The 57236-nt window shown below is 38.2% G+C and carries 42 protein-coding genes and 2 pseudogenes; 31 read left to right on the top strand and 13 right to left on the bottom strand.

What is annotated here, in order from left to right; all coding sequences use genetic code 11:
• The first annotated feature begins 265 nt into the window (after positions 1-265).
• The 3 genes from ACFIKU_RS06690 to ACFIKU_RS06680 all read left to right on the top strand — a co-directional run bounded on the left by ACFIKU_RS06690 (position 266) and on the right by ACFIKU_RS06680 (position 3520).
• Positions 266-658 carry a Fur family transcriptional regulator gene (locus tag ACFIKU_RS06690; protein ID WP_375612302.1) on the top strand — a complete coding sequence of 131 codons (393 nt, stop codon included), beginning with the start codon at positions 266-268 and terminating at the stop codon, positions 656-658.
• Between the two features lie 173 nt (positions 659-831).
• A complete protein-coding gene (locus ACFIKU_RS06685) occupies positions 832-1926 on the top strand; it encodes an HlyD family secretion protein (RefSeq protein ID WP_375657042.1) in 1095 nt (364 codons plus the stop codon).
• 22 nt (positions 1927-1948) lie between these two features.
• Complete coding sequence (locus tag ACFIKU_RS06680; protein WP_375657041.1) at positions 1949-3520, top strand: DHA2 family efflux MFS transporter permease subunit; 1572 nt, start codon at positions 1949-1951, stop codon at positions 3518-3520.
• Between the two features lie 1079 nt (positions 3521-4599).
• Here the strand turns inward: ACFIKU_RS06680 and ACFIKU_RS06675 are convergent.
• A complete protein-coding gene (locus tag ACFIKU_RS06675; protein WP_375657040.1) occupies positions 4600-5184 on the bottom strand; it encodes a GNAT family N-acetyltransferase in 585 nt (194 codons plus the stop codon).
• A 75-nt stretch (positions 5185-5259) separates the two neighbouring features.
• Complete coding sequence (locus ACFIKU_RS06670) at positions 5260-6393, bottom strand: type III PLP-dependent enzyme (protein ID WP_375657039.1); 1134 nt, start codon at positions 6391-6393, stop codon at positions 5260-5262.
• A gap of 35 nt (positions 6394-6428) precedes the next feature.
• On the opposite strand from ACFIKU_RS06670, the gene ACFIKU_RS06665 reads away from it, so the two are divergent.
• A complete protein-coding gene (locus ACFIKU_RS06665; protein ID WP_273723677.1) occupies positions 6429-6587 on the top strand; it encodes a hypothetical protein in 159 nt (52 codons plus the stop codon).
• Positions 6588-8113: 1526 nt separating this feature from the next.
• Here ACFIKU_RS06665 and ACFIKU_RS06660 read toward each other — a convergent pair.
• Positions 8114-9031 (bottom strand): rhodanese-related sulfurtransferase, encoded by a 918-nt coding sequence (locus ACFIKU_RS06660; protein WP_375642304.1) that lies wholly within the window; start codon positions 9029-9031, stop codon positions 8114-8116.
• A 115-nt stretch (positions 9032-9146) separates the two neighbouring features.
• Here ACFIKU_RS06660 and eda point away from each other — a divergent pair, with 115 nt between their 5' ends.
• Entirely contained in the window at positions 9147-9812 is a 666-nt protein-coding gene (eda, locus tag ACFIKU_RS06655; RefSeq protein ID WP_375657038.1) for a bifunctional 4-hydroxy-2-oxoglutarate aldolase/2-dehydro-3-deoxy-phosphogluconate aldolase, read from the top strand.
• Here the strand turns inward: eda and ACFIKU_RS06650 are convergent.
• Together ACFIKU_RS06650 and ACFIKU_RS06645 are read right to left on the bottom strand one after the other, a co-directional pair.
• A pseudogene (locus ACFIKU_RS06650) lies at positions 9791-10212 on the bottom strand (ferredoxin--NADP reductase); the annotation flags it as partial. The gene eda and the pseudogene ACFIKU_RS06650 sit on opposite strands and share 22 nt — an antisense overlap.
• A gap of 43 nt (positions 10213-10255) precedes the next feature.
• Entirely contained in the window at positions 10256-11083 is an 828-nt protein-coding gene (locus ACFIKU_RS06645; protein WP_375657037.1) for a ferredoxin--NADP reductase, read from the bottom strand.
• Between the two features lie 1106 nt (positions 11084-12189).
• On the opposite strand from ACFIKU_RS06645, the gene alr reads away from it, so the two are divergent.
• Positions 12190-13305 carry an alanine racemase gene (gene alr, locus ACFIKU_RS06640; RefSeq protein WP_375642301.1) on the top strand — a complete coding sequence of 372 codons (1116 nt, stop codon included), beginning with the start codon at positions 12190-12192 and terminating at the stop codon, positions 13303-13305.
• An 812-nt stretch (positions 13306-14117) separates the two neighbouring features.
• On the opposite strand, the gene ACFIKU_RS06635 is transcribed toward alr, so the two are convergent.
• Both ACFIKU_RS06635 and ACFIKU_RS06630 read right to left on the bottom strand, forming a co-directional pair.
• A complete protein-coding gene (locus ACFIKU_RS06635; RefSeq protein WP_375642300.1) occupies positions 14118-14354 on the bottom strand; it encodes an EexN family lipoprotein in 237 nt (78 codons plus the stop codon).
• Between the two features lie 1046 nt (positions 14355-15400).
• Positions 15401-16126: a hypothetical protein gene (locus tag ACFIKU_RS06630; RefSeq protein ID WP_375642299.1), complete on the bottom strand. Its 726-nt coding sequence runs from the start codon at positions 16124-16126 to the stop codon at positions 15401-15403.
• A 398-nt stretch (positions 16127-16524) separates the two neighbouring features.
• Between ACFIKU_RS06630 and ACFIKU_RS06625 the strand changes: the two genes are divergently transcribed.
• The 20 genes from ACFIKU_RS06625 to ACFIKU_RS06530 all read left to right on the top strand — a co-directional run bounded on the left by ACFIKU_RS06625 (position 16525) and on the right by ACFIKU_RS06530 (position 42165).
• Entirely contained in the window at positions 16525-16845 is a 321-nt protein-coding gene (locus tag ACFIKU_RS06625; RefSeq protein ID WP_375642298.1) for a TrbC/VirB2 family protein, read from the top strand.
• Complete coding sequence (locus ACFIKU_RS06620) at positions 16846-17154, top strand: type IV secretion system protein VirB3 (protein ID WP_212112790.1); 309 nt, start codon at positions 16846-16848, stop codon at positions 17152-17154.
• A 22-nt stretch (positions 17155-17176) separates the two neighbouring features.
• Positions 17177-19531, top strand: a complete 2355-nt coding sequence (locus tag ACFIKU_RS06615) for a VirB4 family type IV secretion/conjugal transfer ATPase (protein WP_375657036.1) — start codon at positions 17177-17179, stop codon at positions 19529-19531.
• Complete coding sequence (locus ACFIKU_RS06610) at positions 19528-20013, top strand: type IV secretion system protein VirB5 (RefSeq protein WP_375642297.1); 486 nt, start codon at positions 19528-19530, stop codon at positions 20011-20013. The genes ACFIKU_RS06615 and ACFIKU_RS06610 overlap by 4 nt, the downstream gene beginning before the upstream one ends.
• Positions 20000-20986, top strand: a complete 987-nt coding sequence (locus ACFIKU_RS06605) for a type IV secretion system protein (protein ID WP_375642310.1) — start codon at positions 20000-20002, stop codon at positions 20984-20986. The genes ACFIKU_RS06610 and ACFIKU_RS06605 overlap by 14 nt, the downstream gene beginning before the upstream one ends.
• A gap of 210 nt (positions 20987-21196) precedes the next feature.
• Entirely contained in the window at positions 21197-21511 is a 315-nt protein-coding gene (locus ACFIKU_RS06600; protein ID WP_375657035.1) for a type IV secretion system protein VirB7, read from the top strand.
• Positions 21501-22169: a virB8 family protein gene (locus ACFIKU_RS06595; protein ID WP_375657034.1), complete on the top strand. Its 669-nt coding sequence runs from the start codon at positions 21501-21503 to the stop codon at positions 22167-22169. The genes ACFIKU_RS06600 and ACFIKU_RS06595 overlap by 11 nt, the downstream gene beginning before the upstream one ends.
• A complete protein-coding gene (gene virB9, locus ACFIKU_RS06590; protein ID WP_375657033.1) occupies positions 22166-23032 on the top strand; it encodes a P-type conjugative transfer protein VirB9 in 867 nt (288 codons plus the stop codon). The genes ACFIKU_RS06595 and virB9 overlap by 4 nt, the downstream gene beginning before the upstream one ends.
• On the top strand, positions 23025-24185 hold the full coding sequence (gene virB10 / locus ACFIKU_RS06585) for a type IV secretion system protein VirB10 (RefSeq protein WP_375657032.1): 1161 nt from the start codon (positions 23025-23027) through the stop codon (positions 24183-24185). The genes virB9 and virB10 overlap by 8 nt, the downstream gene beginning before the upstream one ends.
• Complete coding sequence (gene virB11, locus ACFIKU_RS06580) at positions 24182-25252, top strand: P-type DNA transfer ATPase VirB11 (protein WP_375657031.1); 1071 nt, start codon at positions 24182-24184, stop codon at positions 25250-25252. Before virB10 ends, virB11 begins: the two co-directional genes overlap by 4 nt.
• A gap of 66 nt (positions 25253-25318) precedes the next feature.
• A complete protein-coding gene (locus ACFIKU_RS06575) occupies positions 25319-25534 on the top strand; it encodes an antitoxin VbhA family protein (protein WP_273723692.1) in 216 nt (71 codons plus the stop codon).
• 10 nt (positions 25535-25544) lie between these two features.
• The gene (locus ACFIKU_RS06570; protein WP_375657030.1) at positions 25545-27179 is read left to right on the top strand and encodes a BID domain-containing T4SS effector; all 1635 of its coding nucleotides are present in this window, start codon (positions 25545-25547) and stop codon (positions 27177-27179) included.
• Positions 27180-27335: 156 nt separating this feature from the next.
• Complete coding sequence (gene traG / locus ACFIKU_RS06565; RefSeq protein WP_375657029.1) at positions 27336-29252, top strand: Ti-type conjugative transfer system protein TraG; 1917 nt, start codon at positions 27336-27338, stop codon at positions 29250-29252.
• A gap of 1052 nt (positions 29253-30304) precedes the next feature.
• A complete protein-coding gene (locus ACFIKU_RS06560) occupies positions 30305-30505 on the top strand; it encodes a hypothetical protein (RefSeq protein ID WP_375657028.1) in 201 nt (66 codons plus the stop codon).
• A 10-nt stretch (positions 30506-30515) separates the two neighbouring features.
• Complete coding sequence (locus ACFIKU_RS06555) at positions 30516-32114, top strand: BID domain-containing T4SS effector (protein WP_375657027.1); 1599 nt, start codon at positions 30516-30518, stop codon at positions 32112-32114.
• A gap of 313 nt (positions 32115-32427) precedes the next feature.
• The gene (locus ACFIKU_RS06550; RefSeq protein ID WP_375657026.1) at positions 32428-33735 is read left to right on the top strand and encodes a BID domain-containing T4SS effector; all 1308 of its coding nucleotides are present in this window, start codon (positions 32428-32430) and stop codon (positions 33733-33735) included.
• A gap of 340 nt (positions 33736-34075) precedes the next feature.
• Positions 34076-34906, top strand: coding sequence for a BID domain-containing T4SS effector (locus ACFIKU_RS06545; protein WP_375657025.1), 831 nt, complete (start codon positions 34076-34078; stop codon positions 34904-34906).
• A gap of 342 nt (positions 34907-35248) precedes the next feature.
• Entirely contained in the window at positions 35249-36538 is a 1290-nt protein-coding gene (locus tag ACFIKU_RS06540) for a BID domain-containing T4SS effector (protein WP_375657024.1), read from the top strand.
• A 306-nt stretch (positions 36539-36844) separates the two neighbouring features.
• Complete coding sequence (locus tag ACFIKU_RS06535; protein WP_375657023.1) at positions 36845-38794, top strand: BID domain-containing T4SS effector; 1950 nt, start codon at positions 36845-36847, stop codon at positions 38792-38794.
• A gap of 335 nt (positions 38795-39129) precedes the next feature.
• Positions 39130-42165, top strand: coding sequence for a BID domain-containing T4SS effector (locus ACFIKU_RS06530; protein WP_375657022.1), 3036 nt, complete (start codon positions 39130-39132; stop codon positions 42163-42165).
• Between the two features lie 321 nt (positions 42166-42486).
• Here the strand turns inward: ACFIKU_RS06530 and ACFIKU_RS06525 are convergent.
• Positions 42487-42716: pseudogene (locus ACFIKU_RS06525) on the bottom strand (integrase); the annotation flags it as partial.
• 325 nt (positions 42717-43041) lie between these two features.
• Here ACFIKU_RS06525 and murJ point away from each other — a divergent pair.
• The 4 genes from murJ (at position 43042) to ACFIKU_RS06505 (ending at position 46936) form a co-directional block, all read left to right on the top strand.
• A complete protein-coding gene (gene murJ / locus ACFIKU_RS06520; protein WP_375657043.1) occupies positions 43042-44613 on the top strand; it encodes a murein biosynthesis integral membrane protein MurJ in 1572 nt (523 codons plus the stop codon).
• Positions 44614-44672: 59 nt separating this feature from the next.
• Positions 44673-45743 (top strand): tryptophan--tRNA ligase, encoded by a 1071-nt coding sequence (gene trpS / locus ACFIKU_RS06515; protein ID WP_375657021.1) that lies wholly within the window; start codon positions 44673-44675, stop codon positions 45741-45743.
• A gap of 63 nt (positions 45744-45806) precedes the next feature.
• Entirely contained in the window at positions 45807-46298 is a 492-nt protein-coding gene (locus ACFIKU_RS06510) for a universal stress protein (protein ID WP_375657020.1), read from the top strand.
• Positions 46299-46357: 59 nt separating this feature from the next.
• The gene (locus ACFIKU_RS06505; RefSeq protein ID WP_375657019.1) at positions 46358-46936 is read left to right on the top strand and encodes a NifU family protein; all 579 of its coding nucleotides are present in this window, start codon (positions 46358-46360) and stop codon (positions 46934-46936) included.
• Positions 46937-48305: 1369 nt separating this feature from the next.
• On the opposite strand, the gene ACFIKU_RS06500 is transcribed toward ACFIKU_RS06505, so the two are convergent.
• The gene (locus tag ACFIKU_RS06500; RefSeq protein ID WP_015856728.1) at positions 48306-48641 is read right to left on the bottom strand and encodes a zinc ribbon domain-containing protein YjdM; all 336 of its coding nucleotides are present in this window, start codon (positions 48639-48641) and stop codon (positions 48306-48308) included.
• A gap of 1061 nt (positions 48642-49702) precedes the next feature.
• The gene (locus ACFIKU_RS06495) at positions 49703-51331 is read right to left on the bottom strand and encodes an alpha-D-glucose phosphate-specific phosphoglucomutase (protein ID WP_375657018.1); all 1629 of its coding nucleotides are present in this window, start codon (positions 51329-51331) and stop codon (positions 49703-49705) included.
• A 217-nt stretch (positions 51332-51548) separates the two neighbouring features.
• Between ACFIKU_RS06495 and ACFIKU_RS06490 the strand changes: the two genes are divergently transcribed.
• Positions 51549-52073: a peroxiredoxin gene (locus ACFIKU_RS06490; RefSeq protein WP_375657017.1), complete on the top strand. Its 525-nt coding sequence runs from the start codon at positions 51549-51551 to the stop codon at positions 52071-52073.
• 888 nt (positions 52074-52961) lie between these two features.
• On the opposite strand, the gene ACFIKU_RS06485 is transcribed toward ACFIKU_RS06490, so the two are convergent.
• The 3 genes from ACFIKU_RS06485 to pyrF form a co-directional block, all read right to left on the bottom strand.
• Complete coding sequence (locus ACFIKU_RS06485; RefSeq protein WP_273790937.1) at positions 52962-53507, bottom strand: replication protein; 546 nt, start codon at positions 53505-53507, stop codon at positions 52962-52964.
• A 564-nt stretch (positions 53508-54071) separates the two neighbouring features.
• Positions 54072-55559, bottom strand: a complete 1488-nt coding sequence (gene hisS, locus ACFIKU_RS06480) for a histidine--tRNA ligase (RefSeq protein WP_375657016.1) — start codon at positions 55557-55559, stop codon at positions 54072-54074.
• 349 nt (positions 55560-55908) lie between these two features.
• Positions 55909-56754 carry an orotidine-5'-phosphate decarboxylase gene (pyrF, locus tag ACFIKU_RS06475; RefSeq protein ID WP_375657015.1) on the bottom strand — a complete coding sequence of 282 codons (846 nt, stop codon included), beginning with the start codon at positions 56752-56754 and terminating at the stop codon, positions 55909-55911.
• Between the last annotated feature and the right edge of the window lie 482 nt (positions 56755-57236).

Raw genomic sequence — 57236 nt, 5'->3', positions numbered from 1 at the left:
AAAAAACACTAATCAAATATTGTAACAAAAATTCCTATTTCAAGACGTTACTGTCAAAATAAAAAGCCTATAAAAATTCCTTGCTAGATAACCGCGGCTTTCAGATTATAATACCCCTGCCCTTACAACGATTGCAACTTTTCTTACATATCGCAATGATGTCATGTAAAAGGCTAAGAAAGATAGAGTACATATTCTATAATCACCATTGCATAAACATCTTACACGTTTTATGCTTTTCCATGAGAGCAAAAGGAAGATGTCAATGTCATCTAAACTGACGCGTAACCAAACATTGGTTTTAAACACTTTAAAAAATGCAAAAGGGCCTTTAAGTGCTTATGCGATTCTCAATCACTTACGCGAAGAAGGTTTTCGTGCACCTCTCCAAGTTTATCGTGCATTAGAAAAACTCGTACAGTTAAAGTGTATTCATCGTCTTGAAAGTGTAAATGCCTTTATGGTCTGTTTACACCCTGAAAACTGTCAACATGAACTTACAACGTTTATTATTTGCGAAAACTGTGGCACAGTCAACGAAATACAAAATCAAACGATTGTATCGAGTTTAAAACAGATGGTTCAAGCTGTTGACTTCCAAGCACATAAAAGCACCCTGGAAGTACGAGGTCTTTGTAAAAAATGCGCAATAAAATAATACCTCTAACTTGAAAATAAGATCTCTAACTTGCAAGTTGATATATTTAGCATTATGTACCAGAGATCGCCTTATTGTTTGAAAAACTCTTATCGTCCGTGCACGTATATCACCCGATCTTAATGATGGGTTTATTATACTCATTGAAACATAAATATTGAAAGTATAAAATCATGTCCGTAGCTGAGGCAATTTTTTCAGCCAAAAATTTCAATAAAACGCAACAAAAAAAAGTAATCAAGGCTCTTCTTATTGTCTTTGCACTTTTTGTGCTTTGGTTTAGCTATAAGTATATAACGCAATGGCGTTATATACTCTCCACTGAAGATGCCTACGTGCAAGGAGATATAGCCGCTATTGCGACTAAATTAAATGGATATATTGAAAAAATTGCCATTAAAGCCAATCAAGTTGTAAAAAAGGACGATGTTTTATTTTACCTAGATAATGGTGATTATCAAATAGCCTTAGATCAAACAGAAGCGCATCTTAACACACAGAAAAAAACACTTCTACGCATTGATGCACAAATCACAGCCGCTCATAGTGCTTTAGATGATGCAAAAGCGCAAAAAGCAGCCGCTTCAGCCATAGCAACCAATGCACAACTCACTTTAAAACGTGTAACAGAACTGAAAGCCAATCGTTATGCTCCTCAATCTGAGGTTGATGATGCCAAATCAGATTATGAACAAGCCATTGCGAATGTTAATAGAGCGAATGCACAAATAGCTGCAGCACGTGCAAATATCCGAGTGCTAGAAGCGCAACGAAGTGAAATAGAAAGCCAAACAAAGAGTTTAGAGCTCACGCGTGAAAAAGCACAACGTGATCTTGATTCGACCATTATACGAGCGCCATTTGATGGAATTATAGGAAATTTAACAGCAAAAATGGGGGATTTTGTTGTAAATGGCCAACATCTTGCAGCGTTAGTTCCCATACATGCACTTTATATTGAAGCAAACTATAAAGAAACACAGCTACAAGACATTCATGCCGGACAAAAAGCTTATATTTCTGTTGATGCCTTTAAAAATGAGGTTTTTACAGGAACAGTGCTTTCTATTTCGCCCGCAACAGGTGCTGTTTTTTCTCTTTTGCCTCCACAAAATGCTACTGGTAACTTTACAAAAATTGTCCAACGCATTCCCGTACGTATTTCTATTCCAGAGGAAGTCTTAAAAACCGGACATATCCGAGCGGGAATGAGTGTTTCAGTGAAAGTTGATACACGTACAAAGCCACAAGATAAAAATCTCTTATAACAAAAAAGTAGAAGATCTGACTATGACATCTTCCATACCAGAGTCCACTCACTCTCAAGAACGCATAGGAATGCACAAAATTGTGGTTTTTATTGCTATGTCCTTTGGCATGTTTATGGCAATCCTAGATATCCAAATCGTTTCTTCTTCTTTAGCTGAAATTCAAGCGGGGCTTACAGCAAGCTCTGAAGAAATTTCATGGGTTCAAACTTCCTATCTCATCGCTGAAGTTATCATGTTGCCGCTTTCTGGATTTTTAGGACGATTACTTTCAACACGTGTTTTCTTTACCTTATCAGCGATCGGTTTTACGATTACTTCTATTCTTTGTGCAACAGCAACATCTATTGGAGAGATGATTATCTACCGTGCATTGCAAGGTTTTATTGGTGGTGGCATTATCCCTAGTGTTTTTGTTGCCTCCTATGTCCTTTTTCCTCCTTCCAAACGTCCTATTGTTACCCCTATCGTCGGACTAGTCGCAACATTAGCCCCCACCATTGGTCCAACCGTGGGAGGTTATATTTGTCATCTTTCATCATGGCATTGGCTCTTTCTCATCAATGTACCCTGCGGAATCATCATCTCAATTCTCGCTTGGAAATTAATTGATTTTGATAAAGCTAATCCCTCTTTAATGAAGAAATTTGATTGGTTAGGATTCATTTCTATGGCTACTTTCTTGGGAACTTTAGAGTATGTTCTAGAAGAAGGAGCGCGTCATGATTGGCTGAGTAATAGGCTGGTTCGGGATTTGTTCATTATCATGATTCTCGCTGCAATCTTATTCTTCTGGCGTGCTTTTACAGCAAAAGAACCCATTGTAGATCTCTCTACTTTTTCTAATTTTAATTTTTCAGCTGCATCCGTTTTTTCCTTTTCATTGGGAATAGGTCTTTATGGACTCACGTACCTTTATCCTGTCTATTTAAGCCAAATCCGCCATTATGATGCCCTTATGATTGGAGAAACATTGTTTCTTTCAGGATTCGTCATGTTATTAACGGCTCCCCTTGCGGGATTTCTTTCAGCACGAATGGATGCACGTTTAATGATGGCAATAGGACTTTTTGGTTTTGCAATAGGTACTTGGATGGCGAGCTCTATCACAGATAAGTGGGATTTTTGGCAGCTTTTTTGGCCGCAAGTTTTCCGTGGTGCTTCTGTAATGTTATGTATGGTTCCTATTAATAATATTGCCTTGGGAACACTCCCACCAGAACGAATGCAAAATGCTTCTGGACTATTTAATCTCACCCGGAATCTAGGGGGGGCTGTAGGGCTTGCCATTATCAGCACTCTCATGACAAAACGCACAGACTTCCATTACGAACGAATAGCCGAAACGATTAACCACGCAAACAGACAAGCAACTGAAATGCTTTCAAAGCTTACTTTACTTTTCAAAACAGACACCTTTGATTCCTATACTCTGGCTCTTTCTCAATTGTCTGGTATGGTACGCATACAAGCAATGATTATGGCTTTTAGTGATATTTTCTTTATCATAACCATTATCTTTGGTGTTTTGGCATTTATGACTATGTTTCTCAAAAAAATACCACCTCTCATGGATTCACCACCAAGCCACTAAGCTTAATTAAATTTGAGAAATAGTTTTTATCCTTATCACTTTCCTCGCTTCCTATGCACTTTATCTCTTCTCAAGAGACAGTATAAATCAACATGTGATTCTAAATGATTCTTCTGATAAAAATTCTTTTCAATGCGAGCTTTTTACGCACTTAAAAATAACTTCTCGCATACAAAAATTGTTCTAGATGATAATAAACGAAGAGCTTATCTAAAGTGCTCAACACCATAAAGATAAAGCAGCTATTTCTATAAGATTTTTAATTTATCACCATAGGGCAAAAAACATTAAAAGAATATTTGCGCCTGTCATTAAATCTCTCATCTATCTACCCCCTTTTTACGCTGCCTCCCTCATAAAAACTATTCTGTAAGATTCTTTGCCCTTCGCTCTTTGATTCTTACAAGAATATTCATAAAAGATTTATGATTCTTGTGATTTTTATTCACGCACCTATTTCCCTTATAATGTGTAGGATAACGTTTTTTTTGATTCTGAATGATTACATGAGAAAATCATTTTGTATTTGATACTCTCATGCCAATTGCAAAACGATTCAGCCTTATAGCAAAAAAGTAATGATATATTTTTTAAAAAAGCTACTTTTAAACATGTCATTTTATTTTTTTACACTCTTTTAAAAAAGCTGATACTTACAATTTTGATTCTACTGCTGCTCTATTGCATCAATCAAAACCATTGCCTTGCACATAAAAGCAAGGAGATAAAGACTGTTTAAGAAAAAAGTAAAATATCCAACCGTTTCGATGCTAGATCTACCAACGATATTGAAAACTGTATGATGATACCGGCTTTAAAAGAATACAAGACCACTCAAAATCCGGTTCCTTTAATATTATAAAATAGGACGCTATTTCAAAAAAATGAGCTTTAAATATATTCCTACTCACTTAACTGAATTTATCAAAAATAAGAAATCAGCCACATAAAGAAAAAGTCATATAGTAAAATCGCAATACAACTCCCCAAAAACTTTGTACCGCTAAATACTTTGGCACTCGTCAAAACAGTATGCTCTCCTCAATGCCAGCTGTTTAAAAACGAAATAAACACTATCTTCAAGCCACTTTATGATGCTGAAAACGATTTGAAACTTCTCGTTCTCCACTAGGAGCTAAAGTGCCATAACACCCAGAAAGATAATGTGGTATCAGTTCCAACGCTTGAAAGCGATGCTTTTCATAAGGACCAGGCATAGCCAAATTTTCTGTTAAACTATTTGAAAAGCCAAAACGTTGATAAAATTCAAAATCCCCTACTAGAAAAATGGCGCCATATCCCAATTTTTTTGCTGTTTCAACTGCATGGCGGACTAAAATTGATCCTATTCCCATACCAGCACATTCAGATGCAACAGCCAAGGGGCCTAAAAGTAAAGCATGTTGTGTTTTATTTTTTCCTTTAGAAAAAGAAACATGCCAAAGACGGACACTTCCCACAAGCTCTCCAAGCGCATTTTTAACCACAAAAGAAAGCCCTTGAGCAGCCAAACGACCACGACGTAAAGCCTCTGATGATTTACGTTTACGTCCATACCCCATCGTTGAATCAAGCAAAATTTCTCGATAAGGCTTATCGGCTTCTTGCTCCAAAGAAAGTGTAAAACACTCCCCATCTTTTGTTTGAAAATTCATCATGTTCATCTCTATAACCGCCCTCTTATAGCGCCATGACGAGCATAGCAAAAAATCTAAAAAACCTATAGTTAAAAGGAAATGTCAGATTACATATGATCGTAAAGGCTCAAAACCATTAAAAGCAACCGATGCATACGTTGTTGTGTAAGCACCCGTTCCATGAATCAATATTTCATCTCCTATCGTTAGGGATAGAGGAAGCGGATAAGGTGTTTTTTCATAAAGAACATCTGCGGAATCGCATGTTGGCCCAGCCAAAATACAAGGCTCCATAACCTTATCATCATGAGGTGTCTCAATAGGATAACGAATGGCTTCATCCATAGTCTCAGCAAGACCATTAAATTTCCCAATATCAAGATAAACCCATCGTACATTATCATTATCAGCTTTTTTGGATATTAGAACAACTTCTGTACGAATGACACCAGCATTGCCAACCATCGCACGCCCAGGCTCAATAATCGTCTCAGGGATACGATTACCAAAATGCTTTTTCAATGAATCAAAAACTGCTGTACCATAAGCTTGTTCTGTAGGGACATCTTTCAAATAACGCGTTGGAAAACCGCCCCCCATATTCACCAACCTTAGTGAAATGCCTTCTTGTTCCAGACGCTTAAAAACTGTAGCAGCATCCGATAAAGCACGATCCCACGCACTCAGATCAACTTGCTGAGACCCAACATGAAAAGAAACACCATAGGCTTGCAAACCCAATTGGTGTGCGCGTCTTAGAACATCAACCGCCATAGCTGGAACACAACCGAATTTGCGTGACAATGGCCACTCTGCACCTTTGCCATCGGTCAGAACACGGCAAAAAACACGTGCTCCTGGAGCAACACGCGCAATTTTTTCCACTTCTTCAACACAATCAACGGCATAAAGTGAAACTCCCAATGCATATGCTCGTGCAATATCACGCTCTTTTTTAATCGTATTCCCAAAAGAAATACGCTCTGACGTTGCTCCTGCTTTTAAAGCCATTTCAATTTCTGCAACAGAAGCCGCATCAAAAGAAGATCCTAAAGAACTCAGCAAACTCAAGATTTCAGGTGCTGGATTGGCCTTTATTGCGTAAAAAATACGAGACTGCGGCAGAGCTTTTTCAAAATTTAAATAGTTGTCACGAACAACATCAAGGTCAACAATTAAGCATGGACCTTCAGAACGATGTGTTGCAAGAAAATCGCGAATACGTTGCGTTGCCATCTGCAATTCTCCTTGAGGGAAAGTTCCCCCACTCTATGCTTGGACAGCCAAAGCTGCCAAAAGCTAAAGGACAAAAACACACAACAACTATCCCCATTCTGATTACAAAAAACCAGAAATTAGCATTGCATGCAGCGAAAGAACAGCGCGAAGCCGCGTTATTCTATTTTATCTGCCTTTTTGATTGGAGTTGAGAAAACCACTTCCGCACTGAAGGCAATGAGGTGTGCCTCTATAGTTATCCCAGCATTTAAAACTGGAAGACACCAGAAAGGCCCGCACCGTCGTTGCTTCAAGATGTCCTCATTCTTGCAATTGGCTGTAAGAATGACTGGAGCGGTTAGTTCCAGGTACCGTACCGGTTAATCTCACCATTTGAGAACCAGCGGACACCCACAGGCACGTGCGACTTTGGGCAAGGAGTCCTATAAAACGAATTCTTGCTCATTTCAATCATTTTTTTAATTTTAAACATTTTTTAATTCTTAAAGATAAAATGATGCGAAAAAACAACACTCTCCTCCACCAGACAAAGCCATCCATCCGCTTTCATGAGATGACACCCCTTACATCATCCGTGCAACATGAATCACTGTCGTGCTTTTTAAGCCCCTCGTTTCTTTGCCCTATTCTATCTCCTAATATCCACAGCAGAAAATAACGCAAAATAAATTACTCAACACATTAATTTATAATGATAATTTATTATTGTGCCCTTAAACAAAAATCTCATCATAAAATCCTCTTATCTCACCTCCTCTTACCATGAATCAATGAAAATCATTCTTTTGCACATCACAAATAAAAAACAATTGAAAAAAGGGATACCTCTTATACATCCTCTCAAATGCAAAGATGACTAACATTGAAAACTGGCGATAATAACGACTGAAGCACCATCATCTTTAAAGGTAACGATGTCCTTCCCCAACAAATACCGTTATCCTTCTCATTTTCAGCCTAAGAAAAAACATCCCCGCTTCTACATCCATTTCACAGCATCGCTTAAGTAAAATATCATGAAGAATTCCCCGTATAATATAACCCGTATAATGCCGCTTGCATGATATAGATCAACGACATCTCACCCTCGTTATACTTATGAAAGTAAAAACCAGTATCCCCATTCTATCTGCCAACTCCCCATATTGCAAAAACTCCTATATTGAAATGTTTCATAACACCTTATCTAAAATGATTTTTGTCCACACGTTGCTCCCATTTGCAACGTACAAGTGAATGAGTTTTACGCGATTTGTTCTCATCTAATCTGAAAGCAATAAAGTTCACAATATTTAACTCTATTTATTCAAATTAAAATAAATTATCATTATAAATTAATGTATTATATTAAATTCTGAAATCATAACCTCTTACTATCATTTTGTTTTTCTCACCTAGCATCTGCGTTTTAACGTCCACTTATTTAATCACATCTTATGCATACGCATTTCTCTTAAGCTATAAATCTCTCTTCCCTGCGCTGTTGGTAAACGGCTCTTCTATTTTAAAATGAAAAGTATTTGAAAACTCAATCCTATAAAATGTCAGGAGAGTGAACAATCTATAATGATCATTTATAAATCAAATAATTTAACATAGACAAAAAGACCGAATAATATCCGGTCTTATAAAATATTTTTTACCAATATTAAAAAACGCTTTTCTCTTAAATTTAAGAGAAAAAGGTCACAATTTAAAGCCCTACACTGCGATATCCTTATGTCCCTTGATGAGCATCAATTGCACGCAACTTCAACAATTGAAACTGCCTATGGCGCTCACGAAAACGCTCTCTATCGGCTTCACTACGCGTGTTATAACAAGCATCACAGGAAACACCTTCCTCATAATGAGGCGATAATTTGCTTTCAGCATTGATAGGGGAACGACACGCGCGACATAATTCGCGTCCACATTCTTCAAGACCATGTTGAACAGAAACACGTTCATCAAAAACAAAACACTCACCCCACCATAGACTTTCCTCTTTTGGAATTTTTTCTAAATATTTTAGAATACCTCCTTTTAGATGGTATACTTGCTCATAACCAAGCTCACGAACATAAGCTGTTGATTTTTCACACCGAATACCGCCTGTACAAAACATAGCAATTTTCTTTTTCTTCTTTAAATCAGCTTCGTTCTTGAGCACCCATTCAGGAAATTCGCGAAATGTTTTAATCTGCGGATCAATGGCTCCTTGAAAACTTCCAATCGCATATTCATAATCATTACGTGTATCGATCAAAATTGTCTCTTCATCTTGAATAAGAGCATTCCAATCTTCAGGATCCACATAAGTACCAACAACTTTTAGCGGATCAACCCCTTCAACCCCCATTGTCACAATCTCTTTTTTCAACCGCACTTTCATGCGATGAAAAGGCATTTTTGATGCCCATGAATATTTAATCTCTGGCATTTGAAACGCTGGCTCAGCCGTAATAAAGTCCACCAATGCCTCAATCGCAGCACAAGAACCAGCAACCGTTCCATTAATTCCCTCTTGTGCTAAAAGCAGAGTGCCTTTGATATCCTTTGCTTGACATAAATCCTGCAAAGGTTTTTGTAATTGATGATAATGCTTCAAATCTGCAAAGCAATAAAGTGCAGCAACTTTAAAATTCTTTTCCATGTGTTTTGCCATAACGTGCGTTTCATTCAATTTCAAGATTTATTCATGTACTCTTTAACATATTGTGCTTAATCAAACGATATAAATAATATCATCTTCAAGAAGAAAAAATATCATGTGCCAAAAAAGAGAAAAGCTTTTATTATATTTCCAAGGACAAACTGTTATACCTGTTTTGCTCATTAACAATCTACAAAGTGCTGTACCCTTAGCTCGCGCTCTTGTCAAAGGCGGGTTAAAAACAATTGAGATCACCTTGCGAACACCAAATGCCCTCAAAGCAATTCAGAAAATTACACAAGAAGTCCCTGAAGCAATTGTTGGAGCCGGAACAATTCTCAACACAACACATTACGAAAAAGCCGAACAAGCTGGAGCCAAGTTTATTGTAAGCCCCGGATTATCCAATGAATTAATCAATTGTGCAAAAAATAGTGAAATTCCCCTTCTTCCCGCTGCAATGACCCCAAGTGAACTCATGCAAGCATTAAACAAAGGCTATTCATATCTTAAATTTTTCCCAGCTGAAGCCGCTGGAGGTATTTCCTTCATCGAAGCTTTAGCATCTCCCTTCTCTGATATCCGGTTTTGCCCAACAGGCGGTATTACACAAAAAAGTGCAACACAATGGCTCCAACTGCCTAACGTCTTCTGCGTTGGTGGTTCTTGGATAGCGCCCCAACAACTCATTGCAATAAGTGATTGGGATTCGATTACTGCATTAGCATATACTGCATCACAACTTCCCTCTCCCTCGAAAAAAGCTCTTTCTACAATATAATGTAAAGTGCAAGAACATCAGCCCCTTCAACAAAATAAAAGCTTTCACACATCCTTGCTCAATCTTTTAACATTGTCATAAAACTACAAATCATCACCCGATCTTCAGCGAGATGAAATTTGGGAAGTGCTATTGTTTCAAAGCCGCTTGTTTCAAAAAAGCACCCGCTCTCCATAACAGTTGTAATACGCCCCATAGGCTCAGAAGCTTCACGAGTAGTCATAAAATAAAATTTCAACTGTTGTACATATGCCCCAATGAGAGGATCTTGTTGCAAAGAGGAAACAAGATCTTTTGCATAAACTAACTCACTCTTTTCGCGCGTTATTTAAATAAGCACAACTTCTGAAAATTTTTCCTAAGTTTCAGGATCACGAATAAGGCTTGCAAAAGGAACCACCGTACCGCTTTGAAAGAAGCTAAAGCATCAACTTTCCCACTCATTACTCCACAAAAGCGCGCTCAACAACATAAGTAGCAGGAGCATTATTGGCCCCTTCAACAAGACCAAAACTTTCACACATCCTTGCGCAATCTTTTAACATTGCCATGGAACCACAAATCATCACCCGATCTTCATCAGGATGAATCTTAGGAAGGCCCGTTGTTTCAAAAAAGTCTCCACTTTCCATAACAGTCGTAATACGCCCCATATGCTCAGAAGCTTCACGAGTAGTCATAGGATAAAATCTCAACTGTTGTGCATACTCTCCAATGAGTGGATCTTGTTGCAAAGAGGAAACAAGATCTTTTGCATAAATTAACTCATTCTTTTCGCGCGTTGTTTGAATAAGGACAACTTCTGAAAATTTTTCATAAGTTTCAGGATCACGAATAAGGCTTGCAAAAGGAGCAATCCCCGTCCCAGTTGAAAGAAGATAAAGACGTTTTCCAGGAATAAGAGCATCAAGAACCAGTGTTCCTGTAGATTTTTTACGCATGAGAACTGTATCACCAATTTTAATTTTTTGGAGATGCTCGGTTAAAGGCCCCCCTGGAACTTTTATCGAAAAAAACTCAAGCTGTTCATCCCAAAAAGGACTTGCAATCGAATAAGCGCGATAAACCGGCTTTTCTGCATTTGGCAAACCGATCATAACAAACTCACCCGAACGAAAACGAAAACTGTCCGGACGATTCAAACGGAATTTAAATAACCGATCTGTATAGTGACAAACCTCTTGGACAGTAAGAGCAAACACATTCTCAGGAATCGGAAAATTTGCAACGCTGCTGATGTTTGACGGAACATTGGTAGCAGACGTATTCATACTCTTCCCCATATCTTTATTGAACGTTAAATTTTGAATCCTTGACGTGATATAGTACTTGCATAACCATCTGCCAACAATTTTCTTAAAACAAAAACCTCAAGATTAACACTTTATTAAACGAATGAGGAAAATGCGGATACAAATAACATTCAAAGAAAAACAAAAACTTTGAGTATTAAACAGTCATGGAGCTCTTTTCCCCTTTAACACATAATGCATATTTTTCTATTGTAACGCTATAACACTTTCTCACTTAACAAAACTTATGATCCAAAACCTTCAAATAAGAGAGATAAAATTTTTGTTGATTGAATGATAACCGCACGAATCTTCAACAAGATTTCCGGTATTACATCTATTGTTTTCCTTACGGACCTTTTTACACTGCTCTTTCCATAAATATCCATAAATAAATGAATCTAACGCGCTCTATAAGCGATAAAATTGATTTCACTTAAAACCAATCAAACGACAGAACGTAAATATTGGATAGCTAATCTAGCTTGAAAACAAATAATATCCAAATCAACGGGTTTTCTAAATCAACAGTTTTTAATGTATCAGAAAGTGTTTATACACTGTTTTCCATTTAACGAAATAACTTTAAGTGTATGAGACGACATCCCAAATTGCACAGATGAGTGATCTTCCCCCTCATGATAAAAAAAACTTGTAATGCATTGATTTAGAGTGGGTAATTAAATCATTTCACCTTCTCTGAAATAAGCAGCCAATGCAATATTTAATCAAAACAATCGCCCCAGCAACAACAGCCTAATCTTGCACTCTTCAAAATGATACAATACAATAAACTATGTTTTATTTTTTATATGCCTCAACTAGGGAAAATAAGTAAAAAACAAAAGTCTATGTTTTACAAATTATTAGAAGATACCGTGTTGCTAATAACACAAATAAAACTAAAATATCTCTTATATCCAGAGTACCATTTTACATCAAAAAACGACTTTAATGGTGCATAATTCAGTATAGGCTCCTTATGATTTTGACCATAGCAAATAGTGCCTTTCCCTATATCGTAAAAAATCTCAATGAAATAACCAAAAAACTCCGTATTTCACGAACACAGATAAGCTTTTAAAATGAAAAAATCCGTTAATGATGAAATAGATACATCACTCTATGCAGCTGTAGCAACCGTCGATGTCAGTGCCATTGTTGCCAATTATATCACTTTAGCCAAACGTGTAGCTCCAACACAATGTTCAGCAGTTGTAAAGGCAAACGCCTATGGATTAGGAGCTCACAAAATTGCTCCTGCCCTTTATCAAGCTGGTTGTCGCACTTTTTTTGTTGCCCAAATCATAGAAGCACTCCAATTAAAAAGCATTTTACCATCACATGTCACGATTGCTCTTCTGAATGGACTTCCACACTTAGCAGAAGAGTTTGTCGCACAATCTGGTATTGTTCCTGTTCTAAACTCTTGGAATGCCATTGAAAATTGGCAAAAAATTTGTCAAAAAAAAGATAAAAAATTTCCAGCAATTGTTCAAATCGATACCCATATGAACCGATTAGGACTGGATCAAAAAGAATTACAAAAACTCATCAAACACCCTACAATTTTCGAAAAAGCAGAAATAAAATATATTCTCAGTCACCTCGCGAATGGAGAAGACAAAACGCATTCATCCAATTATACACAATTGGCTACTTTAAAAACCATCCTTGCGCAATTGCCTGCTTGCAAAGTTTCCTTTGCTAATTCTGGAGGTATCTTTCTAGGATCAGATTTTTATTTTGATCTTGTTCGTCCAGGCATTGCACTTTACGGAGTTGATCCGCGAGGGAAATACCCATCACCTCTGAAGCCTGTTTTAAAACTTGAAGCCCAAGTCATTCAAAACCGCGTTGTTGATGCAGGAAAACCTGTTGGTTATGGAGAAAGCTTTATAACCAGCAGACCAAGCACTCTTGCAACCATTTCTGTAGGCTACGCAGACGGCTGGCTCCGTGCTCTTTCGAATAAAGGAACAGTTTATTTCAACGGGCACAAACTTCCCATGGTTGGGCGGGTTTCTATGGATTCCATTATTGTAAATACGACCGATCTTGATCAAAAACCTCAAACAGGTGACTGGGTAGAACTCATTGGACCCCATCAAACACTTGAAAAAGTATCTATAGATGCCGGTACCCTTCCCAATGAAATTCTAACATCTCTTGGCTCCCGCTATAAATACATTTACACATAAAAACTCTTTAAAAAATAAATTGATAAAAATCATCATTTTAGAAAATTGAGGGGCTTTTACGAAAGATTTTACAACAATCAATCACATAGAAGACACCGCACATTCACAGAAATCTCAAAATAGACAAATTGATGAACTGTTTTATGGAAGTAGCTTTCACTCAAAATACAAAAACTTAGCCTTTTCTCCATAAATTGACAAAAAAGAATCTATTGCAAAGTTTTTAAAATTAATTGCCCAATGAAACCAAAATATTAATTTTCTATATATTAAACAAAACATCCAGTCTCGTAAGTTTCTCTTATTTTCAGCTTTGTTCATAGTGAAACAATCAAAATCATTCGCTTGCATACCACAAGCTGGACTATGTGTAGATAAAAATGATTTAAGAAAAGAATACTCCCTCTTATGAACCATCTCAAGTGCCGTGCGCTATACCATTAGGCGCTGGCAAAGTGAATGATGGTGCCCCTTTTTACTTTAAAAGTGTAAAGATAGTGGAACACAATAGATTTTATATTATGAGGCTTTACCATTATACCACTCACAAACACCGCCATGAAATAGGCTTGGGTTCCTTAAGGGCTGTTTCTATAAGACAATGCTATCCAGTTTTCTCGTGATCATAATCCTCAATCTAACAACGTTGGAACAAACAATAGGATTGCAAATATAATTTTGGAAGCTCACCTGAAAGATGAAAAATGACAAAAATTTCCGTTATAAAAATTAAAGAAGCAACTATTCGTTGAGCCGTAATTTCTTTATTTTAGAATTTTTATATCATACTTTACTGTTAAGATTCATGATCGTTAAAACGCGTGACCACGGTCTGTAGAATCAAGCTTTGGCGAGAAAAACATTTCAGTATCTGCTTGTAAGACATTTTGACAATTTTTAGATTCCTTAACAGTTTGTCCTGAAAGAAAACACTTCTTTCCCCATTCTTCCCTTAATTTTGTATCTTTCTTAAAATCTTCTACGCTATAGGTTTTTTCACACCCCACTACGAATAATAGAGCTGTGCATAATAAAATAATTTTTTTCATTTTACCCCTCTTTAAATACCTTATCTGTTAACATCATCCCCTAAATGGGTTTTTAATTTTCATACTATATGAGAATACATCCTTACTATCACATGCTTGCTTTCAAAATGAACACTCTAAAGTAAAATAACGCCAGAAGAGCTAACAACAGCTATCGTATCAGTTTGTCATAAAATACAATGAGAAGGAAAAAGCCTAAACTGAGTAAAAAGGACGAAATCAGAAGGCGCACTCATGTTTTGTCCAACTGATTTCAAATAGTGACATTGCAATAGGAGCCGCGCCCCTCGCCCTATAGAAAGCCTATGAGTATAATGCTCAGTATCACGATCAATGGACGAAAAAGCCATTACAAAAAAGTATGAGCTTTTTTTTTACCTATTTGTATGTTGATTATTATTTCCCCATCGAATGCTTAAATAAAAACATTTTATGAAAGCAATAAACAATGCAAATCATTTTTACGAAGATTTCTTCGTATAGAGTCTATTTAAAATCCATCCATCATTTAGGAGTCTGAATTTAAAAGCAGATAATTATGAAAGCTTTTCAAGAAATGAAACAGAGTGATCACTTTTAAAAAAGTAAAAAAATGTGATCCAATCTTGAAGACAAAATTCTGATGAAAAAAACTTTTGCTATGAATTCTTTTAAGGCACTGTAAAATATGCTATCCGTTATATCAAACGTTATCCCATTTTGAGGTCTGTTCATTTTTTACTTTTTCAACTTCGCTCTAAAAATCCATTTCTTAAGCGTTTTTTTATCATCTCACTTTCTCCTTCAAACACAAATACTCAAAAACGCTTTGCCACCAACAATGAAGTTTTTCTGCTTTTATAAAACACATAAGTAAAAACAGAGAAGCGATTTTGAGAGCAAACCTCCCTCGAAAAGGGAAGTATCATCCATTTACTTCACAAACGAAAATAATCTCACGGTTTATTCAAATTTGCCCCATAGTCTTTTGCCCTATGCTCTGGTGCAATTTTATTGATAAAGTTTTCTCTATAAAAGATTTAAGTAAATATGTTCGTTAAAACCAATCACGGATTTGCAAAGGGATTGTAAGACCCATTATCTCGCCGCCATTTTAAAGGTTCAGTGAAATCACTTGACCAAAGACCGATCTTGTTGTTGCGTGCTTTTTCTTCTGCATGATGGTACTGGGTTGGAATAGGATTTTTCCCCTCTTTTGAGAGTACCAACATACCTTCTGTAAGACCTGCCTCAGCTAAATCAACCCCTTGAACAAAACATTGCGCATAATAAACACCATTGTGCATCAGAGCCTGTTTACAGGATAAATCCTGCCCAAGTGTTTTGGTGACAAGCCAAGCCGTTGTAACCGCACCACAAGGCCATTCTTGATCATTTAATTTTGCTTTTTGGCGTGGTGCACATGTGTCTACACCATAAAGATGAATATCACGGGTGATATATGAGCGCCAAGATTGTGCAGCAGGCGTCAGTAATTTAAATGTAACCCCACTTGTAACAGAGGCCTTACCATGAAAAACAACAGCATTATTTGCAACATCATTTAATGAAACACTCTTCTGCAAATCGAGAGCTGGTTCATTTTTTTCTAATTGCTGTTTGGTGGTAGATTTGCCCAACTTCTTTTCTTCTCCATAAAGATGGACAATATCTTGGATATCTTGCATCTCAAATGTTTTAAGAATGCTGAAATCCATTTTATCTTTATATTGACTTAATCCCCACACTATGGAACCCATAATGTAAACAATAACAATCAATTTAAATAGCATTTCTTAACACGCTCGCTCAAAAAGTTCATTGTTTTTCTATCCTTTCACATTATTTATCAGCAATCCCATTGTTTTTAAAGAAAAAATTCAAATATCTGTGTTGCATATTAACTACATTTTGTAAAGAATAACATTCCTTCTTGCATTGTTTTAATATTATTGTCTTTACCAACATATACAACTTAAAATTGCCATTTTCATGTAACACAATCGCAGTTTGAAAAGACTTCTGTCTCTTTAAGAAAAAGAATTTGAGAGTGAACAGATCCACTATCAAGGCTTTTAAAACAAATAAATGAGGAAAATTTAACTGTCATCAAATGACAGCATTCTTCAGTTTCTTAGAGGCAATGGAATGTCGACATATGAACAAATATTATTTGTTAAAGAGAGGTAAAATGACAGATAATAGATTCCAAAACATCATTTTTATCGTAACCATGCTGCTTTTTACGGCAGTTTTTGTATCTGATCTTTCTTATGCTGCTTCTACTGCTGGTGGAGGTGGTTTCGGGAAGCTCGATGGTGTTTTAGACAACATTGTCACAATGATGACGGGTCCAACGGCAAGGCTCATTGCAATTATATGTGTTGCTGCTGTGGGGATTGGCTGGATGTACGGCTTTATTGATTTACGCAAAGCAGCTTACTGTGTTCTGGGGATTGCTATTGTTTTTGGTGCCCCTACTCTTGTCGGTAAATTAGCGGGCACAACATAAATGAACGAAGATACTCTTTTCCTTGCCTGTACGCGCCCAGCCATGTTTGCTGGTGTTACAATGGAAGCGATGGCGCTTAATGTCATGGCGACATCCATTCTTTTTATTTTGACGAGTGATTTTACCATGTTTGGTCTTGGGATTGGGATGCACTTTATTTTGCGAGAAGTGACAAAGTATGACCACAACCAATTTCGCGTATTATTTGCATGGCTCAATACCCGAGGAAAACAAAAAAATCTCAACCGATGGGGAGGAGGTTCGACCTCCCCCTTGCGCCTTATCCGCACTTATAAGGAACTAAGCTGAAGGAACGAAGCTGGTGAAACAGATGTCAATAATGAAACGGGAAACTTTGCCTGAAGAATATATTCCCTATATACGCTACATCAACCAACATGTCGTTGCTTTAAATTCACGCTGTTTAATGGTTGTGATGGCTGTTGAGGGTATAAATTTTGACACTGCGGATATTGATCAATTAAATTCTTTACACAACCAATTAAACACCCTTTTAAAAAATATCGCAGACGAACGGCTTGCTTTATATTCTCACATCATCCGCCGCCGTGAAACGATATACCCAGAAGGTCATTTTCTTTCATCTTTTGCAACAACATTAGATGAAAAATATAAAAAGAAAATGGTTTCGCAAGAACTGTATAGAAATGATCTGTTTATTTCACTGCTTTGGAATCCGGCAGCGGATAAAACAGAAAAGCTGGTTTCATTTTTTCAGCGCTTGAGCAAAGCGAAGAAAACACAATCTGAACCCGATGAGGAAGCTATTCGTAAACTCGAAGAGTTAAGTCAAGATCTTATGCAAGGTTTGGAAGAATATGAAGTCCGTCTGCTATCAATCTATGAACATGAAGGTATCTTATTTTCCGAACAAAGTGAATTTCTCCACCAGCTAGTGGGGGGAAGACGTGAACGTATTCCTCTCACCTTTGGAACTATTGCTTCAACGATTTACTCGGATCGTGTTATTTTTGGGAAAGAAATTATCGAAATTCGCCATGAAAGCAATGAACGCTTTGTGGGTATGTTTGGATGGAAAGAATACCCTTCTAAAACACGCCCTGGTATGACCGATGGTCTGCTTACGGTACCATTTGAATTCATTTTAACACAATCCTTTGTCTTTAAAAGTAAGGCAGCCGCCAGTGTGATTATGAGCCGCAAACAAAATCAAATGATCAATGCGGCTGACCGTGCTAGTTCACAAATTGATGCACTAGATGAAGCGTTAGATGATTTAGAATCAAACCGTTTTGTTTTGGGTGAACATCACATTTCTTTAGCTGTTTTTGCTGATCACCCAAAAATATTGACTGAGAACTTATCAAAAGCACGAGCCCATTTAACCAATGGGGGAGCCGTGATTGCCAGAGAAGATTTAGGATTGGAGGCAGCATGGTGGGCACAGCTTCCTGGAAACTTTAGCTATCGTGCGCGTTCAGGCGCCATTACCAGCAGAAATTTTGCCGCTTTATCGCCCTTCCATTCTTTCCCCGTTGGCAAACTGAACGACAATGTTTGGGGCGCTGCTGTCGCATTACTAAAAACACAGGCTGGTTCACCTTACTATTTTAATTTTCATTATGGCGATCTTGGCAACACGTTTGTTTGTGGTCCATCGGGATCTGGTAAAACAGTGATTGTCAATTTTCTTCTTGCACAATTACAAAAGCACAATCCAACAATGGTTTTTTTTGACAAAGATCAAGGAGCAGAGATCTTTGTACGAGCTGGAGGAGGGAAATATAAACCTTTAAAAAATGGACAACCCACGGGTATTGCTCCCTTAAAGGGCATGGAATACACTGAAAAAAATAAGATCTTTCTTCGTAATTGGATCTTAAAGCTGGTGACCGCTGAAGGGCAAATCGTAACAGAAGAAGAGCGACAAGATATCGCCAAAGCCATCGATTCCTTGGAAAACTTACCAAAAAACCAGCGCTCTCTTGGGGCCCTTCAACTGTTTTTTGACAACACATCCAAAGAAGGGATTGCCATACGGCTACAACGCTGGATCAGGGGCAATGATTTAGGATGGGTTTTTGATAATGATCAAGATGATCTCAATTTAAATGCCCAGTTCATTGGATATGACATGACCGATTTCTTAGACAATGAAGAAATTCGGCGCCCCTTAATGATGTATCTCTTTCACCGTATTCTTGATTTGATTGATGGGCGACGCATCATTATTGTCGTTGATGAATTCTGGAAAGCTTTGGAAGATGATTCATTCAAAGCTTTTGCGCAAGATCGGCTCAAAACAATCCGTAAACAAAATGGCATGATGCTCTTTGCAACACAAAGCCCTAAAGATGCTTTGAACTCAACAATCGCGCACACAATTATTGAGCAATGCCCCACCCAAATATTTTTTCCAAATCAAAAAGCAAATTACAATGATTATGTCGAAGCTTTCAAACTTACTGAGCGTGAATTTGAACTGATACAGTCAGAGTTAAGCAGAGAATCTCGCCGTTTTCTCATCAAACAAGGACAAAGTTCCGTCGTTGCAGAACTTAACTTACGTGGAATGAATGATGAGATCGCCGTTTTAAGCGGCACAACAAAAAACATTGAACTCATGAATGAAATTATCAACGAATATGGAGCTGACCCAAACAAATGGCTGCCCATATTTTATCGAAGGAGAAAAAATCAATGAAAAAATATGGCTTAGTTACACTGTTATCTTTTTCTTTTATTTCTCATGCAATATCACAAACGACACCCGATGCCGATGAATATTATAAACAAGCACTCGAGAATACACAAAAATTAGATGCTGCAAAATCAGAAACAGCTGAAACCGTTTATAAGACTGCAACAGATACTGCAAAAAAAATTAAAGAAATAAGTCAACAACTTGAAAATATTAAATCAAAATCAGACACAAAACCTGAAGAATTGCAAATCCTTCGACAAGAGCTTCAAGTAAAACTTGTCCTTCTTCAAGCCGATCTTCAAGTGGCTTCTTTAAAACTTCAGTCTCTTGATATGATTCAGGCAAGAGATACGAAAACAAAAGACGAAATGCGTGAAGAAAAGGAACAACAAAAGCATAAACATCTTGAGGCACAATTAAAAGAAAAAGAAAAACAATTAAAAGAAAAACTTGAAAGTACGCGTACAAATGTCAGACTTTAGTTTTTCTCCTTTTGAAAGCGTTTCTGGGTATATTTTAAACCCCTTAGATAATGTGATGGACACAACGGTGAGTGGGCTATCTTCTGCTATTTCAGCGCCCTTAAATCTCGCCGCAATCATTTTTATCTTTCTTTATGGCTATAATGTTATGACGGGTCGCGTTGCACTTTCTATGCATAGTCTTCTTAATAATGTTGTTAAAATCGTTGTTGTAACAACAATGGCAACGAATGCAGATACATTTAATACGTATGTCAAGGATATTTTCTTCAATGATTTATCCAATGCTATTGGGAATGCGCTTAACAGCAATCCTGCAAGCTCCAATGTTTTTGATTATATTTTGTTAAAAGCAAGTTCGCGCTATCAAGAGGTCTTATACAATGCTTGGTTTTTTGAAAAGATCATTGTGGGTCTTCTTGGTTCTATCATGCTTTTAGCCGTTATTCTTTTTTGTATAGGTGGTTTTATTGTGCAAATGTTTGCACAAGTTGCACTCGTCATGATTATAGGTCTTGGGCCTCTATTCATTAGTTTATATTTGTTTAATGCAACGCGAAAATACACCGATGCATGGATTACAACTTTGATCAATTTTACCATTTTACAAGTTCTCGTGATCATGCTTGGAACAATTATATGTCAAGTTATCCTACAGGTTCTCAAAGTTTCATATGAATCAATCTACGTTCTTTTCCCCCCTGTCATCGTCATTTCGATCATAGGGGTTATTATCTTCCGTGCGCTTCCCGGTATTGCAACAGCGCTGTCCTCTGGCGGACCATACTTTAATGCTGGTGTTTCTTCAGGAGGACAGGTTTTCACAATGCTTTCCAATAGTGCAAGAACGAGTGGTAACGCAATAAAAAGTGCCACTTTACAAATCGCAGGAGCTGCCGGTAACGCTTCTAAAGGTGCGGCAGGTGCGGCGGCAAAAGCAGGAAGATCTGGAGGTGGTCGTGGTCGGTTTTAAGATAAAGCACCTCTTTAAAAGAATAAGCATTTTTGTTTTTTCCTTGCGTGCGCCCTTTGGCGCACGCACCATGACCCTGTTCCAGATAAGATCTAACATCTTGGATCTTACAACAAAACCAATCAAAATCTTGCATCACATAAACTTGTAAAAGTGCCCCAAATAAAGGCTCTCATGCATTGTATTCCAAGATATTTGTGAGTTCAAAAAATGAAACGAAAAATAACTTTTGTTATGGTCCTAACAATCGCTCTTACTGGTTGCGCCTCTTTGAGTGGCCCTAAAAAACCACCACGCTGTAATGGCAAACATACACGTGCTTTAAATAAAGATAAGTGGAATTGGGACAATAAAAACGTTGTCCACCCAGAAAATAGCATAAAGCCTGTTACCACTCCCATCATTCTCAATACTTTGGAAAATGAAAAAGCATCAGCCAATTTGGCACTCAATACAGCTTTATTAAAGCCGGTTATTCATGAAGCACGATCTGATAAAACTGTGGAGGTGATACGTGAAAAGTGATGCCCTTGAAGAATACATAAAAGAAGCGCGGTCATTTGACATTGATCGCATGCATAGCATGCGCGTGCGGATGAAAGTTTCCATGGCTTTAACAGTGCTTTTTGGATTGATGACGATTGCGCTGGCTTTAGCTGTCGCAGCTTTGACGCCTTTGAAAACGGTAGAGCCTTTTGTTATCCGCGTGGATAACTCAACAGGCATTATTGATACTGTAAGCGCCTTAAAAGAATCCCCTAACGACTATGATGAAGCGATAACGCGTTATTTTGCCAGCCAATATGTTCGTGCCCGGGAAGGTTTTCAAGCATCAGAAGCAGAAAACAATTTTCGCTTAGTTTCTCTTTTATCTTCTCCAAAAGAACAAAACCGTTTTGCAAAATGGTACGCGGGCAATAATCCAGAAAGTCCGCAAAATATTTATCATAACATGATTGCTACGGTCACAATCAAATCAATCTCTTTTATAAGCAAAGATCTTATCCAAGTTCGTTACTATAAAACGATCAGAGACTTGAATGAAAAAGAAAATATTTCCCATTGGATTTCAATCTTAAATTTTTCCTACGTAAACGCACATATTTCAACATCTGATCGTCTCATCAACCCACTTGGTTTTCAAGTATCAGAATATAGATCTGATCCAGAGGTGATAAAATGATCAGACTTTTACAAACAATCTTTTTAATTTTTACGATCACTCTCAGCTTTCACACAGTCCTCTCATTTGCGGAAACAGCGCCTGTCAGTGCACGTAAAGATAACCGCATCAGATTTGTCAATTATGACCCTTACAACGTCGTACAAATCATTGGCTCCATTCGCTCTTCAGTTCAGCTGGAATTTGCCGATGATGAAAACGTGACCTATGTAGGAATTGGAAATTCCGTTGCTTGGCAAGTTGCGCCGGCTGGTCACTTTGTTTTTCTCAAGCCACGTGAAGTGCAACCTGTGACCAATTTACAAATTGTCACAAGCCGCCAAGATGGCACACAACGCTCTTATCAATTCGAGCTGCAAGTCCGTGAAGGCGATGTTTCAGCCGGTAATGAGACGTATTTCTTGGTAAAGTTTCGTTATCCAGAAGATGAAGCCTTGCGTAAGAAATTAGCCGAAATAGAAAAAGCAAAACAACGTGAAGAAAACTTTGTCAATGATATTTTAAATATCCATGAAGATTTTGGACCACGCAATTGGGCTTATGAAGCCCAAGGCTCATCCCTCATTGAACCTGCTTCTGTCTATGATAATGGGAAAACAACAACCTTTACCTTTTTAGGCAACATTGAAATCCCTGCCATTTATATTGTATCGCCTGATGGACAAGAAGCTCTTATTCCCAAATCGATTAAAGGCAACAAAGTTATTGTTCATGCAACCGCTGCACAATTCACGCTACGGCGTGGGAATGAAGTATTGTGCATCTTTAATAAAAGGTTCGTACCAGAAGGAATTAACCCTGAAACAGGTACGACATCACCATCTGTACAACGTAAAGTGAACCTAGGAAGCAGCCATGAATAACACCGTGGATGAAAAAAGCATTAATGATCGCGATACAATAAAAAATGCTCAAGGAAAAAGTCAACAGAACAATGTGGGGAAAGCTATTGCTCTTATTATTCTTTTCAGTGTCTGTCTTTATTTAGCCTATTCAACACTTGTTACAGACAAAAAACAACCAATTGAATCTTCAAAAGAAGGAAAAGTTATAAAACAAACAGAGCTTTTTCGCCCTGCAAAGCCTACCCCTCCCCCCTTTGAACAACCCCAACGAAATAACGCTCTATTACCAAAAGTCGAGCTACCAACACCAAACATCAATCAATTAAATTCTGATAACTCACTGCTGGAAGCAGCACAACGTGCTCCTGTGTTAGCTTATGCAAGTACACAACAAGGCAAAATAGATTCACAAACAAATAATAGTGCTTTGCCTCACCAACTTGCAAGCAAACCTGATGAAACGACACAACGTTTTAATCATCTTCTCAAACCCACAGTGCTTGAAGGTATTCGTGCTTCAACCCTTGGCAATCGAAACTACATCATCGCGATGGGAACTTCTATCCCTTGTATTTTAGAAACAGCCATCAACAGTGATCAACAAGGTTTTGCCAGTTGTATCGTCTCCAGAGATATCTTATCAGACAATGGTCGTGTTGTCCTTCTTGATAAAGGCACCCAAATTGTTGGTGAATATCGCGCCGGCTTGAAAAAAGGCCAAACACGTCTCTTTGTACTATGGAATAGAGCAAAAACCCCTAATGGTATCATTATATCCTTAGCTTCACCTGCAACAGACAGTTTAGGGCGTTCTGGTATGGATGGAGATATTGATAACCATTGGCTCGAGAGGATTGGGTCTGCGCTTCTTGTCTCCCTGATAAAAGATGCGACAAACTATGCCAATAAACATTTATCAAAAAAACAAGAAAAAGAAGAAACTGAAACAATCTCTTCAGGACAAAACATCGCAAACATTCTCGTAGAAAATTACGCCAATATTCCTCCAACATTATCCAAAAACCAAGGGGAAATGGTGAATATCTTTGTTGCCCGCGATTTAGATTTTTCCAGTGTTTATAAATTGAAAGTCATCGAAAACAAAAAACAAATTATCAATCGAGCTGTTTCAAGAAACTTTTACAAAAATTCGGCGGTAACTTTAGAATGAACTCAAATTTACATACCATGAGCGATGAAACCGTTGCGATTGTTCTCACAAAGCTTGAACCCATCAGTGCTTTTTTGAAAGATGATAGTCTTTTCGAAATTGTTATCAATCGTCCCTATCAAGTAATGACGGAAGGGTTTGATGGATGGAATACAATAGAAGCACCGGCTCTCTCTTTTAATGAGCTTATGGGGATTGCGAAAGTTGTCGCGTCCTATTCCAAGCAAAACATATCCGATAAAAACCCAATATTATCTGCAACTCTACCAGGAAATGAGCGTATTCAAATTGTCATTCCGCCGGCTGTCGAAAAAGACACGATTAGTATGACAATTCGTAAACCATCATCGCAGAGTTTTTCTCTCGAAGAGCTGGCAAATAAAGGCCTCTTCTCGCTCTGTGAACAGATATCTTTCACGCCATTAAATGATTATCATTCTCGTTTTAACGAACTCAAAATCATTGAGCACAACTTAGCTCATGCCTACTGTAATAAAGACTTTGTCTCCTTTTTAAATCAAGCTGTAAAATGCCAGAAAAATATTTTAATTGCAGGAAAAACTGGTTCGGGTAAAACAACATTATCAAAAGCATTAATTGCTAAAATCCCTCAAGAAGAGCGTATTATCACCATTGAAGATACCCAAGAATTGGTGATACCGCACCCTAACCATGTCTCAATGTTCTATTCAAAAGATGGACAAGGCTTAGCCTCTGTTGGACCCAAAGAATTGCTTGAATCATCTTTACGGATGCGTCCTGATCGTATTCTTTTGCAAGAACTTCGAGATGGTACAGCCTTTTATTATATCCGCAATGTCAATTCAGGTCATCCAGGTTCCATTACAACAGTTCATGCCTCAACAGCCCTTGCAGCCTTTGAGCAAATGACCCTTTTGGTCAAAGAAAGTGAAGGCGGTGGTGATTTAGAGCGTGATGATATTCGAGGACTGTTGATTTCAATGATTGATATCATCATCCAATGCAACCGAGTTGAAGGAAAATTTAAGGTCACAGAAATTTATTATGATCCCTTCAAACAACGAAACATCTTTGGAGGAGATTAAAAGAAGATCACACCGGCTGCCAAAGGCTCTTTTCAAGCAACGATTGTACATCAAAAGGAAAAATGCATGAAAACCACAGCAACAGAAAACAGAGAAAATCTTTTATCGATGACAGTGGAAGAACTAAAACAACGCCGTGAAGCCGTTGAAGCAGCCATTAGCACCCATGCGATAGAGGGCATAACGCTACATTCCAAAACGCTGAAAATTTTAGAAGAATACGCAAAGGGGAATATTTCGCTAGAGGAATTTAACACTCTGATGGACAACACGACATTATAAGGAGGCCACAATGCCAAAAGCCAAAGCAAAAACAAAAAATATGCAGACAGTTTCTCCCCATCATTATGTCTATCCAAACACCACAACACTCAAAAATAAATATGGAATAAAAGACTTACAATCCTTTCTGGAGAAATGCTCGCATGATACAGCAAAAGCGATGGTTAATCTGCGTGAAGATCCCCTACCAGAAAAATTTGATAGCGCCTATCTATGCTCTATTCATTATCAGTTGTTTAAAAATACCTTTGAATGGGCTGGTCATCTTCGCCACCTCCCCTTTACATTTGAAGATGGCACTACAGCCGCCATGCCCGAAATGAAAAGAACAGGCTGGGAAAATCCTTTTGCACTCGGCGATGAAATCCAAGACGGTTTACAAAAATTAGATCAAACGCTTGCCGAAAAAGATAATTTGCAAGGCTTAACGCGCGAGAAATTTAACGCTGAAGCGATAAGCTTATTTAACACCCTTAACCAAATTCATCCTTTTAGAGAAGGCAATGGACGCACACAACGGGTCTTTTTTGAAAAGCTTGCTCAAGCAGCAGGGCATCAACTTGACTTTTCACTGGTCACAAAAGAACGCATGATGCTCGCCAGTGTTGCTGTAGCAGAAAATGGTGATCTAGAACCTATGCAACATCTGTTTGAGGATATCTCCAATCCCAATAAAATACTTCTTTTAAAAGAATTCATGAGCAGCATGAAAGAACTTGGACGCAATGTGAATGATCGCCCTGTTATGGTAACAAAGGAAGGTGAAACTTACACGGGCACCTATAGAGGTGCTGGTCTTAACAGCTTTGCCTGCAATGTAAAAGGAGCTTACATCATCGGGAATAAAGAACAGCTCACACCAGAACAACTCAAAACATTAAAACCCGGTGATAGATTTACCTTTACCGTTCCCAAAACAAAAGAGCTTGAAAGCATTCTCATTCCAGAAGAGAGATTAGCCCCTTTGACAAAAAATGAAAAGGCCAAAATGGTTGCAGAAGATTCTTGTGTCCACGCAAGCCTAAAACAGGTCCAACAATTGTCAAAAATTGTTTATGGTAGTAAAAAAACATTAGACAAACAGATGGTAGAAATCATCAAAAAACCAAGCTTAGGCCAACAGCTCGCCAACCAGATTGAAAGAGCACCGCACTCTATTTCTCATCTTGCAGGTTTCAGTTTATGTGGACTACAAAATCAGGCACGTGCAAACGCTAAAAATCATCTTGAGATGCTCTGTACTGCCGTTGCAAATTTCACGCATGCTGTCAAACATGCTGAGAAGGAAATTACTCAAGAACATGCAACAGAACAAAATCGCCGTGCAAAAACGGTAAAAATGCCAAGTCAAAGCTTGCAAGACCTCTTCGCCTTGCCAAAAGGATTACAGCAAGAAGCTTTAACAAAAAATCCTTTACTTCAAAAAGAGCTTACCGACTTTGTAAAAAACATCAATACCCGCCTCTCACCAGATGAACATAAAGCAGTCCAAAATAATGACTCTGAAACATTGGCTCAAAGCATTGGTGTATCAGAAAATAAAGCCAAACAAATTACACAAATTATTAAGCAAACCAAAGAAGTACACCAGCAAGCACAAGTATGCACAATGCACCGTTCCAAAGCATTCGCTATGGCTTGCTGAGAATAGATAAAACCTTCCACCTTCATTGAAAAGGGGGAAGAAATGAAAACTGTTTGGCGTTATCGGTGCTTTTTCAAAAAAGAGAGAGTTTAATATCACACACCTGAAAAAAGAGCTTTTCGCAGCATGTTCTGATAGAATTGAAAGTAGAATATAATGAAATATACCAAAACACAAATGGTGCTTATTTTAACACCGATCGCTTTAGGTGCTTTAACGATATTCCTTGTTCCTCATTTTTTGTTATTTATAACAAATGGACTAAAGAGCGATCAAATTTATTGGACTCTTCGTTCTGAGCCTTTATTAGTCTTAGCACTAACGGCTGCTGTTTCATTGTTGTATAGTCTCTCGCAAAAACTGTACTTACGTAAAATAATCGCTTTTGTCTCCGTTGTCTTTTTTGGAACAACCGCTCTTTACTACATTGGTGGTGAAATAAAACGTTTAAGTCCCTATGTTGGTCAACAAGGAATAACGTGGAGCTATGCGCTTCAATTCATGGACCCCATGGTTGTCTTTGGCATCATCATTGGTGGTTTTCTTTCCATCATTCAATTCGTAACAACCTCTCCACCTAAAAATAAGGTCAAGCGTGCAAAAAAAGGTGTTTTTGGTGAAGCAGCTTGGATGAATTTAAGGGAGGCAGCAAAAATCTTTCCTGCCAATGGGCAAATTGTTGTGGGTGAAAGATACCGTGTTGATCAAGACAATGTGTGCAAAATTCCCTTTGCACCTGGCAATAAAACAACATGGGGAAAGGGTGGGACAGCCCCTTTGCTAACCTTTAATCTTGATTTTGGTTCAACCCATATGATCTTTTTTGCTGGTTCTGGTGGCTATAAAACCACAAGTACAGTAGTTCCCACGTGTTTAACCTATCCTGGGTCTATTATTTGTCTTGATCCTTCAACAGAAGTTGCCCCAATGGTCAAATTTGCGCGTCAAAAGATGGGAAATAGAAATGTCATTGTTCTCGATCCCAATTCATTTTTAACAAAAAATTTTAATGTCATCGATTGGCTTTTAGACGATAGCGTACCACGCACACAACGCGAAGCGAATATTGTAAGCTTTTCTAAGTTGCTTCTTACAGATAAAAAATCAGACAATTCTTCAGCGGAATATTTCTCGACACAAGCCCATAATCTTTTAACAGCTCTTCTTGCTCATGTTATATTTTCTGATGAATATGAAGACAGCGAGCGCAATTTAAAAACATTGCGTGGCATTCTCTCTCAATCAGAAACAGCTGTTGTTAATCAATTACGTATGATTCAAGAAACAACACCTTCTCCTTTTATTCGTGAAATGGTTGGTATTTTTACAGAAATGGCAGAGCAAACTTTTTCAGGAGTCTATACAACCGCCTCCAAAGACACTCAATGGCTTTCTTTGTCCAATTACGCAGATCTCGTCTGCGGAGATGATTTTTTTTCCTCAGATATTGCAAATGGCAATACAGATGTTTTTCTCAATCTCCCCGCAAGTATTTTAAACAGTTATCCAGCTATTGGACGTGTGATTATTGGCGCCTTTCTCAATGCCATGGTTACAGCAGACGGCAACTATAAAAAGCGTGTTTTATTTGTCCTAGATGAAGTTGATCTTCTAGGCTATATGAATATTTTAGAAGAAGCGCGCGATCGTGGACGTAAATACGGTATATCCTTAATGCTTTTTTATCAATCCTCTGGTCAGTTGGTCAATCACTTTGGAGAAGCTGGAGCACGTTCATGGTTTGAAAGCTGCTCCTTTGTCAGCTATGCTGCCATTAAAGACTTCCAAACTGCCAAAGACATTTCAGAACGCTGTGGACAAATGACTGTTGAAGTAACCGGAACAAGCAAATCAAGAGGCTTATCTTTAGGAAAGAGTTCATACAACGTCAATTACCAACAAAGAGCCCTGATTTTACCTCATGAGGTCATTCAAGAAATGCGTCAAGATGAACAAATTATTCTTATGCAAGGTCACCCCCCTTTGCGATGTGGTCGCGCCATCTATTTCAGAAGAAAAGAAATGTTAGCCGCAGCTGCAAAAAACCGCTTTGCCCCACAAAAGAAAAACTAACCTCCTCTTATGAGATCTTGATTATGAAAAGAACAACCACAGAAACAACATACATTTCTGTTTTTTAAAAGCCCTTTAACAAAAAGTTTTTGACCACTTCCTCACACACATAAGAAAAACATGATAGGAAAATCCGTGTTTTTTTCTTTTTGTATTTTGTGTATCGTTTTACCAGCGCCCATCGTCTTTATAAAAATACCCCCCCCTCAAATCACCGAATAACTAAATCAACATCTCCACTTGGGAAAGGCTGTAAATACATTCCTACAAAGCCTTTTTGTGTATAATTTATCTCCTACAAACAATCAAAACATTTCACAACGCTAATCACCAATCTCAAGACTCAAGAAAAACAAAAATTTGATCTTTGAGACAAGAACTCTCAAAATACCTACACTCAAGAACATCGTTTTTTCGCAAAAACATTTAAGATATACATCAAAATGAATAAATCATTCTTATACAAGCTTTTCCCCCTTTACGATATCATAACGTGTTCTATTTTAAAGATAAAGCGCTGAAAAAAGGATTTTCTCCCTAAGCAAAGAAAGAGTTTCCTCTCTTATTAAGCTTACAGCAGCGCAATACAATAAGAGCAACAATACAGAATAAAAAACATTTTGTTTTAAAAAAACACATAAACAAGATGTTCATGTAGAGCAATAAGAAAAACATCATGGAGAAAAATTCTTGATAACTGCTTTTGCCTATAAATTCACCACTCTAAGTACTGTGTATGAAAAGGACCAACACCATTCGCAAACCAAGGGAGATTGCACCCATCATATCCACGATCTTCATCAAAGCGCTCTTGCAAACAACTTTGTTAAAGGAAAAAACAACAATTTTAAGCAGTTTTTTCTTTTTGACCTCTTCCTTACACCTCAAAGAACAAAGGTTTTATCCAAAGTCAATTTGTAGAAAATTCATTTTCTGTCCACTCATGGGATTCATATCAGCGCCCTCAATACCTGTATTTTACAATACAAGATAACAAACATAAGGAAACATCAGAAAAGCTTTCCAAAAGTAAATGAAAAAAGAAAATATACATGAAAACAATCACAACAGAACATTTAGCATTTCTCACACCAAAAACATTTCAAAAGTATCACAAAACGATTGATACAACCATTCATACATTTGAGGGAAAAATACGACCAATCATAACACCAAAAATCTCAAAAGAATACGCGAAGGGGAATTTTTCACATGTAGCGTTTAAGACGCTTATCAACCACCACCCTACCTAGGAGAGATTATATGTTAGAGCAAAATTATCTATATAAAGGTACCCTAACACTTAAAAATAAATATGGCATAAAAGACCCCCAAAAACTGTATGAGCGCTGTGCCCATGATACCGCCAGAGAAGCCGTCAATTTTCGCCATGAACCACTTCCACAAAAATTTGATTCCACTTATTTAAAATTAATCCACTGGAGCCTCTTCCACAAAACTTTTGAATGGGCAGGACAAACCCGCGATACATTCTTTACATTTGAAGACGGCACCTCTGCACATATGCCGGCAATGCGTCCCAAAGGTTATGAAGTTCCTTTTGCTATTGGTCCACAAATAAAAAAAGAACTAAAACAACTCGAAAAAACACTGAGCGAGAAGAACAATTTAAAAGGTTTATCACGCCAAGAATTTGCTGAAAATGCCGCTGAAGTTTTTATGGCGCTTGAGCACGCACATCCTTTCAGAAAAGGGAATGGGCGCGTAAATCGAATGTTTATGGAAAAACTTGGACAAGCAGCAGGACATACCATTGACTTTTCTTTCATCACAAAAAAACGCATGACAGCAGCTTGTATTGAAGCCATGCAATATAGCAATCCACAACCGATGAAAGATCTTTTTGAAGATATCACGCATCCGCAAAAGTCTCTTGTTTTAAAAGAATTCATCTCCCAAATGAGAAATGCTGGACTGGATGAAATTAACAATCGTATTGTTGTTGCCGCAAAAGAAGGGATCCCCTATGACGGCATCTTTAGAGGTTTTTCAGCAGAAGGTTTTGTTATGGAAGTAGAAGGTGCTTTCGTCGTTGGCCACAAAGATGATCTCCCCCCAGAACGCGTCAAAACATTACAAAACGGTGCCCGCCTCTGCTTTCAAAAAACCAACGTTCAAAGCTTAAAAGAAACACTGATCCCAAAAGAGACATTAGCACCTCTCACCCATGAGGAGTTATTCACGAGAACTTTAAATGATCCTTATGTTGAAGCATGCCGAAAACAAATCGAAAATTTATCAAAACTCGTTTATGGTAAAGCCCGCGCCTTAAAGACAAAAATGGATATCTTAACGGCAGATCCAAGCTTAGGAAATCAGTTTGCCGATGAGATTTTACAAAACCCTCAATCCATTTCTAAACTTTCAGGAAGAAAAATACTTGGCATGAAAAGTCCAAATCGCAGACAAGCAGAACAAACTGCTCCACAACTCAGCCAAGCCCTTAAAAATTATGCCATAATAACACAACAAACAAAAGAAGAAATTTTAGAGCAACATCAAAGAGAACAAAATCGTCTGAGCCACACTGTCGAAACACCTAAAAAAAATTTACAAAACCTGTTTGCCTTACCAAGAGAACAACAAAAGGAAGCTTTATTGCATTCTCATTCATTGCGACAAGAACTCCATCACTTTTCGCGCCAACTACACAATCGTCTCTCCTCAGAAGATCGTAAAGCCATACAAGAAAAAGATTATACCAGACTAGCTTGCCTCCTTGGAACATCGGAAAGCAAAGCAAAAGAAATTGCGAATACTGTAAAGAACACCCAAGAAGTACAATGTCAAGCCCGCAGCTTGAAAGTTAGTCGCTCTTCATCGCTTGCTCTCACCGGCTAAAAACGCGTGAACTTTTGCCTTCCAGCAGACTCTTGGCGCAAATCATTTTACCTCCATTGCGCTCACCAATTGTTTTAAAATGTTACAAAAAACAGTCATAAAAATGAATCCTGTAATTTACTATAACTTATTGATAATATTTCATAAAAAAACTGTATAAAAGACATAAATATCTACTATATGTCAATGTGAATAGCGCGAAATCTTTGGAGGTCATTCAATTCGATATCTTCCTTGTGTCTTGAAGTTATCAAAAAGTGAGGAATGCGCCAAAGCCAAAGAGGTTTTCTAAAAATATTGAAAGGAAACAGCCATGAAAAAAAGTCACCCAACCGCTTCTACCAATGTAGAGGGACCAAATCGACAAGTCGACCAACAAAACCTAGGAGCTCCTAATGTAGAAGACCTCTACGCAAAGGTTAATAAACCACCCAAAGAACAGCGCACCCCACCTCAATACACACTTCAACAACCACCAGAAACGGTCCATGCTCCCAAAAAGCCACTTGACCAACAAAATCTAGGAACTCCTAATGTAGAAGAGCTCTATGCAAAGGTTAATAAACCACCCAAAGAACAGCGCAACCCACAGCAATATACGCTTCAACAACCAGAAGAAACAATCTATGCTCCCAAAAAGCCACTTGACCAACAAAACCTAGGAGCTTCTGGTGTAGAAGAGCTCTATGCAAAGGTTAATAAACCTCCCAAAGAACAGCGCAACTCACCTCAATATACACTTCAACAACCAGAAGAAACAATCTATGCTCCCCAAAGACCACTAGGAAATCCCTATGACAGACTTGGTGGAATACCAAGTGATGGGCGACGCACCGACAAACTCGTAGATCCCTATGCAGTAACGGATCTGGAGGCGCAAGGTTGGCAAACGTCCCCCTACGACACAGTTGGTGGAGGTGCACAGGGTAGGCATTCTTCCCATGAACCAGAACATCTCTATGCAGAGCTTGAATTTGGTGAAAGTGGTGGTCTCTCTCCCCAAAAATCACTCGAATCTGTCTATGCAACGGTTGGCATGGGGGCTGAAGGCGGGCAAGAGTCTGAACAACTAGAAAATCCCATATATCAAGGCGTTGGCGGAGGCAAAATCTCCCCTCCCAGAACCGCAAAAGATGTTGTTACAACAAAGCTTTTACAAAATACAAGCTTTCAATATGGTGTAAGAGAAATCCAAGAGCGATGCAAAGTTGTTTATGGTAACGAGCATGCTTTGAATCAACAATTGGCTAAAATTCTTGACGATCCTCGAGAAGGAGAGAACGTCTTATGGGACCTTACAGTAAATCCTCAAAGCGCTGGTAAGCTTGCAGGTCACAAAATACTTGGTGTAAAATCTCCAAGCCGCAGAGAAGCTGAAGAGGAGTTTACCCACCTTTACTCAGCTCTTGAGAGACATATACATAACACCCAAAAGCTCCATAAACAATTTACACATGAACATGAAAGAGGTCAAAAACACGAAGGTCCAGAAAGAGACCCAGAACACAGACATCACCACCATCATCGTCATCATCACACAAGAGGGCAAGAACAAAATAGTCCAGAACACAGCCCACAACGACAAAGACATGGCGAAAAAGGAATGGCTTTTGCCATGTAAGTGAGCCCCCATAAAAGTACATAAATTTTTATTTTTCATTGAATTTCTTTTTCATTGAATTTCTTGGCGCAAATCGTTTCATTACGATTGCGCCAAGAGTTGTTTTAAAATATTACAAAAAATAGTTCTAAAAGTGGACCCTGTAATTTATTGTAACTTATTGATAAAATTTCATAAAAAAACTGTATAAAAGACATAAATGTCCATTACACTGCCCCTGAATAGCGCAAAATCTTTGGAGGTCATTCAGTTGGATATCTTCCTTTGTACAAAAGTTATCAAAACTAAAAGTGGGGAATGCACCAAAGAGGTTTTCTAAAAATATTGAAAGGAAACATGCATGAAAAAACATCATCCACACCCTTCTGCAAATCCAGAAGCCCTCTATGCAACAGTTAATAAACCAAACAGAGGAAACCAGCGCACACCAACCCCAGAAGAGGAAGTTCTATATGCATCTGTGAGCAGCACTACTGCTTCAAGAAGTAGACACCATCATCAAAGGAGAGAAGATCCTGAAACAGACTATACAGAGGTTGCTCCCCCAAAACGCGAAGCTGAAGTTACATACGCATCCGTGAGCAGCGCTGCTGCTTCAAGAGGTAGACACCATCATCAAAGGAAAGAAGATCCTGAGACAGACTATACAGCAGTTGCTCCACAACAAAGAGGAAGACCTTCATCTTCCCTCACATCTGAGCAAATAACTGTCATACTTTTAAAAAATCCACAAGTTCAAGCATATGCAGAAGAGGTTATGCACTGGAGTAATGTTGTTTATGGCAATGACACGCTTTTCCAGACGCATTTGCAAGGAATACTTACAGATCCCCGTAAAGGAAAAGAGCTTTCAGATCAACTTGCTGAAAATCCTGAAAGCGTTTGGAAACTCGCTGGTCGCCAAGCACTTGGCATAAAAAGTCAAGCACGCAAAGCAGCTGAAGAAGGCTTTACCCCTCTCGTTAATGCTCTTGATGGTTATACAAAGGCTGTAGAAGAAACAAGGGAGCGGCTTTTGCAAACCCCTCAAGCGGAGCAAAGACGCCATAAAGAAAATTCTCAGCAAGTTGAAAGACACCATCATCGTCATCATCACGCAAGAGGACAAAACCAGGAGAGTCCAGAGCACAGCCCACAACGACAAAGACACGGTATGGCTTATGCCATGTAAGGGGATATAAGTATAAAGACGATAGTTGTTATTTTTCGTTTAATCTCTTTTTCAGTGAGTTTCTTGGCGCAAATCGTTTCATTACGGTTGCGCCAAAAATTGTTTTAAGATGTTACAAAAAAGAGTCCTAAAAATGGATTCAGTAATTGACTATAACTTATTGATAAAATTTCACAAAAAAACTGTATAAAAGACACAAAGCTCCATTACAATGATCATAAATAGCGTAGATCTTTGGAGACCACTCAATTTTAATATCTTCTTATAAAAACCATAAAAGTATAAAGGGCGAGAGTGTGCACCAAAGAGGTTTTCTAAAACAATTCTTGAAAGGAAACATGCATGAAAAAAGATCACCCTCACCCTTTTCCATCTCCTTCAATACAAGAACTTATAGAGCTCTATGAAAAAGCAGCAGCAGAGGTCTCAGGCAGAGCCCCTCTCCCTAAAGAAACGTCTTCAAAAAGCAAACGCAAAAGACTATCAACGATACCGGAAAAAGATGAGGAAAGACTCTCTCTTTTAAGAGAAGAAACTGTACATGCATCAACAAATGCAACAACGCCTCTCACAAGAAGCGGTTCTACCAAAAGGCAGCAACAACCTGAAACGACACACACAATAGTTACTTCACAAGTTACCCAAAGGGCAACAAGAGTTCTCTCAGAGGAAGAAATCATTCTATTGCTTCCACACCATTCATTGGTTCGAACCTATCAAGAAGAAATTCAGCGTTTATCTGCAAATGCCTATGGCAATCCCGACATTTTGCAAGAAAAAATGCAGGAAATTCAAAGAAATCCCGCTGCAGGAGAAGAACTCTCATGGCGTATGACAGCATATCCTGAAAGTATCGCTAAACTTTCCGGCACCAGCCTGTTGGGCATCAAAAATCAAACACGCAGACAAGCAGAAGAAAGTTTCTCCACCCTTTGTGTCACCATTGATTGTTATACAGAAGCTGTAAAACAGGCAAGAGAAAGTCTCTTACAATCTCCAGAGCAAGAACTCAAAAACTATGAACGTTTAATGGGAAAGGCAGCCGTCACTGAACTTTTGCAAAAACCAGCTCATTCTCAAAGGGAAAAAGAAAGTCTTTCAGAAGCAGAAATTTCCACCCAAATTCATCAACATTCAAAAGTCAAAAGACACCATGCCCAAATCCAATATTGGTGCAAAGTTGTTTTTGGTAACGCAAACATTTTGCAATCACAAATGGAAGCGCTTTTCCAAAATCCTGAAACAATAGAACAGCTCGCAGAGCAACTTGTCGGAAATCCTCAATCTTTTCACAAGTACGCTGGTGTCAGTTTTTGTGGCTTCAGAAATCAAGCGCGCAGACATGCTGAAGCTGGTCTTTCTCACCTCATTGATGCCGTTGACAATTATGCAACAGCTGTCACACAGGTCAGAGAACACATTTCAAGAACTCAGCAGACAAAACAAGAACGCCATGCCCCCTCTGAGAGAGCGCAAAACTTGCAGCAACAACAAAGCATCTCACAGTCTGCTCAACGCCTTGCCCCTTCAACAATAACGCATAAAGAAACAACACCCCTTGAACAACAAAGAGAAACAGATTTTTGTCCTCGCAAAACTGTCGCGCCAAAAGCAATGGCTTTTGCCAGCTAAACAGACATAAGTTTTCATGGTGAATCCAATCTCTTAGCGTAACACGAGGACAGAGGTGTTTGCGCCAAGAAAGAGAGAAAATTGAAACAAAATTCATTTTCCCATCCCTTACCCCAAACACTGGAGAAAACAGTCTTTAGAGAATGATTATGATCTGAACCAAGAGAGTCAAATCGTGCGAGACCATTCAGCTTCATATCCGCTCTCGTAAAGGCCGAATAAAAAAGCATAAAATACCATAAACACCAACATACATTTTTAAATAATATTTAAAAACAATATTGGAAGAGTTTGAAAGGAACATGCATGAAAAAAAGAACCCCCTCCCCTTTTATCAGCGAAATGATGGAAAAATTTCAACAACAGGCAGAACACCCCCCCACCAGAACATCCCCTCCCCAAGTTTCTCAAAAACCGCAAAAACTATCTGTACCAAAACACCCAGAAAATTTGTCATACCACTCAAAGGTTGCTCCACCGCCCCCCCCACGCATGAAAAACCCAGTGCAAACCAGCACAATATCCCCCAGTGCTAAAATCCAAAAGCCTGAAACCCAAGAGACGCCTCCTCTACAGACAAAAGTAGCTCCGCCAAAACCACCACGTACACGAGGAAATCTACAATACAGCACCAAAAACCAAGAAAGCTCTTCTCCGCATACAAAAGTGGCTCCACAAAGACCACCACGCGCAAAAGATAGAGAACAAAATAAAACAGTCGCTCAAGAAGGAGAACACCTCTATGCAACGCCTACTGCGCAAACGCCTCCACGCATGAGAGAAAAAGCACAAACCAGCACAAAAACCCAAGAGATGCCTCCTCTACAGACAAAACCGGCTCCGCCCAAACCACCACGTGTAAAAGAGAATCTACAATACAGCACAAAAAACCAAGAAAGCTCTTCTCCGCATACAAAAGCGGCTCCACAAAGACCACCGCGTGCAAAAGATAGAGAACAAAATAAAACAGTCGCTCAAGAGGAAGAACACCTCTATGCAACGCCTGCTCCGCAAATGCCTCCACGCATGAGAGACAGAGTGCAAAACGGTGCAAAAATCCAAAATCCGGAAACACACGACCCAAGTGTTAGACCCAAAACACCCTCACATATAAAAGTCAGACAACAAAGCAGTTCATCATCACAAGACAGTGGAACATATGCGATACCTCCTTCACGAAAACCGCACCGTATGGAAAACAGAAAACAAAGCGATACTGTCGTCCAAAAACCTGCCTCTCCACACACAGCAATTGAACAACCAAAACCGTCTCACGGACAAAAGACATCTATTAATACAATGGAAAGAGAGCTATTACTCGTAGCATATCAAGAAGAAATACGCTTTTTGTCCGAAAAGGTTTATGGCAACAAGCTTATTTTAGAAGAAAGAATAGAAGCAATCAAAGAAAACCCCGATATAGGAGAACAGCTCTTATGGGCTGTTACAGAACAGCCTAAGTCTATTTCTAAGCTTGCTGGTAGAAAAGTTCTTGGCATAAAAAATCATGCGCGCAAACAAGCTGAAGAAACTCTTCCTACCCTATGTGCTGCCATTAATGGTTATGTGTATACTTCAAAATATACAAAAAGTGAAAATATTTCACAAGATTCTCACACAGAGCAACAACACCAGCAACAAACACAAGAGAAAGAGCCCATAAATCAACGTTTGCAAAATCCACTCAATTCAGAAAAGAAAATAAAGCCTCTCTCAAATCAGGAAATTGCCCGCAGAGTTCAACAAGATCCATCGGTTCAATATGGTCAAAGAGAAGTCCAATATTGGTGCCAAATTGTTTATAATGATCCATTTATTTTGCAATATAGACTAGAAGATATGCAAAAAATTCCAGAGATAGGCGAAGAGCTTGTATTTCAAATTGAAAAGGATTCTACATCTTTTGCGCCACTTGCTGGTAGAAAAACCCTTGGCATAAAAAACGGAGCACGCAAAGCTGCTGAAGAAAATCTTTCTACCCTTTGTACTGCCATTAAGGATTATGCTGAAACTGTAAAACAGTTAAGAGAAACTATTGTGCAAAACCATCAGGCAGAGCAACAAAAATATCATCAACCGCTTAACGATCCCGATAAAAAATTACAAAAGCAGCAAAGCTTATCGCAACCGCCAAAGTTACCTGAACGCTCAACAGCAAAGCGGCGTCAAGAGGTTGCAGAAACTCCTAGACAAGAAGACCAGCCACATATTCGACCGCGCAGAACCGAAACATCAAAAGCAATGGCTTTGTCGTGATTAATCTCCTAATTGTTAACTTTTCATACAAAACTTTGATGCAATTATCTTGGCAAGATAATTGCATCAAAGACAGTGTGTAAAATACAGCAAACTTTGAATAAGACACCCCATTGTTTTACAGAATTCATTGATAAAATTTTACGATAACACTTCAAAAAGTTACAAACCTTAACTTTGCTCCATGATTAACTTAGCCCCATACGAATAAAGCCAATTTTTTTAATCATTCAAATGGACATTCTTCTTTGAAGAAAACGCTATGAAAATAATAAAAGGCAAAAAATGTAAAAAAGCTTTCAAAAAATAATGTTATCCTTTGAAAGGAAATATACATGAAAGAAAACACTAAACATTGTGCCTCTTCCACACAGGAAGAATTGCAAGAACAACATCTTGCAATTAATGCCGCCATTTCAAAGCAAATCAATAAAGCATCGCAAAATTTCTTTTGTCCTAATAGCAAAGTGCTTAAAAATAAATACCGCATTAAAGATAAAGAAATATTAAAAGAACGATGTTGTGATGATGTAAAAAAAGAAATGATAAAACTGCGCCAAGAGCCACCACCAGAGCAGTTTAATTCCTCCTATCTAAAATATCTTCATCAACGCCTCTTTTCCCGTGCATTTGAATGGGCCGGACAAACCCGCCAAGCACCTTTTACATTTGAAGATGGCACTGTTGCTTCTATGCCCATTTTGAAAAGAAAAGAATTTACAAAACCTTTTGCGATTGGCAGAAAAATACAGGAGGGATTAGAAAAGTTAGATAAAACGCTTGCTGAAAAGAATAATTTACAAGGCTTAACTCGCGAAGAATTTGTTGAACAAGCCGCTGGGATAATGATAGATTTGCACCACTTGCATCCTTTCAGAGAGGGCAATAGGCGCACAAAGAGACTGTTTGTTGAAAAACTAGCTCAAGCAGCAGGACATGAGCTAGACTTTTCTCTTGTGAGCAAAAAACGTAAAGACTTTGTCCGCACTGCTGCCATGGAACATGGCGATCCAGAACCTATGAGGCATCTGCTTGAGGATATCTCAAATCCAGAAAAATTGCTCATTTTACAAGAATTCACCAACTCTATGAAAGAGCTTGGATTGGGTGAGAAAAATTATCATCTTGCTGTCGTCGCAAAAGAAGGAGAAACCTATCATGGTACCTATAGAGGCAGTGGTCCCAATGGCTTCATGCTTGATGCCAATGGGATTTTCATCTTGGGAAATAAAAGAGATCTCACCCCAGAGCAAATACAAACATTAAAAATCGGTGACGCCCTCTCCTTTACAGCACCAAAAGCTCAAAACTCAGAAAAAACCCAGCAAAAAACATTTCTTCCAGAAAAAAAAAGAGCTGTTCTCACAAACGCTGAAATAACTGAAAAGAGAAAAGATACCGCATCCATTCAAACAAAGAAAAAAGCCCATTTTTCACCATGGATTGCCCCTCATGCTTTACATGACAGCATTGAAGTTATGCCCCAAAGTTTGCAAGAACAAGAACAAAAGACCAAACCAATGGCTCAATCTGCTTCCTCCATGAGGCAAATGCAAAAAGATTTCCCAAAAAACATTTTACAGACCAGCAATACAGCGACAAATAACCCAATATCTGTCCAAATGACAAAGGAAAAACGCTCTGATCATCAAGAAAGAACAAAACAGCCCCCAAAAAAAGCAATGGCATACTGGGACACTGGTACAAAAAAAACGAACACCGTCCCTCTCACCTTACAGGAGAAATTATCCTCATCGCCTGAAGCCGAAGAAAATAAGACAATGTACCGTAATTTCTTTTGCCCTAATAGTATCACCTTAAAAAATAAATATGGGATAAAAGACTATAAAAAATTAAAAGAGCAGTGTGCCCATGATACAACAAAAGCAATCATTCATCTACGCCAAGAAGCCCCACCACAAAAACTAACCTCCGCATATCTCCAATATATTCATCACACCCTATTTAAAAATACTTTTGAATGGGCCGGACAAACACGCGAAAAACCATTTACATTTGAAGATGGTACCGTTGCTTATATGCCAATGATGAAAAAAGCCGGTATTTCTTTTGCCTCAGCACAACAAATACAAGAGGGACTAGAAAATTTAGATAAAATACTTGCTGAAACGAATAGCTTAAAAGGCTTAACCCGCGAAACATTTGTTGAATATGTCACTGAAATGTTGATACAGCTCAACTATACGCACCCCTTTAGAGAAGGTAATGGGCGCACGCAACGAATGTTTTTTGAAAAACTTGGGCAAATTGCAGGCCACCCACTCGACTTTTCTCTTGTAACAGAAAAACGCATGAATCTTGCCAGCATTGCATCGCTAAAACATAAAGATAAAGAAGAGATGAAACATCTGCTTGAGGATATCTCAAATCCAGAAAAAACACTTATTTTAAAAGAATTCATGGACAATATGAAACATATTGGGTTTGAAAATATTCATCATCATCTTATTACAACAGTGAAAGAAGGTCATACCTATAAAGGCTTCTACAGAGGCAGTGGTCCCAATGGCTTCATGCTTGATGCCAACGGGATTTTCATCTTGGGAAATAAAAAAGATCTCACCCCAGAGCAAATACAGACATTAAAAATCGGTGACGCACTCTCCTTTACAGCGCCAAAAGTTCAAAATCAGCAAGAAGTGCTTATCCCCGCAGAAACAATAGCCCCCCTTACCAACAATGAAATTGCCACAAAGATAAAAAACAACGCATCCATTCAAGAAAGAAGAAAAGAAATCGAAACTTTGTGCCAAATCATTTATGGTAATCGTCATATTTTGCGGGAAAGAATTGAGATGATCCATGAAAATCATACTGAAGGAGAACAGCTCACCTATCAAATTGCCACCTCTCCGCAATCTATTTCTAAGCTTTCTGGTAGCAATGTATTTGGCATAAAAAACAACGCGCGCGCCCATGCTGAAGAAAATATTTTTCCCCTCTGTAGAGCCATTGACCGCTATATCAATATTTTTAAACAAACAGAAAGAGACATTCTCCATACCCATCATGTAAAACAAAGGCGGTGTGAACAGTCGGTAGAAATGCCTAAGGCTTGGATGACAAATCTCTTTTCCCTGTCAAAAGCACAACAGCAAGAAACTTTATCAAACTCTCCTGAATTAAGGGGGGAGATAAGAACTTATATCAAAAAAATCAATGAGCGCTTATCCTCAAGCGAGCATGAAGCTATAAAAGAAAATAATGAAAAAAAATGTTCCTACACTCTTGATCAAGAGGCAATTAAAGTGCAAAAAATGACAGAAAACATCAATCAGAGTTCTAAAAGACAAGAAAATATTCAACCTCACAAAACAAAGCCCACAAAAGCAATGGCAATGAATATCTAAAGGGTTCATAAACTTTAACTTTTTTCCCTCTCTGGTAAAAATGATAGCCTTTACCCGCCTGCCTTCATCGGCAAATGAGTTGCACCTCAACTGTGAATAGAAACCATGAGAGAGCAGATTTATCTTATTTTCTCAGATTTTATCCTCATCAACAGTGAATAGAAACCCAAACAAAAAAAATGAAAGGATCAATCATTTTTGAAAATGATAATTAATCACTTTCATTACTTGTCGTGCTAAAAACAGACAAAGCGCTGTTGAAAGATTATATCTTCCTATTTTCTTATTTATGTAATCTCTAAAACGGAAAGCAACCTAATTTGGGGAATATCTTAATTTTTGGAGAATATAAAGCCGTAAAGGTAAAAACCAATCACGAGCTTTGCCATCACCTTTTAGCTCAGCCTTACGGCTTTTAAAAACATCTCAAAGCACTGTCTTTTAAATAATGGATAAATAATGAATATTGCACATTGCTTCACGCTTTTATTTTATTTGCGTTCTTTAATAGGGTCACGCCCCTTACATAAAACAGAACGGTATTGGGTTGCACTATTCACAACATCACACCATAAAGAGGAATTATCATCATAGATCCCCATATGTCTCTTCAAACTGTTATGATATCGCTCCTATATTTCAGTTTGAAAAAGAAATTTTAATTATTTTATGGCAACAATAAAAATTGTAATGCAACAGTAAACAAGGAGCATAAAAAAGTCTTTAAACAGCATTGTTGACAGAAAGATAGACACCGTCGTAAAACGCGCTTACAAAAAGTACCCTTGATTGGGATACAGATCAGATTTTTACGATTTAAAACAATTTATTTCTCCTGTCATCACTCCTCTTTTACAACAAAACCGATATATCTTTATGACATTGATAAAAAAAATTGCAACAGTTGCTTCCGGAACCCTTATGAGCCGTATTTTTGGCTTCGTACGCGAAATGCTTATGGCAGCAGCCCTAGGGACCGGTCCTGTTTCTGATGCCTTTAACGCTGCTTTTCGTTTTCCCAACACATTTCGTCGTTTTTTTGCTGAAGGTGCCTTTAACGCTGCTTTCATTCCTCTTTTTGCAAAAAAAATCACTGAAGATGGTCAAGAAACGGCATGCAAATTTGCAGAGGAAGTCTTTGGCGTTCTCTTTTCGCTGCTCTTACTGTTAACGATTGCAATGGAACTGAGTATGCCTTTTTTGGTACGAACCATTATTGCCCCAGGTTTTACAGAAGATGCAACAAAGTTTAACGCTACAATTCACTTTACTGCGATCATGTTTCCCTATTTAACCTGCATGTCGCTTGCTGCCATGATGGGGGGCATGCTTAATGCTCTGCGACGCTATTTTATTGCCGCCATTGCCCCACTCTTTTTAAATATTATACTGATTGGTGTGCTTGCCTATGCTTGGATCTATAAACTTGACGCTTGGCATATCGGCTTAAATCTCTCTTGGGGTGTATTGGCTGCAGGGCTTCTTCAACTCACCTTAATTGCCCTTGCTTTGCGTCAAAGTGGCATGAAAATTTTCTTCCGCCGTCCCAACTTAACACCTAATGTTCGCAAGCTATTAACTTTAGCATTCCCAGCGGCCATAACGGGCGGCATCACACAAATTAATTTGCTCATTAATACCAACATTGCTTCTAGTCAATCTGGTGCTGTCTCTTCTTTGATGTACGCTGATCGTCTTTATCAATTGCCTCTAGGCGTAATCGCCATTGCCGTTGCAACCGTTCTTTTACCAGAATTAACACGCGCTTTGCGAAGCAAAAAGCATGAAGAAACCCACCATTTACAAAACCGCTCTATTGAATTAACGCTATTGTTAACACTTCCAGCATCCATCGCTTTTTTGCTGCTCTCCACCCCCATTGTCAGTTTGCTCTTTGAGCGAGGACAATTTACCAGTCAATCAACACACCATGTTGCACAATTATTGGAACTTTATGGACTAGGACTTCCAGCTTTTGTTCTCATTAAGGTCTTTATTCCTAATTTTTTTGCCCATGAAGATACCAAAACACCGATGATTTTTACAGGTATTTGCGTTTTCATCAATATCAGTCTCGCCTTAACATTATTTCCTTCTTTTTCGGCACGAGGCATTGTTATTGCTGAAATTACCTCTGGATGGGTCAACACCCTGTTGCTTTGGGGTGTCCTTATCAAACGCGGTTATTGGAAATACGACGTCCAACTGATAAAGCAAATATTATGTCTCATAATGGCAACCCTTTTGAGTGCACTAGCCCTCTATTATGGATTGAATGTATTTGGGTTTTTGTCTTTTCCTTTATCCTCACAAGCATCCTTTTTCTTGCGCGCCAGCACCTTAGCTGGGATCATGCTTGGCATATACTTGATCTATTTTAGTGCCTATTTTTTATTCAACACTCGTTCCTTTTTTCACACGCTTAAAAATTTGAAAAAACGCCCATAGTATCATACTTTGTCAAAAACAATAAAACGAATAACCTTAATTGAAGAAAGAGCACTCCTATGGATACCTTCACACCACTTGTCTTTTCCGGCGTACAACCGAGTGGTCATTTACATCTTGGCAATTATCTTGGGGCCATTCAGCGTTGGGTTGAACTGCAAAACTCTCATCACTGCCTCTATTGTGTTGTGGATATGCATGCGCTCACCGTCAACCCAGATCCCCTTACTTTGCGCGAATCCATCAGAACAGTAACAGCAGCCTTTTTAGCCTGCGGTATTGATCCTCAAAAACACATTATTTTTAACCAATCACGTGTTTTTCAACATGCTGAACTCGCTTGGATTTTTAACTGTGTTGCCCGTATCGGCTGGCTTCAACGCATGACACAATTTAAAGATAAAGCAGGAAAAGATCGCGAAAAAGCATCTCTCGGGCTTTTTGCCTATCCCACTTTGATGGCTGCTGATATTTTAGTCTATCGTGCAACGCATGTTCCAGTAGGCGAAGATCAAAAACAGCATGTTGAACTCACACGCGATATTGCACAAAAATTTAACAACGACTATGCACAGCGTATTGCCGAATTAAATTTGGGTATCTCTATGCAAACGGATGAAGCAAAAAGACAAGGCTTTTTTCCCCTCCCAGAAGCGCTTATTGGAACAACAGCCACACGCGTTATGTCTTTGCGAGATGGGACGAAAAAAATGTCAAAATCAGATCCTTCAGATTTTTCACGCATTAATTTGACCGATGATGCTGATCTTATCGCCAAAAAAATACGCAAAGCCAAAACGGATTCGGCTCCTCTTCCCGATACCCTTACCGCTTTAAAAGAACGACCAGAAGTGGATAACCTGCTTGGTATTTATGCCGCCTTTGCTAACGTTAGCAAAGAAAAGATTCTTTTAGAATTTTCTGGTCAACAATTTTCGCATTTTAAAACAGCTCTAGCCGACCTTGCTGTCCATAAGCTTGCCCCTATAACAGAAGAATTACGTCGTCTGCATCAAGAAAGTGATTATATCGACTCTGTTTTGCATGATGGCGCTAAACGTGCTAGTATGCTCGCAGAAGAAAATATGAAAAAAATTCGTGAAATTATTGGATTTTTGCACGATACATAAAAAATAATAAAACTAAAAACTGTAGAGAGCAAAAAAATCGTTTGTACAAAATAGAGAAAGTGCATGATTTCCAAACCCAAAAATCCGAAAAAAGAACCCAAGAAAAAGAACTTAGTCATTATCGATGAAACACCAGAGTGTCAGCGTGCCGTTGCGTTTGCCGCACAGCATGCCCAAAATACCAATAGAACATTGGTGTTACTTTGTGTCGTTGATAGTGTGGAATTTCAACACTTTCTGGGTGTAAACAACGTTATGCGCACAGAATCAACGCAAAGTGCTCATAAAATATTAGGAGGCATTGCCAGTGAAGTCCGCACCACCCATGCGCTTGAAACAGAAATAGTGGTGCGTGAAGGAAAAAAAATTGATGAAATTTCCAAGCTGATCGACAAAGATAAAAGGATTGCACTCATTGTTTTAGCCGCCAGTGGACATACAGAAGGACCAGGCCCCCTTGTTCAATTAATTGGGAATAAAGGGACAGCTTTTTCAATTCCTGTCATTGTTATTCCTAGCAATCTTGCCGATGAAGATATTCGATCTATTGCCTAAAAAATATAATATTCTACAATGTAAGATCTTCCCAATCCTTCATTATAAAAGGAGAGTTTATGTTTATTCAAACTGAAACCACCCCAAACCCTGCAACACTTAAATTTCTGCCAGGACGCGTGGTTCTTTCTGAGGGCGTATTAGAATTTCGTGACCCTGAAGAAGCAGCTAAAAACTCACCTTTGGCAGCTAAACTGTTTAATATTCCTAATGTCAATGGTGTTTTTTTAGGCTATGATTTTATCACCGTAAGCAAAAAAGAAGGGGAATGGCAACATCTCAAGCCTGTCATTTTAGGCACAATCATGGAACATTTTCTATCCAATGAGCCAGTGATCACCACCAACGCTACAACACAAGCACAAACCCATGCCCTTAACGAAGAATTTTATGACGAAAAAGATGCTGATATTGTCTTAACCATTAAAGAGCTGCTCGAAACGCGTATCCGCCCAGCCGTTGCCAATGATGGTGGAGACATTACTTTTCGCGGATTTGAAAATGGTATTGTTTATCTCAATATGCGGGGTGCCTGCGCTGGATGTCCCTCTTCAACGGCAACCCTCAAACATGGTATTGAAAATCTTCTACGCCATTTTATCCCTGAAGTTTTAGGCGTTGAAGCCATGCCACAATAAATATTAGTCTCAATAGATAAAATAACCACACCGATTGCCCCTCTTCAACAGCACTCAAACATGGAGTACAAAAATCTTACATAAGCTATGCAGCCATAAAAATACAGTACTGTTAAAACAATCTGTCCAATAATGATACCTTCACTCACCTTTCACCTCCACATATGCCTTAAAAAGATTTCAAAGCCCCCTTTAAAAAGCATAAGTTGTTTCAACAAACCAATAATGACGTCCACAGAAGTACAAGGCATGGGCATGCACTTTAAATTTATTTAATTGCATAATCTTATCATGCAATTAAACACGACCCGTTACAAAAAAAGAAAACTCCAAAAAAAACATTGTAAAATAGAGTACCCATTTGCTCCATATTTTTCAGCTTCCCCAACGATAAAATCATGCAAAATACTTTTTGTAGCAAGCCGGCACCATCAATTATATTTGCCAGCCCCCAATGTTGCGACAGCCCTTGGCACTTAAGACGGTTCATAAGAGCCATTTTTAATCCTTTCTTGTACAGTTTTTTACCCACACGCCAGCCCCGCTTGTGGTGTGCAAGAAAGTGATTTTAATTGATTCAACATGGGAGAGATTTGAAATGAGCAAATCCCACGTTATTCGGGGTTCTAATTCAACATGAATACGCAACTTTATCATTATAAATCAATATGTTACATCATATAATCGACAAAGATTACATTTTGCAACTTGAATGAGAATTCTGACATTCTTCTTATTTCAATTCTGTTTTTATTGCATCAATAAAAACCATCCGCTTACACAGCACAAACTGGATAATAATAAAAACTATTTTAATAGCTCTCATGCATACTTTTATAAGAGGCTGTTCTAATAGCTGGAAAATGCATGGCAATACGACCTTATCAAGATCATAGCTTCCTTTTTCCATTCTTAAAATCAAGAATTCCCCCTCTATCATTTTCAATCTCATTTCCATAAACATGATGCAAACGGTGTAACTACCCATAAAAAATAAATACATTGAAGCCAAATCTATTATAGTTATTTGAGAAATTATCTGATAAAAAAATGAGAATATTTCTTTAATTCAGCAAGAATAAGTTTATCTACTTTACCGCATAGTTCTTCTCATAAAGCGCATACTTTTACTATTGCATGCAATTCAACATCCAACTTCACCCATAACCGCATATTAAAAGAAAAGATCGAGTCACTATTCCTCTGCGATACACGGCTTTGCAATGAAAGAAAACATATTGCCTCTATCTGATTGGTGTAATCTGTGAAACAAGAAAAGAAGCCATTGGAGAAAAATATGCCCAATTAGAGAAGAATGTAAAAACAGAAAACCAATAAAATCCAAAAACAATTGCAAGAGGATAAAGGCTTAAACTTTTTTCACAAACTCTGACTTTAAGCTCATCTGACCAATCCCTGGAATTTTGCAATCAATATTATGATCCCCATCCACCAAGCGAATATTCTTTACCTTAGTACCACCTTTTAAAACAGATGAAGCGCCTTTTACCTTCAGATCTTTTATCACCATAACGGTATCTCCGTTTGTTAAAATCTGACCATTGGCATCATAAACAGTATCGGAAAGAACCGTATCATCGTTTTTTTGTGGCCATTCATGTGCGCACTCAGGACACACAAAATTTTCACCATCTTCATAAGTATAAAGACAATCACAACGAGGACATTTGGGATATTGGGTCATAAATTCCCCTTTTAAAAGAAAAATCGTTCATTATGACTGGTCATAAAGCAAGAAGTGCTTATTGTCCATATTTTAGAAAAACATTTCTCTTTGTTTCAACCCTCATCTGCCAACTGTGTTCATGAATGCTATCATCACATACCATACATGAGTTTATAAAAATGATTGATCATTATACAACGTCAAGGAGCCCCCCGCATATCATAAAATTTACTCACTTCATTTTTTCTCATAAATGAATCAAAATCATTTTCTTATACATCACCAATGCAATTAACGAATGAATAAAAAACAATTAGAAAAAGAACATCTCTGAATAAAACGCTCTCAAAGAGCTAAAAACTGAGAAACAAGAAAATGATGCCTTCAACTTAACCTTTTATTTAAGTAAAGATAACAGTCATAATTAGAGAACAGACTGCTTTATAATCATAGTTAATGATTTTGTATATTGAATGAGAGCCAATAAATAAAATGAGATTCTCTCAACCCCTTTTACATTGAATAAACCAAAGCCTTTTACTTGCATGTTACAAATAGGAAGATCCGTGTAAAACGATTATTCAAAATACTAAATACTCTCAAATATAAGAGCCAACATTGAAAGCGGGCAAAGTGAATGATGATGCCGACCTACTCTCTCATAAGCGTAAAAATGGTGCTGCTCAATGGATGTCCGCTTATCCCTTTCAAAAGCAACACGCATAAGATGCGTTTTTAGTGTTTTAAGAAAGACGCCTTCTTTAAAACAACCATATGAAAGGTGCAACAATGATCGTATTTTGTTTTACATGAGGAATATCCCCCTATTAAACAAACATTGCTATCAAACCATTAGAAACCATTGGACATAAATTCCCCGATTATGCTTGATTATAATTACCTACAGCATTCGGTTTTAAGAAACCCGCAGTTTTAGGAATCCAATTGACATGTAAAAAAGGAAAAAACAAAGCGAGCTTGAAAATGGAGGTTCTCTCTTATAGCAAAGAAATCACGCCCCTAAAATCATACCCCATGTGATCAATCATCATAGCTTTACAAAAAACATTCCAATGATCTTAGGTGATAATATCAGGACGATCTCGTCCCAATGCTTGTTGTATGTTTAACAGTTTTAGTGCCACCTGTTGCAAAGGTTGGAGAACTTCTTGCGGATTAAAATTGTGTTTGCGCAGATCACTTTCATATTGTTCAAAATAAAGTCGTAAAGTAGCACCACACGTCCCTGTTCCCGATAAACGGACCACCAACCGTGCCCCATTCTCGAAAAAAATACGAATACCTTGCCGCGTGCTAACGCTCTGATCAACAGGATCATGATATGTAAAATCATCTGCTTTTTTGACGAAAAAGCCAGCAATTTCAGTTCCTGCATGTGGTAAGTGCTCCCGCAAATTCTCTAGTAATACCAAAGCTTTATCTGCTTCGACTTCTTCATAATCATGCCGTAACGTGTAAAAACGCCCATAGCTGTGCCAATGCTGTTGAACAATTTGTGCGACAGTTTTTTCTGTTACCGCTAAAAGATTTAACCAAAATAAGACAGCCCATAAACCATCTTTTTCGCGGATATGATGAGAGCCAGTTCCAAAGCTTTCTTCACCACAAAAGGTTATTTTCCCAGCATCTAAAAGAGTTCCAAAAAACTTCCATCCCGTTGGCGTTTCAAAAAAGTTTAATCCGTGTTTTTCCGCAACCAGATCAGCAGCACGCCCCGTCGGCATAGAACGCGCTATCCCCACAACACCTTTTCGATATCCTTTAATGAGGTGTGCATATTCAGCCATAATAGCCAAAGAATCCGAAGGCGAGACAAATTGCCCACGACCAATAATGAGGTTACGATCTCCATCACCATCAGAGGCTGCGCCAAGATCTGGTCCTTGCTCTGACATCAATAAATCATAAAGAGCCTTAGCATAAACCAAATTTGGATCTGGATGACCACCTCCAAAATCTGGCAAGGGAATACCATTAACCACCGTCCCTTTAGAAAATCCTAAGCATTTTTCAAAAATTTCATGAGCATACGGCCCTGTTACCGCATGCATGGCATCAAACCGTAAAGTAAGACCTCGAGCAACGGCATTGGCAATACAGTCAAAATCAAAAAGCTCCTGCATCAAAGCAACATAATCAGCGACAGGATCAATAATATCAATCCGCATAGCTCCCATAAAGATCGTACCTTGCCTATCTAAATCAATATCTGGTGCTTCAAGAATTTTATAAAAGGAAAGACGTTGCGATGTTGCAAAAATAGCATCACATAAAGAATTAGGAGCGGGTCCACCATTGGAAACATTGTATTTAATACCACAGTCTCCCTCTGGACCACCAGGATTATGGCTTGCAGAAAGAATAAGTCCACCATGGGCATGAGTTTTACGAATAAGATGCGAAACAGCAGGTGTAGAAAGAATACCCCCCCTTCCCATTTTAACACAAGAAACACCATGCGCCGCCGCCATCTTCAACACAATCTGAAGAAGAGTGCGATTAAAAGTGCGACCATCCCCCCCAAGAATCAACATTTTTCCTTCAAGAGGCCCAATGTTATCAAAAAGAGACTGTATAAAGTTTTCTACATAATGGGGTTGCTGAAAAACAGACACTTTTTTGCGCAAACCAGACGTTCCCGGTTTTTGCCCCTCAAAAGCCGTGGTTAAAACTGTCTTTATGGTCATGGTCATACCTTTATATTCTTTCCTTTAATTTTAAGGTGAAGAGTATCCAAAGTCGACCATTAATTCTACTTGACGGAAGTGTGAAATATTTGCACACTCGTTAGAAGTCAGAATTTTTAAAGAAGCCCTTTTATTTAAAACGCTTTTTGCCATATGTTTTTAAAGACGAAGGCTGTTTTAAAACAAAATTTTTGTAAAAGAATACAGGAGCATCAAGATGATGAAAAAAACAGTTCCCAATGTAACATTCCACACACGCGTACGCGATGAATCAATAGATGGAAACAATCCTTATCGGTGGCAAGAAGTTAACAGCGATGCTTACTTTAAAGGAAAACGTGTTATTCTTTTTTCTCTTCCTGGAGCATTTACCCCTACTTGTTCAACCTTTCAGCTGCCTGACTTTGAAAAACTCTATGATGAATTTAAACAAGCTGGTATTGATGAAATTTATTGCCTTTCCGTCAATGATGCTTTTGTCATGAATGCTTGGGGAAAAACACAAAATATCAAAAACGTGAAATTAATTCCCGATGGCTCTGGTGAATTCACACGCAAAATGGGTATGCTAGTTGCAAAAGACAATGTTGGTTTCGGCATGCGATCATGGCGCTATGCTGCCGTTATTAATGATGGTGTGGTTGAGAAATGGTTTGAAGAAGCAGGTTTTTCAGATAATTGTGCAGCAGATCCTTATGAAGTTTCTTCACCACAAAATGTTTTAAAAGCCTTGAAAAGCTAATCCAGCCCAAAAATTATCCATTTAAACAAAATTTTACGACACAAACCTTCCTCCTCCGGAAATTTGTGTCGTTTATTTTTTGCAACATCTATTTGTCAAGGCGAACACTATAAGTTGATTGTGCTTTTTCAGTGAAAAAATATTCCAGCAATAATTTTTTCAATAAATATTTCACGTTTTAACGACTTTGCAAAAGCTTGGAAAATTTCCAGTAAAAAAAATCCAAACCAATCATCGTGCTAAAAGAATAAAAAGCTAAAAACTGTTGCACACGATCAAAAAATGAGAATGCAATTGCGAAATGTGCAAATTCATGCAAAAACTCTCTCAGAAACATCAAGAGCTAACGTATCGATGAAATATGCAAGAACAATGTAAATTTCTCATATTGAAAAAAACTTTATGTCAAACAATAATTTGATTTATAAGGATAATTTATCATTTTGCATATTGAATGAGAGAAGCTGAATATCATAAGACTGTTTTATTTTATCCCTTCTTATATCGAATCCCTTAAAACTATTTTCTTGCTCATTAGCACGTGGAATTGGCATGTGAATAAACGATAAAAAAGAGTAAACATGCGTCTCGTAAACGCTCTCAAACACAAAAACTATGAACATCATTACTGCAAGGTTCACAATAGCATCAAGAAAGAAAATACAGATCAAACATTTGTTTGAAGAGGCGCACAGTTCAAATTACCCCATGTCTCATAAAAAGAAGTAAATATGACATAAAAACTGCTCTGCATAAAAAACCGTTCATGAAGAATATTAAATCAAAACAAAACCCGCAAACATTCCAATCCACATACCATAAACGGACTCATTGCTGTTCTCATAGCCATTTATTCTAAGCTTTTATTTTTCTCTAAGAGAGAAACGATTAAAGAAGGCGTTTATTGGGATATTCTACCATAAAATGTGTTTTCATTTCTTCCTCTTCTATCTCTTCCTCTTCATCGAACTCAAAATCTTCATCACATTCAGGAAGACCAAAAATATCTGGATTAATGAAATAACAATCTTTTTTTGTCCCCTTCGCTACAATTTTATTTGTTTCTAATTCTTTGATACCTTCTTTAAAACTTTCAAAATCAAGATATTCTGGTTCTTGAATTGAAAGATCGCAAGTCAAAAATTCCTCAAGAATATCATGATCCAATGTTATCTGATCAAACCATAAATCCACATCATCTTCATCTGACATTTTCCCTACTTGCCACAACATCACCAAAAATGCTTTCATACCACTAAATGATAGCCCAAAAATCATACGCCGGCTATCGGACGCTCCTGAAAAGGTAATTTGCGGAAGATTTTCAAATCCGAAGTTTGAAGGAGGGAGTTTAAATGATTTTCCAATATTCTCAGGTCTTTCAAGAATAAAGGGATTTCGTTCATAGAGCACGGTAAAATCATATTGGGCCATTTTCATTTCTCCATTAAAGAATTGATTTTATTGAAATAATGCACATTATCAGTCAGTTACCATTATGGCAGCTTACAATTCATCCCACCATGCTCCTGTAAAAAATTGTTCGATTTAAGTCATTCCATTGTTTTTTGAAGCTTAAAAAGTCTTTTAGGATAAAACGCTCTCGTTCTCCCTTCTTTTGCAATAATGCTAGATTTTGTAATGTCCAAGAAGAGAACATCAAAGAATTTGATGCTCATAGATGAGAATTCAAAGATGAAGCCAATATGAACTGTCAATATTTTTATAAACTTTTGGGAAAGTATTCCCTAAACCTCTTGAGTTCCTCAATTTTTTTGTTCACCAAGATGTTATCATCGCATCCTCAGAAGGACACGTTTTTAGTAAATGGAGCTTATTTACCTCTTAAAAAAATTCTCTTTTATGCCATACCAGCTCAAAAAACGCGATTTTAAACGCATACGTAAGTCCGCCTAAACAAGAAAAGTACAGATTTTAAAAATTGAATCTCAAATTTCCAGAATACTTCAAGCTATCGCTTCTATAAACCTTTTATCATTATCGTTTTTGGACTGCTAAAATATCTTGTACTGTTTGAACCAAATTCTCTTCATCAACCGTCACTTGTGCTGGTCGACTTTCACGCCATGTTTGATTATCTTTGATCTCATGAGATAAACGCGCCCCTTCAATCAAATCTTTAATCTGTATTTTTCCACTCTCACGTTCTTGTGAACCTTGGATCACCACACAAGGCGCTTGACGTCGATCTGCATATTTCATCTGCGCTTTTATCCCCGATGCCCCCAAATAGAGCTCAGCACGAATTCCCGCATCACGCAACTGCATCACTATTTTTTGATAGCGCGCAACTGCCTCTGGTTCTTTATCCATCATCAACACCACAACGGGTCCTGTTGTCTCCTTCATAGGCAACTTTCCAAGATTTTGCAAAGCAGCAATCAAACGCGAAACCCCGATTGAAAAACCTGTTGCCGGAATATTTTCACCACGAAAGCGTGCCACCAATCCGTCATAGCGCCCCCCACCACCAACAGAACCAAAAACAACTTTTTGCCCATCATCATTGAGAACATCAAAAAGCAATGCCGCCTCAAAAACAGGTCCCGTATAATACTCTAATCCACGAACCACCGAAGGGTCAATTTTAATGCGATTGTGATAACCATTAGCGACAAAAATTGCTTGCATTTCTTCAAGCTCGCGAACGCCTTCAAGCCCCTGAGCACTCTGACCAACGACTTGTCTGAGAGCCTCAAGCGTTTCTTCTGCCGTTTTCGCGTTTACAGTCAGTAAGGAAAGAATACACTCAATCTCTTTATCCTTAAGCTCTGCCCCTTTTGTAAAGTCACCACTTTCATCCAAACGCCCCTTGCTCAAGAGCAAACGCACGCCTTCAGGACCAAATTTATCCAGTTTATCCATTGCCCGAAGAACAGTTAAGCGTCTTTCAATCTGCTCCCTTTCCCCCAAACCAATCAACTCTAAAACACTTTCCAGAATTTTTCGGTTATTCAAGCGAATGGCATAATCATGCTGGTGAATGCCTAATTTTTCCAAACTATCCGCTGCCATCATACAAATTTCGGCATCAGCTGCAACGGTTGGTGTTCCAACAATATCCGCATCAAACTGCATAAATTGCCGAAACCGCCCTGGACCTGGTTTTTCATTGCGAAAAACAAAGCCAAGACGATAACTGCGATAAGGCTTTGGTAACGTTTCAAAATTCTCAGCAAAATAACGAGCAAGAGGCGCCGTTAGATCATAGCGCAAAGACATCCATTGCTCATCATCATCTTGTAGGGAAAAAACGCCCGCATTGGGACGATCTTCATCCGGTAAAAACTTGCCCAACACATCCGTATATTCAAAAATCGGTGTTTCCAATGCTTCGAAGCCGTAAAGTTCATAAACTTCACGAATTTGCGCAATCATAGTTTCAGCGGCATACAACTGTGCACTTGTACGATCAACAAAACCACGGGGTAAACGGGCTTTGGTTTTTTCTTGTTTTGATGACATGTTTTTCTCTAACAACAATATGTATTCACAGATAATGTTTGTCTATCTTATAGAAACAAACGCTGCAATAACTTTATCAACTGGAAACTGGTAACAATATGCATAAGCTTTTGCTTTTAAAAGATGTAAGCCTTCACCCTTAAGGCAATCTGCTGAAAATATTTGCACTTTCAATAAGAGCATAGCCTCTTGCTCAACATGAAATGCCCGCTTAACATTCAATGAAAAGACATCCGTGCTTTTTGAAAGAAATCACAAAGCAACTGCTGATTCTGGATAAACTGGAAGCCCCCTCCTAAAAAGCCTTCTTTCTCAGAACTTTTCAGATTGATTACAGAAGCAAAAATCCTCAAGATATCAGTGTGCTTTGCGCTTGTTCTACAAAATGATTGATGACATTTTTTAAATCAACACTATTTCGTCCAGCATCTGTAATAGAGCGTGATACAGAGGGAATAACATTCTGCCAAAGTCTTTGTGGAAACTGCTGAGTCAATTGTGTTATTGTTCCCCCTTGAGCCCCAATGCCAGGAACGAGAAACAGACTATTTTTTAACTGCTCGATTGTATCTTTTGCTTCATTTCCCAATGTCGCTCCAATCACTGCCCCAATAGGACCAATATAATGATATTGACTTGAAGATTGGCTATTATATTCAAAAATACGCTGCGCCAAATGAGCAGAAACCGTTTGATCACCAATAAGCGCATTTCGTATTTGTTTCCCCTCTGGATTAGAAGACTGAACAACCACAAAAACCCCTGCTCCTGTTTCTTCTGCAACTTTTATCAGAGGAATAAGAGCATCAAATCCTAAAAAGGGATTGACAGTTATGGCATCAGCTTTGAACGCACTACTTGGACCCAGCCAAGCTTTACCATAAGCCTCAGCAGTAGAGCCAATATCCCCTCTTTTCGTATCAACGAGAACCAACAAACCTTGTGCCTGCGCATTTTCAATAAGTTCTTTGAGAATTTGAAGCCCTTCCACTCCATATAGCTCAAAAAATGCTGCTTGAGGCTTTATCATCCCCACTTTACCCACAACCGCTGTTAAGAGGATATCGCAAAAATCTTTTAGACCTTTATAATCACAGCTTAAATTCCATGATTGCAAAACTTTATGGCTCGGATCAAAACCAATACAAAGTGGTCCATAGATTTCACGATTTTTAAAAAAAGTTGAACAAAACATTTTATATCCTAACAAGGTCTCTCTTTAAACTTTTTGATACAATCAAAAAGAAAAGCATTTGTCAAAAAAATACAATAGCGAAAACACAAAGAAAGGGCTCTCTATATAAAATGTGTTTTTATTTATGAAACATAAATATATTCCCATTCGTAACGCTTATCACATGTTTATCGACCAAGACATTATCATGAGACAAAAATTCAAATTTATGAAAGAATATAAACAAAAAAGCATCCATATTATAATGAACGTATAAAGCCTAATAGGCGTGCCTTGTCGTTTCCACGCCCTTTTTTATGATCAACAAAAACTCTCTATGAACGCGCTTTAAACAAGAGTTTTAAAAGAAAATGCCTTGCCATGATGATCTCGATCTTAATTTTAGATTTTTCCTATCCCTTTTTAGCGGCTCTTTATCCCTTTTGGAACATAATTGGCAAAAAGACATTGTATCTCCAGCATATTCAAGGAGATAAAACATG

The organism is Bartonella sp. CM120XJJH, from assembly GCF_042194715.1.
Lineage (GTDB): Bacteria > Pseudomonadota > Alphaproteobacteria > Rhizobiales > Rhizobiaceae > Bartonella.
Note: the sequence above shows the minus strand (reverse complement) of the source record. Positions and strands in the feature narration are given on the sequence as shown.

Bases quoted from the DNA above. Each gene is read 5' to 3' on its own strand.
- ACFIKU_RS06490 (WP_375657017.1), top strand. From the start codon at position 51,549: ATGATGAAAAAAACAGTTCCCAATGTAACATTCCACACACGCGTACGC.
- ACFIKU_RS06610 (WP_375642297.1), top strand. From the start codon at position 19,528: ATGAAAAAATATGGCTTAGTTACACTGTTATCTTTTTCTTTTATTTCT.
- ACFIKU_RS06575 (WP_273723692.1), top strand. From the start codon at position 25,319: ATGAAAACCACAGCAACAGAAAACAGAGAAAATCTTTTATCGATGACA.
- ACFIKU_RS06670 (WP_375657039.1), bottom strand. From the start codon at position 6,393: ATGGCAACGCAACGTATTCGCGATTTTCTTGCAACACATCGTTCTGAA.
- ACFIKU_RS06635 (WP_375642300.1), bottom strand. From the start codon at position 14,354: ATGAAAAAAATTATTTTATTATGCACAGCTCTATTATTCGTAGTGGGG.
- ACFIKU_RS06570 (WP_375657030.1), top strand. From the start codon at position 25,545: ATGCCAAAAGCCAAAGCAAAAACAAAAAATATGCAGACAGTTTCTCCC.
- ACFIKU_RS06620 (WP_212112790.1), top strand. From the start codon at position 16,846: ATGAACGAAGATACTCTTTTCCTTGCCTGTACGCGCCCAGCCATGTTT.
- ACFIKU_RS06530 (WP_375657022.1), top strand. From the start codon at position 39,130: ATGAAAGAAAACACTAAACATTGTGCCTCTTCCACACAGGAAGAATTG.
- ACFIKU_RS06645 (WP_375657037.1), bottom strand. From the start codon at position 11,083: ATGAATACGTCTGCTACCAATGTTCCGTCAAACATCAGCAGCGTTGCA.
- virB10 (WP_375657032.1), top strand. From the start codon at position 23,025: ATGAATAACACCGTGGATGAAAAAAGCATTAATGATCGCGATACAATA.
- ACFIKU_RS06505 (WP_375657019.1), top strand. From the start codon at position 46,358: ATGTTTATTCAAACTGAAACCACCCCAAACCCTGCAACACTTAAATTT.
- eda (WP_375657038.1), top strand. From the start codon at position 9,147: ATGTGCCAAAAAAGAGAAAAGCTTTTATTATATTTCCAAGGACAAACT.
- pyrF (WP_375657015.1), bottom strand. From the start codon at position 56,754: ATGTTTTGTTCAACTTTTTTTAAAAATCGTGAAATCTATGGACCACTT.
- ACFIKU_RS06540 (WP_375657024.1), top strand. From the start codon at position 35,249: ATGAAAAAAGATCACCCTCACCCTTTTCCATCTCCTTCAATACAAGAA.
- ACFIKU_RS06665 (WP_273723677.1), top strand. From the start codon at position 6,429: ATGCTTGGACAGCCAAAGCTGCCAAAAGCTAAAGGACAAAAACACACA.
- ACFIKU_RS06675 (WP_375657040.1), bottom strand. From the start codon at position 5,184: ATGAACATGATGAATTTTCAAACAAAAGATGGGGAGTGTTTTACACTT.
- ACFIKU_RS06625 (WP_375642298.1), top strand. From the start codon at position 16,525: ATGACAGATAATAGATTCCAAAACATCATTTTTATCGTAACCATGCTG.
- ACFIKU_RS06545 (WP_375657025.1), top strand. From the start codon at position 34,076: ATGAAAAAACATCATCCACACCCTTCTGCAAATCCAGAAGCCCTCTAT.
- ACFIKU_RS06495 (WP_375657018.1), bottom strand. From the start codon at position 51,331: ATGACCATAAAGACAGTTTTAACCACGGCTTTTGAGGGGCAAAAACCG.
- ACFIKU_RS06485 (WP_273790937.1), bottom strand. From the start codon at position 53,507: ATGGCCCAATATGATTTTACCGTGCTCTATGAACGAAATCCCTTTATT.
- ACFIKU_RS06605 (WP_375642310.1), top strand. From the start codon at position 20,000: ATGTCAGACTTTAGTTTTTCTCCTTTTGAAAGCGTTTCTGGGTATATT.
- ACFIKU_RS06660 (WP_375642304.1), bottom strand. From the start codon at position 9,031: ATGGAAAAGAATTTTAAAGTTGCTGCACTTTATTGCTTTGCAGATTTG.
- alr (WP_375642301.1), top strand. From the start codon at position 12,190: ATGAAAAAATCCGTTAATGATGAAATAGATACATCACTCTATGCAGCT.
- virB11 (WP_375657031.1), top strand. From the start codon at position 24,182: ATGAACTCAAATTTACATACCATGAGCGATGAAACCGTTGCGATTGTT.
- ACFIKU_RS06555 (WP_375657027.1), top strand. From the start codon at position 30,516: ATGTTAGAGCAAAATTATCTATATAAAGGTACCCTAACACTTAAAAAT.
- ACFIKU_RS06690 (WP_375612302.1), top strand. From the start codon at position 266: ATGTCATCTAAACTGACGCGTAACCAAACATTGGTTTTAAACACTTTA.
- ACFIKU_RS06680 (WP_375657041.1), top strand. From the start codon at position 1,949: ATGACATCTTCCATACCAGAGTCCACTCACTCTCAAGAACGCATAGGA.
- ACFIKU_RS06500 (WP_015856728.1), bottom strand. From the start codon at position 48,641: ATGACCCAATATCCCAAATGTCCTCGTTGTGATTGTCTTTATACTTAT.
- ACFIKU_RS06685 (WP_375657042.1), top strand. From the start codon at position 832: ATGTCCGTAGCTGAGGCAATTTTTTCAGCCAAAAATTTCAATAAAACG.
- traG (WP_375657029.1), top strand. From the start codon at position 27,336: ATGAAATATACCAAAACACAAATGGTGCTTATTTTAACACCGATCGCT.
- murJ (WP_375657043.1), top strand. From the start codon at position 43,042: ATGACATTGATAAAAAAAATTGCAACAGTTGCTTCCGGAACCCTTATG.
- ACFIKU_RS06600 (WP_375657035.1), top strand. From the start codon at position 21,197: ATGAAACGAAAAATAACTTTTGTTATGGTCCTAACAATCGCTCTTACT.
- ACFIKU_RS06535 (WP_375657023.1), top strand. From the start codon at position 36,845: ATGAAAAAAAGAACCCCCTCCCCTTTTATCAGCGAAATGATGGAAAAA.
- ACFIKU_RS06630 (WP_375642299.1), bottom strand. From the start codon at position 16,126: ATGCTATTTAAATTGATTGTTATTGTTTACATTATGGGTTCCATAGTG.
- ACFIKU_RS06510 (WP_375657020.1), top strand. From the start codon at position 45,807: ATGATTTCCAAACCCAAAAATCCGAAAAAAGAACCCAAGAAAAAGAAC.
- hisS (WP_375657016.1), bottom strand. From the start codon at position 55,559: ATGTCATCAAAACAAGAAAAAACCAAAGCCCGTTTACCCCGTGGTTTT.
- virB9 (WP_375657033.1), top strand. From the start codon at position 22,166: ATGATCAGACTTTTACAAACAATCTTTTTAATTTTTACGATCACTCTC.
- ACFIKU_RS06560 (WP_375657028.1), top strand. From the start codon at position 30,305: ATGAAAACAATCACAACAGAACATTTAGCATTTCTCACACCAAAAACA.
- ACFIKU_RS06615 (WP_375657036.1), top strand. From the start codon at position 17,177: ATGTCAATAATGAAACGGGAAACTTTGCCTGAAGAATATATTCCCTAT.
- ACFIKU_RS06550 (WP_375657026.1), top strand. From the start codon at position 32,428: ATGAAAAAAAGTCACCCAACCGCTTCTACCAATGTAGAGGGACCAAAT.
- trpS (WP_375657021.1), top strand. From the start codon at position 44,673: ATGGATACCTTCACACCACTTGTCTTTTCCGGCGTACAACCGAGTGGT.